Source organism: Lunatibacter salilacus (genome assembly GCF_009797935.1).
In the GTDB taxonomy this organism is placed as follows: Bacteria; Bacteroidota; Bacteroidia; order Cytophagales; family Cyclobacteriaceae; genus Lunatibacter; species Lunatibacter salilacus.
In genome coordinates this window covers 1-57,671 of the sequence record NZ_VOLC01000005.1, presented here as the reverse complement: position 1 = coordinate 57,671, position 57,671 = coordinate 1, and the positions used below count along the sequence as shown (strand labels likewise).

58 protein-coding genes are annotated in these 57,671 nt (G+C 41.2%); 17 read left to right on the top strand and 41 right to left on the bottom strand.

Translation table 11 applies throughout. From position 1 onward, the window contains the following. Nucleotides 1-772 precede the first annotated feature (772 nt). From FQ608_RS08520 to FQ608_RS08480, 9 genes are all read left to right on the top strand, one after another. A complete protein-coding gene (locus tag FQ608_RS08520) occupies nt 773-1,135 on the top strand; it encodes a HEPN domain-containing protein (protein ID WP_158857455.1) in 363 nt (120 codons plus the stop codon). 130 nt (nt 1,136-1,265) lie between these two features. Then, nucleotides 1,266-6,173, top strand: a complete 4,908-nt coding sequence (locus tag FQ608_RS08515; protein WP_158857453.1) for a 2-oxoacid:acceptor oxidoreductase family protein — start codon at nt 1,266-1,268, stop codon at nt 6,171-6,173. A gap of 4 nt (nt 6,174-6,177) precedes the next feature. Further along, nucleotides 6,178-7,527, top strand: coding sequence for an electron transport complex subunit RsxC (gene rsxC, locus FQ608_RS08510; RefSeq protein WP_158857451.1), 1,350 nt, complete (start codon nt 6,178-6,180; stop codon nt 7,525-7,527). After that, nucleotides 7,520-8,533 (top strand): RnfABCDGE type electron transport complex subunit D, encoded by a 1,014-nt coding sequence (locus tag FQ608_RS08505; RefSeq protein ID WP_158857449.1) that lies wholly within the window; start codon nt 7,520-7,522, stop codon nt 8,531-8,533. Before rsxC ends, FQ608_RS08505 begins: the two co-directional genes overlap by 8 nt. Further along, the gene (locus FQ608_RS08500; protein WP_158857447.1) at nt 8,530-9,219 is read left to right on the top strand and encodes an FMN-binding protein; all 690 of its coding nucleotides are present in this window, start codon (nt 8,530-8,532) and stop codon (nt 9,217-9,219) included. The genes FQ608_RS08505 and FQ608_RS08500 overlap by 4 nt, the downstream gene beginning before the upstream one ends. Before the next feature lie 2 nt (nt 9,220-9,221). After that, nucleotides 9,222-9,857: an electron transport complex subunit RsxE gene (rsxE, locus tag FQ608_RS08495; RefSeq protein WP_158857445.1), complete on the top strand. Its 636-nt coding sequence runs from the start codon at nt 9,222-9,224 to the stop codon at nt 9,855-9,857. Continuing rightward, on the top strand, nt 9,854-10,432 hold the full coding sequence (locus FQ608_RS08490; protein WP_158857443.1) for an electron transport complex protein RnfA: 579 nt from the start codon (nt 9,854-9,856) through the stop codon (nt 10,430-10,432). Before rsxE ends, FQ608_RS08490 begins: the two co-directional genes overlap by 4 nt. A 679-nt stretch (nt 10,433-11,111) precedes the next feature. After that, nucleotides 11,112-11,969 carry a ferredoxin reductase domain-containing protein gene (locus tag FQ608_RS08485; protein WP_158857441.1) on the top strand — a complete coding sequence of 286 codons (858 nt, stop codon included), beginning with the start codon at nt 11,112-11,114 and terminating at the stop codon, nt 11,967-11,969. Nucleotides 11,970-12,181: 212 nt separating this feature from the next. Next, nucleotides 12,182-13,045 carry an RnfABCDGE type electron transport complex subunit B gene (locus FQ608_RS08480; protein WP_158857439.1) on the top strand — a complete coding sequence of 288 codons (864 nt, stop codon included), beginning with the start codon at nt 12,182-12,184 and terminating at the stop codon, nt 13,043-13,045. 65 nt (nt 13,046-13,110) lie between these two features. Here FQ608_RS08480 and FQ608_RS08475 read toward each other — a convergent pair whose 3' ends face one another. Both FQ608_RS08475 and FQ608_RS08470 read right to left on the bottom strand, forming a co-directional pair. Continuing rightward, nucleotides 13,111-14,109 carry a type II toxin-antitoxin system antitoxin SocA domain-containing protein gene (locus FQ608_RS08475; protein WP_158857437.1) on the bottom strand — a complete coding sequence of 333 codons (999 nt, stop codon included), beginning with the start codon at nt 14,107-14,109 and terminating at the stop codon, nt 13,111-13,113. 7 nt (nt 14,110-14,116) lie between these two features. Further along, complete coding sequence (locus FQ608_RS08470) at nt 14,117-14,470, bottom strand: type II toxin-antitoxin system MqsR family toxin (protein WP_199856341.1); 354 nt, start codon at nt 14,468-14,470, stop codon at nt 14,117-14,119. Nucleotides 14,471-14,584: 114 nt separating this feature from the next. Between FQ608_RS08470 and FQ608_RS08465 the strand changes: the two genes are divergently transcribed. Beyond that, nucleotides 14,585-14,746: a hypothetical protein gene (locus FQ608_RS08465; RefSeq protein ID WP_158857435.1), complete on the top strand. Its 162-nt coding sequence runs from the start codon at nt 14,585-14,587 to the stop codon at nt 14,744-14,746. A 92-nt stretch (nt 14,747-14,838) separates the two neighbouring features. On the opposite strand, the gene FQ608_RS08460 is transcribed toward FQ608_RS08465, so the two are convergent. From FQ608_RS08460 to FQ608_RS08450, 3 genes are all read right to left on the bottom strand, one after another. Next, entirely contained in the window at nt 14,839-16,179 is a 1,341-nt protein-coding gene (locus FQ608_RS08460) for an ImmA/IrrE family metallo-endopeptidase (protein WP_158857433.1), read from the bottom strand. 844 nt (nt 16,180-17,023) lie between these two features. Then, nucleotides 17,024-17,509, bottom strand: a complete 486-nt coding sequence (locus tag FQ608_RS08455) for a hypothetical protein (RefSeq protein ID WP_158857431.1) — start codon at nt 17,507-17,509, stop codon at nt 17,024-17,026. A gap of 11 nt (nt 17,510-17,520) precedes the next feature. Continuing rightward, nucleotides 17,521-18,678, bottom strand: a complete 1,158-nt coding sequence (locus FQ608_RS08450) for a zinc-dependent alcohol dehydrogenase (RefSeq protein WP_158857429.1) — start codon at nt 18,676-18,678, stop codon at nt 17,521-17,523. Between the two features lie 486 nt (nt 18,679-19,164). Here FQ608_RS08450 and FQ608_RS08445 point away from each other — a divergent pair, with 486 nt between their 5' ends. Then, on the top strand, nt 19,165-20,289 hold the full coding sequence (locus tag FQ608_RS08445; protein WP_158857427.1) for an MBL fold metallo-hydrolase: 1,125 nt from the start codon (nt 19,165-19,167) through the stop codon (nt 20,287-20,289). Between the two features lie 315 nt (nt 20,290-20,604). Further along, nucleotides 20,605-21,312 (top strand): ThuA domain-containing protein, encoded by a 708-nt coding sequence (locus FQ608_RS08440; protein WP_158857425.1) that lies wholly within the window; start codon nt 20,605-20,607, stop codon nt 21,310-21,312. Between the two features lie 89 nt (nt 21,313-21,401). Here the strand turns inward: FQ608_RS08440 and FQ608_RS08435 are convergent, their stop codons facing one another. The 12 genes from FQ608_RS08435 to FQ608_RS08380 all read right to left on the bottom strand — a co-directional run bounded on the left by FQ608_RS08435 (nt 21,402) and on the right by FQ608_RS08380 (nt 33,862). Next, nucleotides 21,402-21,992, bottom strand: a complete 591-nt coding sequence (locus FQ608_RS08435; protein WP_158857423.1) for a YeeE/YedE thiosulfate transporter family protein — start codon at nt 21,990-21,992, stop codon at nt 21,402-21,404. A gap of 13 nt (nt 21,993-22,005) precedes the next feature. Beyond that, complete coding sequence (locus tag FQ608_RS08430) at nt 22,006-22,539, bottom strand: YeeE/YedE thiosulfate transporter family protein (RefSeq protein ID WP_158857421.1); 534 nt, start codon at nt 22,537-22,539, stop codon at nt 22,006-22,008. Nucleotides 22,540-22,583: 44 nt separating this feature from the next. Further along, the gene (locus tag FQ608_RS08425; protein ID WP_158857419.1) at nt 22,584-24,374 is read right to left on the bottom strand and encodes an SLC13 family permease; all 1,791 of its coding nucleotides are present in this window, start codon (nt 24,372-24,374) and stop codon (nt 22,584-22,586) included. A gap of 51 nt (nt 24,375-24,425) precedes the next feature. After that, the gene (locus FQ608_RS08420; protein WP_158857417.1) at nt 24,426-25,811 is read right to left on the bottom strand and encodes an MBL fold metallo-hydrolase; all 1,386 of its coding nucleotides are present in this window, start codon (nt 25,809-25,811) and stop codon (nt 24,426-24,428) included. Between the two features lie 812 nt (nt 25,812-26,623). Beyond that, nucleotides 26,624-27,625, bottom strand: coding sequence for a c-type cytochrome (locus FQ608_RS08415; RefSeq protein WP_158857415.1), 1,002 nt, complete (start codon nt 27,623-27,625; stop codon nt 26,624-26,626). 410 nt (nt 27,626-28,035) lie between these two features. Beyond that, entirely contained in the window at nt 28,036-29,040 is a 1,005-nt protein-coding gene (ahr, locus tag FQ608_RS08410) for an NADPH-dependent aldehyde reductase Ahr (protein ID WP_158857413.1), read from the bottom strand. A 239-nt stretch (nt 29,041-29,279) separates the two neighbouring features. Continuing rightward, nucleotides 29,280-29,708, bottom strand: coding sequence for a nuclear transport factor 2 family protein (locus tag FQ608_RS08405; protein WP_158857411.1), 429 nt, complete (start codon nt 29,706-29,708; stop codon nt 29,280-29,282). A gap of 28 nt (nt 29,709-29,736) precedes the next feature. Continuing rightward, the gene (locus tag FQ608_RS08400) at nt 29,737-29,883 is read right to left on the bottom strand and encodes a hypothetical protein (RefSeq protein ID WP_158857409.1); all 147 of its coding nucleotides are present in this window, start codon (nt 29,881-29,883) and stop codon (nt 29,737-29,739) included. Nucleotides 29,884-29,899: 16 nt separating this feature from the next. Then, complete coding sequence (locus tag FQ608_RS08395; RefSeq protein ID WP_158857407.1) at nt 29,900-30,298, bottom strand: hypothetical protein; 399 nt, start codon at nt 30,296-30,298, stop codon at nt 29,900-29,902. A gap of 91 nt (nt 30,299-30,389) precedes the next feature. After that, the gene (locus FQ608_RS08390; protein ID WP_158857404.1) at nt 30,390-30,620 is read right to left on the bottom strand and encodes a hypothetical protein; all 231 of its coding nucleotides are present in this window, start codon (nt 30,618-30,620) and stop codon (nt 30,390-30,392) included. Between the two features lie 153 nt (nt 30,621-30,773). Continuing rightward, entirely contained in the window at nt 30,774-33,212 is a 2,439-nt protein-coding gene (locus FQ608_RS08385) for a TonB-dependent receptor domain-containing protein (protein ID WP_158857402.1), read from the bottom strand. Between the two features lie 131 nt (nt 33,213-33,343). Continuing rightward, complete coding sequence (locus FQ608_RS08380) at nt 33,344-33,862, bottom strand: nuclear transport factor 2 family protein (RefSeq protein WP_158857400.1); 519 nt, start codon at nt 33,860-33,862, stop codon at nt 33,344-33,346. A gap of 195 nt (nt 33,863-34,057) precedes the next feature. Between FQ608_RS08380 and FQ608_RS08375 the strand changes: the two genes are divergently transcribed. Continuing rightward, nucleotides 34,058-36,001 carry a histidine kinase dimerization/phosphoacceptor domain -containing protein gene (locus FQ608_RS08375; RefSeq protein WP_158857398.1) on the top strand — a complete coding sequence of 648 codons (1,944 nt, stop codon included), beginning with the start codon at nt 34,058-34,060 and terminating at the stop codon, nt 35,999-36,001. Further along, nucleotides 35,998-36,732 (top strand): LytR/AlgR family response regulator transcription factor, encoded by a 735-nt coding sequence (locus FQ608_RS08370; RefSeq protein WP_158857396.1) that lies wholly within the window; start codon nt 35,998-36,000, stop codon nt 36,730-36,732. The genes FQ608_RS08375 and FQ608_RS08370 overlap by 4 nt, the downstream gene beginning before the upstream one ends. A 441-nt stretch (nt 36,733-37,173) precedes the next feature. Here the strand turns inward: FQ608_RS08370 and FQ608_RS08365 are convergent, their stop codons facing one another. The 4 genes from FQ608_RS08365 to FQ608_RS08350 form a co-directional block, all read right to left on the bottom strand. Continuing rightward, nucleotides 37,174-38,730, bottom strand: coding sequence for a sulfatase (locus FQ608_RS08365; protein WP_158857394.1), 1,557 nt, complete (start codon nt 38,728-38,730; stop codon nt 37,174-37,176). Nucleotides 38,731-38,907: 177 nt separating this feature from the next. Beyond that, nucleotides 38,908-39,744: a maleylpyruvate isomerase N-terminal domain-containing protein gene (locus tag FQ608_RS08360; protein ID WP_158857392.1), complete on the bottom strand. Its 837-nt coding sequence runs from the start codon at nt 39,742-39,744 to the stop codon at nt 38,908-38,910. Nucleotides 39,745-39,831: 87 nt separating this feature from the next. After that, nucleotides 39,832-40,266, bottom strand: coding sequence for a DUF3276 family protein (locus tag FQ608_RS08355; protein WP_158857390.1), 435 nt, complete (start codon nt 40,264-40,266; stop codon nt 39,832-39,834). Between the two features lie 512 nt (nt 40,267-40,778). Next, a complete protein-coding gene (locus FQ608_RS08350) occupies nt 40,779-40,940 on the bottom strand; it encodes a MepB family protein (RefSeq protein ID WP_158857828.1) in 162 nt (53 codons plus the stop codon). 204 nt (nt 40,941-41,144) lie between these two features. Between FQ608_RS08350 and FQ608_RS08345 the strand changes: the two genes are divergently transcribed. Together FQ608_RS08345 and FQ608_RS08340 are read left to right on the top strand one after the other, a co-directional pair. Beyond that, on the top strand, nt 41,145-41,696 hold the full coding sequence (locus FQ608_RS08345) for a cupin domain-containing protein (protein WP_158857388.1): 552 nt from the start codon (nt 41,145-41,147) through the stop codon (nt 41,694-41,696). Between the two features lie 3 nt (nt 41,697-41,699). After that, complete coding sequence (locus FQ608_RS08340) at nt 41,700-42,539, top strand: helix-turn-helix domain-containing protein (protein ID WP_158857386.1); 840 nt, start codon at nt 41,700-41,702, stop codon at nt 42,537-42,539. Between the two features lie 146 nt (nt 42,540-42,685). Here the strand turns inward: FQ608_RS08340 and FQ608_RS08335 are convergent, their stop codons facing one another. From FQ608_RS08335 to FQ608_RS08280, 12 genes are all read right to left on the bottom strand, one after another. Continuing rightward, nucleotides 42,686-42,841, bottom strand: coding sequence for a hypothetical protein (locus FQ608_RS08335; protein ID WP_199856340.1), 156 nt, complete (start codon nt 42,839-42,841; stop codon nt 42,686-42,688). A 115-nt stretch (nt 42,842-42,956) separates the two neighbouring features. Next, the gene (locus FQ608_RS08330) at nt 42,957-43,544 is read right to left on the bottom strand and encodes a DJ-1/PfpI family protein (RefSeq protein WP_158857385.1); all 588 of its coding nucleotides are present in this window, start codon (nt 43,542-43,544) and stop codon (nt 42,957-42,959) included. Nucleotides 43,545-44,089: 545 nt separating this feature from the next. Further along, the gene (locus FQ608_RS08325) at nt 44,090-45,250 is read right to left on the bottom strand and encodes a serine hydrolase domain-containing protein (RefSeq protein WP_158857383.1); all 1,161 of its coding nucleotides are present in this window, start codon (nt 45,248-45,250) and stop codon (nt 44,090-44,092) included. Between the two features lie 32 nt (nt 45,251-45,282). Then, complete coding sequence (locus FQ608_RS08320; protein ID WP_158857381.1) at nt 45,283-45,945, bottom strand: hypothetical protein; 663 nt, start codon at nt 45,943-45,945, stop codon at nt 45,283-45,285. Nucleotides 45,946-46,416: 471 nt separating this feature from the next. Next, complete coding sequence (locus FQ608_RS28005) at nt 46,417-46,578, bottom strand: antitoxin Xre/MbcA/ParS toxin-binding domain-containing protein (RefSeq protein WP_199856339.1); 162 nt, start codon at nt 46,576-46,578, stop codon at nt 46,417-46,419. A 224-nt stretch (nt 46,579-46,802) separates the two neighbouring features. Further along, nucleotides 46,803-47,297 (bottom strand): MepB family protein, encoded by a 495-nt coding sequence (locus FQ608_RS08310; protein ID WP_158857379.1) that lies wholly within the window; start codon nt 47,295-47,297, stop codon nt 46,803-46,805. 169 nt (nt 47,298-47,466) lie between these two features. Then, nucleotides 47,467-47,916 (bottom strand): NAD(+)--rifampin ADP-ribosyltransferase, encoded by a 450-nt coding sequence (arr, locus tag FQ608_RS08305; RefSeq protein WP_158857377.1) that lies wholly within the window; start codon nt 47,914-47,916, stop codon nt 47,467-47,469. Nucleotides 47,917-47,920: 4 nt separating this feature from the next. Next, nucleotides 47,921-48,067 carry a hypothetical protein gene (locus FQ608_RS08300; RefSeq protein WP_199856338.1) on the bottom strand — a complete coding sequence of 49 codons (147 nt, stop codon included), beginning with the start codon at nt 48,065-48,067 and terminating at the stop codon, nt 47,921-47,923. An 8-nt stretch (nt 48,068-48,075) separates the two neighbouring features. Beyond that, a complete protein-coding gene (locus FQ608_RS08295) occupies nt 48,076-48,306 on the bottom strand; it encodes a type 1 glutamine amidotransferase family protein (RefSeq protein WP_158857375.1) in 231 nt (76 codons plus the stop codon). A 188-nt stretch (nt 48,307-48,494) separates the two neighbouring features. Beyond that, the gene (locus FQ608_RS08290; RefSeq protein ID WP_158857374.1) at nt 48,495-49,550 is read right to left on the bottom strand and encodes an acyltransferase family protein; all 1,056 of its coding nucleotides are present in this window, start codon (nt 49,548-49,550) and stop codon (nt 48,495-48,497) included. A gap of 721 nt (nt 49,551-50,271) precedes the next feature. Next, the gene (locus tag FQ608_RS08285) at nt 50,272-50,910 is read right to left on the bottom strand and encodes a group II intron maturase-specific domain-containing protein (RefSeq protein WP_158857372.1); all 639 of its coding nucleotides are present in this window, start codon (nt 50,908-50,910) and stop codon (nt 50,272-50,274) included. Continuing rightward, nucleotides 50,904-51,086 carry a hypothetical protein gene (locus tag FQ608_RS08280; RefSeq protein ID WP_158857370.1) on the bottom strand — a complete coding sequence of 61 codons (183 nt, stop codon included), beginning with the start codon at nt 51,084-51,086 and terminating at the stop codon, nt 50,904-50,906. Before FQ608_RS08280 ends, FQ608_RS08285 begins: the two co-directional genes overlap by 7 nt. 20 nt (nt 51,087-51,106) lie before the next feature. Between FQ608_RS08280 and FQ608_RS08275 the strand changes: the two genes are divergently transcribed. Further along, on the top strand, nt 51,107-51,367 hold the full coding sequence (locus tag FQ608_RS08275; RefSeq protein WP_158857368.1) for a hypothetical protein: 261 nt from the start codon (nt 51,107-51,109) through the stop codon (nt 51,365-51,367). Between the two features lie 138 nt (nt 51,368-51,505). On the opposite strand, the gene FQ608_RS08270 is transcribed toward FQ608_RS08275, so the two are convergent. The 8 genes from FQ608_RS08270 to FQ608_RS08240 all read right to left on the bottom strand — a co-directional run bounded on the left by FQ608_RS08270 (nt 51,506) and on the right by FQ608_RS08240 (nt 57,480). After that, nucleotides 51,506-52,246, bottom strand: coding sequence for a KilA-N domain-containing protein (locus FQ608_RS08270; protein WP_234364134.1), 741 nt, complete (start codon nt 52,244-52,246; stop codon nt 51,506-51,508). A 328-nt stretch (nt 52,247-52,574) separates the two neighbouring features. After that, nucleotides 52,575-52,865: a helix-turn-helix domain-containing protein gene (locus FQ608_RS08265; protein WP_158857366.1), complete on the bottom strand. Its 291-nt coding sequence runs from the start codon at nt 52,863-52,865 to the stop codon at nt 52,575-52,577. Beyond that, entirely contained in the window at nt 52,862-53,230 is a 369-nt protein-coding gene (locus FQ608_RS08260; RefSeq protein ID WP_158857364.1) for a type II toxin-antitoxin system RelE/ParE family toxin, read from the bottom strand. Before FQ608_RS08260 ends, FQ608_RS08265 begins: the two co-directional genes overlap by 4 nt. Before the next feature lie 218 nt (nt 53,231-53,448). Beyond that, nucleotides 53,449-54,306, bottom strand: a complete 858-nt coding sequence (locus FQ608_RS08255; RefSeq protein ID WP_158857362.1) for a hypothetical protein — start codon at nt 54,304-54,306, stop codon at nt 53,449-53,451. A gap of 44 nt (nt 54,307-54,350) precedes the next feature. Further along, a complete protein-coding gene (locus FQ608_RS27760) occupies nt 54,351-54,485 on the bottom strand; it encodes a hypothetical protein (RefSeq protein ID WP_262885484.1) in 135 nt (44 codons plus the stop codon). Continuing rightward, on the bottom strand, nt 54,473-55,189 hold the full coding sequence (locus FQ608_RS08250) for a hypothetical protein (RefSeq protein ID WP_158857361.1): 717 nt from the start codon (nt 55,187-55,189) through the stop codon (nt 54,473-54,475). The genes FQ608_RS27760 and FQ608_RS08250 overlap by 13 nt, the downstream gene beginning before the upstream one ends. Before the next feature lie 309 nt (nt 55,190-55,498). Next, nucleotides 55,499-56,671 (bottom strand): IS91 family transposase, encoded by a 1,173-nt coding sequence (locus FQ608_RS08245; protein WP_158857826.1) that lies wholly within the window; start codon nt 56,669-56,671, stop codon nt 55,499-55,501. Further along, a complete protein-coding gene (locus FQ608_RS08240) occupies nt 56,671-57,480 on the bottom strand; it encodes a tyrosine-type recombinase/integrase (RefSeq protein WP_158857360.1) in 810 nt (269 codons plus the stop codon). The genes FQ608_RS08245 and FQ608_RS08240 overlap by 1 nt, the downstream gene beginning before the upstream one ends. Nucleotides 57,481-57,671: the final 191 nt, after the last annotated feature.

The following is a 57,671-nucleotide window of genomic DNA, read 5'->3' as shown; positions in this document are numbered from 1 at the left end:
TACTTAATTATTTTCATTCCAAAACGACCCTAAAATAATAGCATTTTCAATTTAGCTCAAGGTATCCATAGACCTCCATGAAAATTTTGAATTTGACTAAATCGATATCTTTAAAATGCAGAATGAGTTCGAAGTCTGATATTTATTTTAATATATTGACATATATCGCCATTCTCCCTTCCCCCATAGCTTTGGAATTAATCTTAATATACCCTGTAAGCGCTATCTCTTCGACCTCCCCAATGCTCATATTTGCTCCATATAAACTAAAATTGTCGACATAAATATCCGCGAAAAAGAACTAAAAAAAACCTAGCCCTAGGACATGGTAATTTCCTACATCAGTTCACTTTTTTATTTCAGCCAAACCTATATTATTTCTTACACTAATTTCAACAACTATGCCATAGGGGCAGAATTTGTTTTTATCTGGATTCTTCCGTTTTCCCGATGTTGAGCGTTCATGTCCCATTCTTGAAAAAAAGTTGGTAATTATCGTACATAAAACCCCTTTAATCTGCCCAAAAAAATTCACCAAAAGCATTTATACAGCGTAGTTATTCCGTAAATTCGTGAAGTGCGTGTCGTCAGTTCTATTTAATATCCTATCGGCATCTTAAGATTGTATAAAAACTAATTTCACTGAAAAATTGGATTGATTCATATCATGCGATACAGTGACCTAGATCATGATTTTTTGGGAAAAATAGAAATATCTTGAATATTGAAACTACATATTTTGAATCATAACGAAAATCTAAAATTCTCCATCATGCATTCCACCAAATTTCAATCCACTCTTTCTGAAGCCGATGAGATGCTCCACCAGGCCAAAGAGGAACTTTGTCGTCCCGAAGAGGACGTGGTTCATTACAATGTCTGTAAACATGCCTACAAGGCTATAGAAAAATACATGACAGGATACCTGATTCATCATGGTGTACATATCCTTCATTCAAACCATATCAAGGATTTATTGGGTCAATGTCGAAAAATTGATAAAAAATTCAATGACTTAAACTTTGATCAGGTAATCAGTGCCGAGGACCCTGAAAAACTGATGATGAACCTGCATACTGCGCAGACATTCATATTTCTAGCGGAAAAAACTAGGGGTTTTGTTGCCGAAAAATAATGTAGTTCAGGTCTGTTGTTTTCTACTTCAAAACAATCCTTTCATTCTGCACTAGGTACCGTCTGCGCAACGTGGGATGAAATTCCTAAAGTTTTAATCCGTTTTATAAGTCCAACTGCGAGACAACGTTATGGAAAATAAAAACAATCAATTTAAATATCCAGGTACAAGAGTTGCCTTAGATGGCAACACTGCTGTCGCCATGTGCGAGCGCGAATCCTCAGATGCAGCAGGTGCCTTTCCCATTACCCCATCCACCCAAATGGGGGAATACTGGGCGGAAGCAGCCGCCATCGGCCATCTAAACATCTCGGATAGGCCCTTGATTTTTATTGAACCTGAAGGTGAACATGCAGCGGCGGCAGTAACTGCCGGACTTTCCATGACAGGGTTACGTGCAGCAAACTTTTCCTCAGGGCAGGGAATTGCCTATATGCATGAATCATTATATGCGGCTGTGGGCAAAAGACTGACATATATTCTCAACATCGGTGCCCGGGCCATGACCAAATCCACACTCAACGTACATGCGGGCCACGATGATTACCATGCCATTGATGACACTGGATTTTTTCAGTTTTTTGCCAAAAACGCTCAGACCGTCGCTGACCTCAATATCATTTCCCACCACATAGCTGAATTGGCCTTAAATCCCGGTATTGTTGCCCAAGATGGATTTTTGACGACTCACCTGATTGAATCCTTAATGCTGCCCGAGCGGGATTTGATCAAAGAATTTCTTGGCCGTCCTGATGACATCATCAATACCCCAACGCCTTCACAAAGAATGATTTATGGTGAAATGAGGAGAAGAATACCTGAGATTTGGGATGTGGATAATCCCATGATGGCAGGAATTGTCCAAAACCAAGACTCCTATATGCAGAGTGTGGCTGCCCAGCGTCCCTTTTTCTTCGACCATATCAAAGAATTGACAGATCAATCTTTTGAAGATTACTACAAATTGACCGGAAGGAAATATGAAAGGGTAATGACCTACAAAGTCGAAGATGCAGATTACCTGATTCTTGGACAGGGCAGCGTTGTTCCCAGTGCGCAGGCTGTAGTGGATTATTTGAGAAAAACCCGAAGTCTTAGGGTAGGGGTGGTGGATTTGGTGATGTTCCGACCATTTCCCGCAGATCTTTTAGGCCATATCCTAAAAGGTCGAAAGGGAGTAACAATTCTTGAAAGGTTAGACCAGCCATTGGCGGAAGATTCTCCTATCATGCGGGAAACACGGGCAGTAATTTCCAAGTGTATTGAAAACGGTAACTTCAAAAAAGACAGACCCTATCCTGAATTGGCTACATACACTTCCGGTGATATGCCCCCCTTATATACAGGGTCATTTGGAATGGGAAGCCGTGACCTTCAGCCAGAGGGGATTATTGGGGCAATAGAGAATATGCTTCCAAATGGTAAGCACAAAACAAGATTCTATTTGTCCATAGATTTTATCAGGGAGAATGCCTTCACGCCAAAACAAAGAGCCCATCAGGAAACCATTCTCGAATCCTACCCCTTGGTAAAAGATCTGGCTGTGCACGGCTCCGAAAACCCCAACCTGATGCCCAAAGGTGCCATAACGGTAAGATTCCACTCTGTAGGTGGCTGGGGTGCCATTACAACAGGTAAAAACTTGGCCATCACGCTTTTTGAATTATTGGGATATGACATCAAAGCAAACCCCAAATATGGCTCTGAAAAGAAAGGCCAACCTACTACGTACTACCTTGCCGCCGCTCCCGAACCGATCAAGATCAACTGTGAATACTACTTCGTGGATGTGGTTCTTTCTCCCGACCCTAATGTATTTAAGCATACCAATGCCCTGGCAGGTTTAAAAAAGGGGGGAACCTTTATCATTCAAAGTGAGCGGAATACTGCCGATGAAGTTTGGATGGATATACCGAAACATTACCAAAAACTGATCATCGACAATGAAATCAGAATTTTTTATGTGGATGGGTTTAAAATTGCCAGAGAGGAAGCTACAGATCCTGAACTGCAGTTGAGGATGCAGGGGATTGCCTTTCAGGGTGCTTTCTTCGCTGCTTCCCCATTGATGGAGAAAGCAGGACTCACCGATGTGGCATTATTGAAAGCCATCGAAGACCAATTACAACATAAGTTTGGTGGCAAAGGCCAACGGGTGGTCGATGACAACCTGCGTGTCGTAAAGCGTGGTTTTGATGAAGTGTATGAAATCAAAAACAAGGTTGTTGGTGCCCAAACAGAAAAAACGAATGGGCAATTGATAGCCACTATCCCAAGCATTCTCAAAACGACCCCTCAGAGTGAATCCAAGCTGAGTGATATCCACCGGTTCTGGGAGCAGACCGGTAATTTCTACCTGACAGGTCAGGGCAATGACAATCTCACCGATCCATTTATTGGATTGAGCGTGATGCCTGCCGCATCTTCCTTATTCAGAGACATGACAGGAATTCGGTTTGAGCATCCGGAATGGGTGCCAAACAATTGTACTGCCTGCGGCGACTGTTACACCGTTTGCCCAGATACCGCCATCCCTGGGTTGGTCTCTGAGTTGTCCGATGTCTTGGATACAATCTTAAAGCGGGTGAAAAAGAATCACGATAAACTGGAGTTTTTGCCCAAAACCGTCAAACAATTAGAGCCTAAAGTGCGCACACTTTTCAATGAACCCCATAATGGAGCCACGGTCAATAACCTCATTAATGAAGCCATTGACGAGGTGATCGCCCAAGAAACAAAAGACTCCCCGCTTTCAACCGAGTTGGAATGGTTCAGGGATGAGCTTGGTGATTTCCATTTTGCCTTAACCAGGCCCTATTATGATCTGCATGAGAAAAAGGAACCCAACAGCGGAGGTTTGTTCAGCATCACGGTAAATCCAAATACCTGTAAAGGCTGTATGGAATGTGTTCAAGTCTGTAATGATGATGCGTTGAGAATCGTGAAGCAGACGGATGAGTCTGTTGGCCGACTTCGCAAGGAATGGAGTGTGTGGAGTGACCTTCCCAATACCCCTAAAAAATTCAACCGTGTTGATGATTTGGAAGAAAAGATCGGTCCGTTGGAAACCATCTTGTTAGATAAAAATGCCTATCAAAGTTTTGCCAGTGGAGATGGGGCCTGCTTGGGTTGTTCCGAAAAATCCGTGGTTCACCTGTTTATGGCTACCGTAGAATCTTTAATGATGCCAAGGGTAGAAAAACATGTGGTTTACCTTGAAGAATTGATCGAAAAACTGGAAAAACATATTCAGTTGAAGCTCATGAATACTGTGAATATTCTGGACACCAACATGATGTCCAGAATTATGGCAGAAATGCACGGTGGGGATCTGACCATGGCAGAAATAGCCAGTAGAATGGAAACTGAAAAAGGTTCATCTCCCATTGATCAGGAATGGCTGAGTGAGACCACGCAACTGCTTACCGGACTAAAACACCTGCATTGGAAATATACCAAAGGAACCACCGGAAAAGGGCGCTCAACGATGGGGATGTCGAATGCAACAGGCTGTACTTCTGTTTGGGGCAGTACTTATCCCTATAACCCCTATCCATTCCCTTGGGCAAACCACCTCTTTCAGGACAGCACCTCCATGGCAATGGGGATATTTGAAGGCCACATGTCCAAAATGGCCGATGGCTTCAAACTTATCCGAAAAGCTGAATTGGAGATAAATGGCAATTATAATGCCCGTGAGCAGAAAGAGTTCTTTACCTATTTCAACTGGGGACAGTTTACCGATGAAGAATGGAAATTGTGCCCACCTGTAGTTGCCTTGGGCGGGGACGGTGCCATGTACGATATTGGTTTTCAAAACCTGTCAAGAATGATGGCTTCAGGCAAGCCTATCAAAGTAGTGGTGGTAGATACCCAAGTATATTCCAATACCGGAGGACAGGCATGTACCTCTGGGTTTATCGGACAGGTTTCTGATATGGCCCAGTTTGGCAAAGTATGGAAAGGAAAACCTGAACCCAGAAAAGAAATTGGATTGATAGCAATGGCGCATAGAAATACCTATGTACTTCAAGGCACCTTGGCCAATACAAGTCAGATGATTGAAGGCTTCATAGATGGTCTGATGACCAAACGTCCTGCTTTGTTCAACCTGTATACCACGTGCCAACCCGAACATGGTGTAGCAGATGATATGGGTGCGCATCAGGCAAAATTGGCGGTTGAATCCAGGGCTTATCCGCTATTCCGGTACAACCCTGACAAAGGAGTCACTCCTGAGGAAGCCTTTGACTTGGAAGGTAATCCGGCCATGCATCAAAACTGGCCGACCTACCAACTCAAATACATTGAAAACAACCGTGAAAAAACCATGGAGGTTGCCATGACATTTGCGGATTTTGCCCTGACAGAAGCACGCTTTAGAAAGCATTTCCGAAATGCTCCCCGTGATACATGGAACGAAAACATGGTGGTGTTGGAAGAGTTTTTGGAAATGGAAAAAAGCGAAAGAGATGGCAAATTCCCATTCATCTGGGCGGTTGACAGAAAGCAGCATCTTACAAGGGTTTTAGTATCCAAGACGATGGTGGAATCCTGTGAAGAGCGACGAGATTTCTGGATCATGCTCAAAGCCATTGCCGGAGTAAAACCTGAAAAAACAATGCCTGTTGAGGATCTGGAAAGTAAAGTGAGGGCAGAAGTAATAGGAAGAATAGCAAAGGGTCTGATGAAAATGGCAGGTGATGATGGTGCGGGAATTATGGATTTGGCCGTTGAAGGGGAAAAACCTGAAGCGGCCAAACCATCCGATGCCGGATCCAATGGCCAATATATGTCACCATGGTTAGAAACAGAGTTCTGTACCTCATGCGATGAATGCATCAAGTTGAATCCCAATATTTTCCAATATAACAACGATAAAAAAGCTTTTATCAAAGACCCCAATGCGGGACCGTATCAGGATTTGGTAAAAGCAGCCGAAAAATGTACAGCCGGTGTTATTCATCCCGGATTGCCGGCTGATAAAAGTGCAGCTGATATCGATAAATGGATCAAAAGAGGCGAAAAATTCAATTAATACCGTGCTGACCTCACTGAAAAATAGTTTTAAACACGGTGTCCATCCGCCCGAAAACAAGGAGGAGACAAATGGACTGCCCATCAGGCAGTTTCCATTTGCCCCTTTGATTATTCTGCCAATGCAGCAGCATATCGGCAATCCTTCCCAAATAATTGTCAAGGAAGGGCAGGAGGTATCAAGGGGACAATTGCTGGCAAAAGCCAATGGGTATATGTCTGTTCCCATGCATTCCCCGGTGTCGGGCAACATCAGGAAAATTGCGGATGTTCTACTTATTTCCGGTCAAACTTCACCGGGCATTTACCTGGAACCATTTCCTTATTCAGGTCAGGAAGTAGTGGTAGGCAAACCAATATCCCTTGACGCAAGTCCCGAGGAAATCCTGAAAGGTATTCAGGATGCCGGGATTGTCGGCTTGGGAGGCGCTGCTTTTCCTACCCATGTCAAACTCAAAATTCCGGAGGGAAAAACCTGCGACCACCTTATCATCAATGGAATTGAATGTGAACCCTACCTGACCACAGATCATCGGGTCATGTTGGAGCAAGCGGATGATATTTTCACAGGAATCAGGTATTTATTGAGAGTCACCGACGCCAAGGAGGTTATCATAGGCATAGAAGCCAATAAACAAGATGCAGCAGATCATCTTACATCCAAGGTCCCTACGGATTTACCGGTTAAAGTACAGGTAGTTCCGGTGAAATATCCACAAGGGGCAGAGAAAATGCTGATCACGGCTTTGTTGGGCAAAGAAGTCCCTTCGGGAGGATTGCCCATAGAAGTCAATGCCGTGGTGGTGAATGTTGCCACCACGGCGGAAATTGGTAGACTATTGCCCCATGGCCAAGGCATACAGGAACGAGTGATTACCATCACCGGACCCGGTGTCAAGAAAAAAGGAAATTACCTGATCCCCATCGGAACGCCATTGCGCTATGTGTTGGAACAAGTTGGCGCTGTTGATAACATCAGCGAAGTATATATGGGAGGTCCAATGATGGGCGTATCCGCATCAAGTCTGGATATTTCGATTGTAAAAGGAACTTCAGGTATCGTTGTCTTTGGAGATAATGAGGTGAGGAAAGTGGGTAAAATCTACCCTTGCATCAAATGCAGTGCCTGCGTAGATGCTTGTCCTATTTTCCTGAATCCTTCCAAGCTTGGAATTCTGGCGAAATTCGAGGCCTATGATACCATGGCAGATGAGTATAATTTGATGGATTGCTTCGAATGTGGCTCCTGTTCCTACGTCTGTCCCTCAAACATTCCTTTGGTGCAGTATTTTCGCCTTTCCAAAGCATTAGTTAGAAAAAAAAAATCAGCTAAACAGCAGAAATCAAATGCTTAGCAAGACCCTTCATATCAGCACCTCACCTCACATCAACAAAGGTGTGTCCACAGACATGATTATGAAAAATGTGGTCTATGCCTTGATACCAGTTGCTTTGTTTTCAGTATATGCATTTGGGATTAATGCATTTTTGGTCGTTAATACTTCAGTCATTGCGTGTGTTTTTACCGAACACTTGTTGTGCAGGTGGTCAAATCAGGAAAGTACTATTTCGGATTGGTCGGCTATCATTACCGGCCTTCTTTTGGGATTAACTTTGCCGCCGATTTTCCCGCTTTGGATGACTTTCCTTGGAGGTGTCATGGCCATAGCTTTGGGCAAATTTGTCTTTGGAGGCTTGGGCTATAATGCCTTTAATCCCGCCTTGGTGGGTAGGGCCATCTTACAGGCCGCATTTCCTGTGGCCATCACTACCTGGCATCCTTCCTTTTTGGAAGATCGCTTTGTCAGTATTTCCAACGCTGTCTTGGCATTTCCTTTTGCAAAACCTATAGTAGACGGAATCTCCGGTGCAACGCCCCTTTCAGCATTCAAATTTGACCATGTCGCCACGGACAGCACAGACCTTGCCTTGGGATTGATCAGTGGCTCTACTGGTGAAACCTGTTCTTGGCTGATAGCATTGGGGGGTGTGTATTTGATTTATAAGAAAATGATGAACTGGCGTATTCCGGTCACTATTCTAACATCGGTTTTCGTTTTAAGCGGAATCCTGTATCTATTTGATAACCAAATTTACCCTTCACCAATGTTTATGCTCTTCTCAGGAGGACTGATGCTTGGGGCTGTATTTATGGCAACCGATATGGTGGGTTCGCCCATCACACCTTTGGGAATAGTCATTTATGGGATATTTATTGGAGTTCTTGTGGTAGTCATCCGAATATGGGGAGGTCTTCCGGAAGGCGTGATGTATGCCATTTTGTTGGGAAATGCCCTTACTCCTCAGATTGATAGTATCATCAGGCCAAAAGTATATGGGACTAAAAAAGCAATGTTATGAACCAATATGAAAATATAAAAAAAGGGACAACAGGAAGCAGCAAAAAAATGCTGATTGCCATGGTAGGTATAGGTGTTTTCTGTGCCTTATTGATTGTTTTGACTTATGAGGGTACCAAAGAAAGAATTGGAACCCTCAAAGATGAAGCGTTGGAAAAGGCAGTTTTCAACGTTTTGCCCGGAATCACAAAGACGAGAATTTATGAAATGACGTCAGAGGGGACTTTTATTCCATCGGATGGATTGGACCGAAGCAAGACGGTGGTCTATGCAGGTTTTGATCATAGCGATACTTTCAAAGGAGTCGCCATTGAAGCAAGTGGGCAGGGTTATGCCGATGTCATCCGCATATTGTATGGCTATGACCCATTTTCACAGACAGTAGTGGGCTTTTATGTGCTGGAAAGTAAAGAGACTCCGGGGTTGGGTGATAGGATTGGAAAGGATGCAAACTTCCAGTCCAATTTCAAAGCACTATCTGTCAAACTCACTCCAGATTTAACCCAAATTGAAAATAAGGTAATTCCGGTCAAGGAGGGTGGTAAGAGCCAACCTTGGGAAGTGGAAGGCATCACCGGTGCCACCATTTCTTCCCGTACTGTCGGTAATATATTGGGTGAAAGTACCGCCATCATGGTTCCCTTGATTTACCATCAAAGGGATAGTTTTAATGTCAATTCAGACTAGAGATGAGCGCAGGGATAACAAAAAATCCGCAAATCAAAGCTGTGCCGAGCTCCACCGATGAATTTATCAAAGGGCTTTGGCGTGATAATCCTGTGTTTGTGCAGGTCTTGGGCATGTGTCCAGTTTTGGCAGTTTCCAACACAGCGCAAAATGCACTTGCCATGGGATTGGCCACCGCCTTTGTTCTGCTGATGTCGAATATACTGGTAGCTTCTTTGCGAAATTTCATTCCTAAACAGGTACGGATTGCTTCCTACATTTTGATCATCGCCACTTTCGTGACCATTGTAGATTATGCTATTCAGGCCATCAGTGTAGATTTGCACAAAAACCTGGGTGCCTTTATTTCCCTGATTGTTGTCAACTGTCTAATCTTGAGCAGGGCGGAAGCTTTTGCCTCAAAAAACACCATCGGGAAGTCCATCATGGATGCCTTGGGTATGGGGGTAGGGTTTGTCTTTGCGCTGTTTTGCTTGGGTGCAGTCCGTGAAATTCTCGGTAACGGGACCTTCTTTGACATATCCCTATTTCCAGATTCATTCCAGGAATGGATCATCATGATATTGCCCGCCGGAGGGTTTTTCACTTTGGCACTTTGGCTTGTACTGTTCAACATCTATAAAATTAAACAAGCATGAACACGGAATCCTATTGGAGCATATTTATCAATGCCAGTTTGGTCAACAACTTCGTTTTGGCCTATTTCCTGGGTATTTGTCCTTTTATGGGTGTTTCCGGAAAAATGGAAACTGCCAGCAAAATGGGAGGGGCCGTCACCTTTGTAATGCTTATAAGTTCAGTATGCGCTTATGGCATTCATGCCTTGTTGGTCGCCATCAATGCCCCTTTTCTCCAATTGATCAGCTATATCGTAGTGATTGCTTCCACGGTACAATTGGTTGAGATGTTTATCAAGAAAATGAGTCCGGCCTTGTTCAGGGCCTTGGGGATTTTCCTTCCACTGATTACCACCAACTGTGCCATATTGGGTTTGGCGTTGTTCCAAACCAACAAGGGATATGATCTTTCCCAAAGTCTGGTGTATGCCCTTGGAGCTGGTGCAGGTTTTACGCTTGCCCTTCTCTTGATGGCTGGCATCAGGGAGCAGTTGGAATTTGCGGAGGTACCCAATGTGGTGAAAGGAACCGCCATTACATTGCTGGTAGCTGGGATACTGTCGTTGACATTTATGGGATTTTCTGGATTAGGTTAATAAAAAAAAACTGACAGGTTTAAAGAACAGAAAGCATTAAGAAAATCAATGAAATGTAAAAACCTGTCAGGTTTCTACCTTCAAGAATTAAGTTGACAAAGTAAGATTAATAATACATTGACATGGAAACACTACTGACATATGCAATTGGAATCGGGGCGATAGTCGTCATGATGCTCGCTTGGGTTTGGGTACAGTCCCGGTGGAGGGATACATTTTCGGAAAACATCTCCGATGAGGATGTTCTGGCCGAAAGAAGAAGCTGCGGAAACTGTGGTTGTGTGAAAGTGTGTAAGAAGGAGTTCAAAGTCGATAGTTGATGGTCGACAGTTGGCAGTTTTCAAAAAAAGTAAACAATAGTGGGCAAATGAAACGAACAGGAAGTCAATTTATCACTGCCAGAAAGGAAATAGAAAAAAGAAATGCATTCAGGCACCTCCGGTCTTCGGTCTTCCGAGGCTGTGTGAAAAGACTAATTATAAAAACTTTCAACGTACAATAATTTGTTTCAATAAATTATTTCAGTTATGATGAAATAAAATATCAATAAATCATTAAAATCCTCTGCGTAATTCTGCGAGATCAGCGGGAGATTTTGTTTTTACACAGTCTCTTCCGTCTTCTGTCTTCCCACCAGAATAACTTAAAATAAAAATCTAAACATCTAAATAGCATAACAATGTCCCATCTGTCAGACCTCAATACAAAGCAACAATACAAGGCCAAGGTGAAAAAATCAGAGCGCCTTACCCCTGCCAACACTGAAGAAATACGTGAGATTGTACTTGAAGTCGGTAGTCCGGAATTCAAGGTTAAGGTGGACCAAAGTTTTGGTGTCCTGGTGCGGCATGAAAGTGACTTTGGCAACGCATTTCACCATCGTTTGTACAGCGTGGCGGACCTTCCCGAGACAAAAAACGGCAATGCCAATATAACCATGTTGGTCAAACGCTGTTCCTATGTGGATGATTTCAGTGGGGAACTGTACCATGGCGTGAGTTCAAATTACCTCTGCGACCGCCAAATCGGAGATGAAATTACCATCACGGGACCTTTTGAACTGCCATTTAAAGTTCCTGTCGATAAAAATTCCAACCTGATCTTGATAGGAATGGGAACAGGCATCGCACCTTTCCGTGCTTTTGTCAAGCACATCTATAGCGAAGTAGGAGACTGGAAGGGAAAGATCAGGTTGTTTTATGGGGCAAAAAGCGGGTTGGAACTGCTGTACCTCAATGACAAAGACGGAGACCTGACCAATTATTACGATGAAGCTACTTTCGAGGCTTTCCATGCTCTGAGTCCCCGGCCACATTGGGAGGATCCGATTTCATTGGATGCTGCCATTGAGGATAGGGCGGAGGAAATCCTGGAGCTGCTGAACTATTCCAACACCTACATCTACATCGCAGGATATGAAAAAGTAAAGGAGAACCTCAACAAGGCATTTATCAACATCATGGGCTCCAAGGAAAAATGGGACAACCGAAAAGCCGAACTGATAGCCGGGAAAAAATGGGCGGAGGTGATTTATTAGGGGAATGTATTTCCTTTTAAAGAATAATTTCAATCCCACTAAAAAAAGTCAGTACCAAGTTTGAATGGGTTCCTTAACCAATACGCCCAACCACATCCAGTCAGGGAGCGCCAGTATCAATTAATATCCAATATCCATCAGTATCCAATATCTATGAATATCGGATTACACTTTGAATTAAAAATTAAAAATGAAATGAAATAAAGTATCCCATGACCATTCTAACCGCAATACTAGCACTCGGCGGACTGACGCTTCTCTTGGCATTGATGCTGATCATTGCCAATAAGAAACTCTATGTCTATGAAGATCCGAGGATTGATGTGGTGGAGGGGATGCTTCCCCATGCCAACTGCGGTGCTTGTGGCTATCCCGGTTGCAGGCCTTTTGCGGAAGCTTTGGTCAAAGGAGAAATGTTGCCAGGAAAATGTACCGTAAGCAGCGAAGAGGGTAGAAATGAAATTGCGACTTACTTGGGCGTGGATGCAGGTTCGGAAGAAAAACGGGTGGCGCGGCTTGCCTGTGCCGGCGGTATCAACGTAGCCATTAACCGCGCCAACTACGAAGGAATGAGCAGTTGTCGCGGGGCAGCTTTGATTTCAGGTGGGGGCAAGGGTTGTTCTTGGGGTTGTTTGGGGCATGGAGACTGTGAGGAGGTATGTGATTTTGATGCTATCAGCATGAATGCCTTTGGTATTCCCGTAGTGGATGAGGCAAAATGCACCGCCTGCGGGGATTGTGTGGAGGTTTGCCCCAAAGATCTTTTTTCTATTCATCCTGTAAGCCACAGATTATGGGTGGCCTGTAAAAGTTTGGAAGCAGGGGATGGGGTTTTGGAAGATTGTGAGGTAGGTTGCACCGCCTGTGGCAAATGTGCCATGGATGCCCCCAATCTGATCACCATGATCCATAATCTGCCCGTTATCAATTATTCCAAAAACCACCAAACCCAGGTCCCTATCCAAAGATGCCCCACAGGTGCGATCGTGTGGATAGATGAAAAAGGAGGCGTTATCAAAGGTGCGGAAGCTAAAAAAATTATAAGGAAAGGGAAGTTGAAAATTGGGGAGAGTTGAGTTTTTAGCTTTTTCAACTTTACCCATTTGGTTTATTTTTTACCTGGAAATAGTTTGATTATGGGTTAAATGGCCTTAAGTACCAATGCATATTCATAAGAAATAAACTGCTTTCCATGAATATTTTCCAACCACCCTTTTTCGAGATGGCTAATTTCAACTATCCCATTTGTTGAAATGTCTTTAAATTGAGATGTGATATTTTCAAGTGTGACAAGTTCTTCTTTTGTAAAAACTTCTGAATTGAATGGTCTATCTTCTCTACCAATTAATTTTTCTACTCTAATTCCATCTGCCTTATCCTCATAAAATATATCTATTACATCATTTTCAGATAAATTTTCAAAGATAGTTTCAAACATATTGGGAACAGGGCCAAAATTTATTGCTTTGTATTTAACTCCGCTTATAGAATTTCCAAAATATTTGAAGTAAGAAAAATCTGCATAAAATAGCAGCTTGTTCATCTTTGTTTTAAAGCATGGTATTTTTTGGGCAAAGAAAACAATCATTTCGACAAATTTTTCGAGGTTTGGCTTACTATAGCCTGTCAAAATATTGGCCTCATCATCACCCATTAAATAATCCTCGAGATTGATTAGTTTTTGTTTGTCTAAAGATATTAACCGATCAATTCTTTTTAGAAGATCAATTTTTGTGTTGTTAGATTTCGGGTTCCAATCCTCAACCAGGCTCTTAAGTTTAAAAGGGTCCCTAGCAAGTTTAATCAAATTGGCATTTGCCAAGGAAGGAAGTTCGCCCTTCTCATATAGCCCGTATGTATTTTGACCAAAACCCAGAATTTCTCCCATCCTAATTGCGGAGAGACCATATTTTTCTCTTATTTCAATGATCTCTTCTCGTTGAGGAATATGATTTTTTGCCCGGTAGGCATGCTCTACCATCAACAGATTGTATTCATCCAATTCTGTTGTCGTAAATTTCTCTCCTGTATCCTCGCACAAGTAAAATTGGAATCTTGTTTTAATTTCTTCCTTCCGAAAAGTGACAGTTCGTACCTCATGCTTTAAAGGCATTTCTTTTCCAGTGAATGGACTTTTCATAAAATGGTTATTTGAAAGGGTATTTTAATTTTCGCTCGGCAACATGAAAGGATATACAAAGGACTTTTGAACCTAGTATTCCTTTTGTAATCTTAATATAGATTTCTTGCCCTTTTACAATTTTCCCAAAGGCCCACATTTCTTTGGTACCGTGAATTTCCTCCGGTTTAGGACCTTCTGAGTAATCTTCAACTATTAATGCTTCCAAGATTTGCTCTCGATCCATCGGACGGATATCAAGTTGGGTGAGTGTTTCAAAGTTTTTTCCTCTATCATCAAGGAATAACACGCCCCAAACCTTCATTTTTTCCTTAAATTCTTTTAAGAATTGGCCGACTTTTCCTTCAGATGTATTTTGCAAAGTTACCACGATAAAGTGTTAAAAAACAAATTTATTGAAAAAAATTAACCTTTAAAGGTTAATTTTGAATTCATTTTTATTTAATCGAAAACAAAGCTTAGAATTGAATTTGAGATGAAACCTGAAATTTACCTCCCAAAAGCCGTAAAAATGCTTAGCCGATTAGATTTGACTAGAAATTATGAAGAAGTCATTCGATCAGTCTTTGATCATGTGAAAAATGTAGGGACAATGGTGGTCACCTATAATGCTGGAAAAGGAATCCTGCGGGGCTGAGACTTTGCTGGTTTTTTACCTTTTGGGCAATTAAAATCCAATACTTTTAAAATCAATTAAATCTAATTCCTCAATTTGAATCGCCATTGCTTCTATAGATACTTTGAATTGGTTGGCAAGAGACTCAAATGATTTACCTGAATAAATGGGGGTAGAGGCGATAAAACGGGAAAGATGCCTTTTTTCTTTGTACTTCTTTTTAAATCACTGAGACTGATTCCTAAGTGAAATGCCACATCCTCATTTATCTTGAGTTTTTCGGTATGAAACCTAGCTAAAAACTGCGCCTTCATTTCTTTTCGGGGCATAAGGAAAAAAGCAGCGAATTTATCTGCCTGAACTTCTATGGAATCTCTTCGTGGGTTATCAATCCGCGAATCTAATTCTCTATCCCGATGGAGCAACCTTAAACTATTGTGATGAAGAATGGCATGGCCGAGCTCATGAGCCATTGTATATCGTTGAACCGGTGGAGAAAACTTAATTGCTACCCGTACTATTTTTTTGACATTGTCAATTGCTCCTGCAGTCTCTTTTGTACCATCAAAATCATTAAACACCCCAAGGCTTGGGACCTTTTTGATATCATAGCCCAAAAAGTTAAAAGCCAACTCAGCATTAGTAACGGAATCAAGGTCTTTGGATGTCGAGTCATTAAAAAGCTGCAACTGGAATGCCCGAACCGTTTTTTCAATTTCACTAACATTTACCTTGGATAAGACATTACCAATTTTAAACTGAGAATGTTTCGCCTTTTCTATTTGTCTTTGAAGGACCTTTATTTTGATTTGGGCTTCAGAGTAGGTTTTAAAATAGTCTGATCGAATCTTGTCAATCTCCAACTCAAGGTCATCAAATTCTTCGTGTCCGATAAGCTGCCTAAGGTTTAATTCGGCAATATGCAGGCTACCAATTATTACTGAAAGGGAGTTTTGGATTGCCAATGCTGAGTCTCCTCTCGCACCCTTAAAACCATTCAAAAAAACATAAAGCCCCTCTCTAGCAATTTCATGAGATAGCTTTGCGATCTCAATTACAATTTTTGTAGCTGAAAGATGATCTTGGTCTAACTTGGATTTTACCTTAAGAAACTTGTTAGGAATTCCTTCCTCAATTTCAGATTTCAGATGGTCACGAAGTTTCCGAGTCGTTATTACCTCGTCATAGACAATATAATCATCATGAAAAAGCTGGTTTAGTTGGGGTATATACACATTTTCAATTTTCTCCTTTAAAACCTGCATTTGAGGCCATTCATGACCATACTTTTCTTTTTTATTCGGTTTCAATGTGATTTTTATGACTGTTAAGAGCAGTTGCGCATTAACCATCACTTGCAAAGCGGCCGAACTTCCAGAACCTGGAATGTGCTTTCCAGCTCCAATTTTTTCCAACAATTCGTCTACTGATATTTTTGAAAAGTCTATTTCCATCCTTGTAACTAGATAAATCGGTTTAAACTTCCCTAAAAATACAACTAAAAAAAAATTCTAAGTGATTGGGAATCCAAATCTGAAAATATTTTTACATTTTAAGTCTGCCCATCACATATTTCATATCTCCCTCAACCCTAACTCCCTCAAGAATGTATTATGCTTCTCCCTTGCCTCCTTTGCTCTTCGGTTGATATCTGCAAAACGGAAAGACATATGCGAATGATGAAGAATGGATAGAGGATTTGAAGAACGTTTTTTATGTAATCAGTTTAAAAGACGAATCAGAAACCTATGTTGAAATACCACTAGCTGAATTAATAGGCAAGAATCTAGAATTTCAATTAGAACAAGTATGTGTTAGTGTTCTAAAATCATTTGGTTTAGAAGATAAGTCTCGCTTCCCAAATTTTAAGGCATTGTATATTTTCTTGACAGAAAGGTTTAGATTCCAAGAAGATGAACTCGAAGAATTATCACCTTTTCATGAACAGCAATAATGAGACACCAGCCCTTTTAAAGGTATAATATCCGTACACCAGCCTGAACCAACTCTCCCCCTTATATCCTTTTTTTAACTTTTGTATAAATTAGCAAGTATTGTTGATCAATAAATAAAGTCAGATTTATCTGAAATCGCCATCTTCGGCTAGCTGTATTACAATGCAAAGCACACTAAAAAAAATGACAACCCTGAATAATCAGGACTGTCATTATTTATATAGAATTAATTTAAAGATCCGGATCAGTGAGTAAATCAGCACCAAAAAAGTGCTGTGCCTGCCTCCTTACATCCTCCCTGATCAACCTGTAACATGTTGAAATTGGAATAAGGAGGCACTCACTATCTATTTTTCTTTCCGCGAAGCAACAAAACCATTCCTGCTGTGATGGCTGTATAAATTGCCAACTTTTTGATCAAACCCTTTTTATCGTATTTCCACTGAGCAGGCCAGCCTTTTTCCACAATAATATTGGGGAATTTTCCATGTTTGATATCATCAATTACGCCTTCAATGGCATTTACCCTGTCAGCCACGATAAGCGGGATCCAATGACTAAACTCACCTTCTCCATACTCAAAAGCAAAGCGTCTTAATTTTCCGCTTAGGCCGGACGGCTCTGGTCCCAAACCATACACAGCACTTACATTAGGCCGTTCGTTGGAATGCAAAACTTCCTGAATAATTGGTTGTTGCTTTTGGGCTTTTCTTTCATATTTCAATGGCCCTTCTTTTCGTTTTTGTATCGGATAAGTTGGATCGTTTTTGGGATCTGCATCAATTCCCCAACCTTTAATGTGCGAATTATCTTTTGTTTCAGAATTCATAGTTTTTTTCTTTAAATGCTAACAGTTGGTGGAATCAATACAGGCTTGATCATATAATCCAGTTTATCGGAAAACATCCTATAGGCATCAGCTGCTTCCTCCAATGGTATTCTGTGCGTAATTAACTCCTTCGGATTGATGATACCATCCTGCACATGTTTGATCAGTCTGGGTAGCAGTCTTTTTACGGAAGCCTGTCCCGCTCGAATTGTGATTCCTTTGTTCACCACATTTCCAAAAGGTACCAGATTCCCGGTAGGGCCATATACGCCCACTACAGAAACGATTCCTCCTTTTCTTACCGAATTGATGGCCCACTGTAATGCAGTGGCCGATCCTGCCTGTAGCAATAATTTCCTGCCTGTGATGGTTTGCAAAGCATCGCCAGCTGCTTCTGCACCCACAGCATCTATACATACATCGGCGCCTACCCAATCAGTAATTTGTTTGATAAACCTTACCGGATCCTCAATAGAAAGAAAATTATAGACTTCGCAGTTCGCATATTTCTTTACAAAATCAAGGCGATATTCTTCCTTATCGATCACAATCACTCGCCCTGCCCCAAATAACCAAGCACATTTGGCCGCCATAATCCCAACTGGACCTGCACCAAACACCACAACCGTATCGCCTTTTTGTATCCCCCCCATTTCGGCAGCTTGGTAGCCCGTGGGTAGAATGTCTGTGAGCAAAACGGCATCATCAAGATCCATGTTTTCAGGTATGACCATGGGACCAACATTGGCATAAGGCACCCTTACATATTCTGCTTGACCGCCTTGATGACCCCCTGCAAGATGTGAATAACCAAAAATTCCGCTCAATGCAGTAGACTGGGCGTTCGATTCATGACAGGAAGAATATAATTCCTGCTCGCAAAAAAGGCACTCGCCACAAGCAATGTTGAAAGGTACGATCACATGATCTCCCACGCTAACATTTGTAACATCACTGCCGATTTCTGCTACAATACCGACGAATTCATGGCCAAATACACTACCTATCCTTGTGTCGGGCACATTTCCATTGTATAAATGAAGATCAGAGCCGCAAATGCATGTTCTGGTTACTTTGATGATGGCGTCTTGTGGATGCTGAATTTCTGGTATTGGGGCATCTTTGTCCACACGGATTCTTCGTTTACCTCTATAATTTGTTGCGAGCATTATGGTTTATTTAAAAATTGAAAGATAAATTTTGTACAGTTGCCAAAAGACTTTGGCGAACGTTAAAGATCCAAACTATGTGTTTTGTCTTATTGAAAAAATTCAAATTCAATGCCAATAATCCGTGGTTCTCGCCTTAGTTCCCGCATCTTAGTATTTTCACGGGATTGGCTTTCAAAAGGCAATTTTTAATGTCAATTACCCGGAAAATAAAGTTTTGTACCACAAAAAATTTCCGCATACTTATGGGCCAAACCCCACATTGTGTAACTAAAGCAACCCAATGGGGGAAGGTAAAAATCTCCCTTGAAATATGATAATGAAGTTATAACATCACTTTGGATATAGCCTGATTACCGCAGGCATGCTGGCGGAACCGAGTAAATATTAAAATCAGTATTTTTAATAATTTAGGAGTAAATTTGAAGGGTATGGCTCTAAATACCCTTTCTCCAAACTGAATCACCAAAGTAACCATTTATAGGAATGAAGAAAATATTGAAAATAGTACTATGGACCTTAGCCATACTTCTTATGGTAATAGGGAGCTTGGTATATTATTTAAGTAAGCAGATTGGCAGTATGGATTCCTTGGAAGAACGTAAGGCAAGATTCTCCGAGCTGGCATATTATAATGCCGAAACCGATCAGTTTCTAAGTCTGGAGGAATTGGTCCATTATCCGGAGCAAACCACAGGAGGCGATGCAGGTCCTGCTCGGTTTTTTAAAACTTCACCAAATGCACCGAAGTTTCCACTACCCAAACAGCTAATTACCAAAAGCGATTTTCCAGAAACTCCTTCAGATTTTGCTGCCTGGTGGATTGGTCATTCTTCCTTTATTTTGGAGCTTGATGGAAAGCGTATCTTATTCGATCCGGTTTTTGAGAATGGAGGTCCCCTCCCGTTTATTTTAAGAAGGTTTGGTGCGTCTCCCATAAAAAGAGAGGAACTGCCTGAGATTGATTTAGTGGTCATTACCCATGATCATTATGATCATTTGGAGACTGCTACCATTAAATTTCTGGCATCTAAAAACACAGAATTTATTGTACCATTGGGTGTGGGCGCCCGGTTGGAAGGCTGGGGTATTAAGAAAAACAACATCAGCGAGTTGGGTTGGCATGATGCCAAGACTGTTGGATCTTTGCAAATAACCGCTCTTCCAGGAATACACTACACAAGCAGAAGTTATAATGATAGAAATAAAACCCTTTGGGCCTCTTTTGTAATTAAAGGTGCTGACAAAAATCTATTTATAAGTGGCGATACCGGATATGGCACCCATCTGAAAGAGATAGGAGAAAAATATGGTCCCTTCGACCTGGCTTTTGTGGAGATAGATGGCTGGAACAAAGGGTGGCCTTTGACCCACCTCTTTCCCGATCAGGCAGTTCAGTTATGTCAGGATATAGATACACAGCTCATGTTTCCCATACATTGGGGAGTCTTTGATTTGGCATTACACCCTTGGGATGAATCTATCAAAATGGTGGCTGATCTGGCAGCAGAAAATAACATCGAACTGGTGACACCCATTATGGGCGAAAAAGTTATACCCGGTCTTAGCCCAACCAGTAATTGGTGGGAAATTCCAAACAAGGACAGATAACTTGTCGCATGCCCCTGTTATATACTTAGTTTAGGTCAATATTTTCACCTTCCCCTTCAACCCATCTGCCTATTTGGCGTATAAGGGTCACCTGCCATCATGTTTCAAAATTTGATCTTTCTCTAGATTTTTTTACCGGTGCCGCTCAGGTGTTTTGTTAATAGCAATTGAAATCAATCCCACCCATTTTTTTACACCTCCAAGACCACTTTGAGGTCTAATGCATATTCGTAAGATATAAAATTCTTATTCTTCTCATTTTCAATCCAAGCCGGTTCTTGATGGCTTATTTCAATAATTTCCTAAATTTAACCTATGAAAACGTTGCTACTGATTTGCGTGTTAGGAATGCTTACCTGCGTTGCCTTTTCACAGGAGAAAAATGACCTCCAGGTGTTGTTGATTACAGGGGGGCATGACTTTGACAGAACCGCTTTTTTCCAATTGCTGCATGAGCTGCAGGGTATGACCTTTACCGAAGTAAAACACCCGCAGGCCAATGATTACTTCGTCGGGAATAAAACGGATGCTTTTGATGTAATCCTATTTTATGACATGGTTCAGGATATCAGTTCAGCTCAAATGGAGGGCTTTGAAAAATTGGTGGAAAAGGGCATTGGTCTTGTTTTTTTACATCATTCCATTGTTTCCTACCAGGGTTGGGACTACTACAAAAATACCGTTGGGGGTAGGTATCATGAAGGGGGTCCCATGGCGTCGAATTATAAGCATGAGGTTGATTTTAACGCAAAACTGATTTCCCCGTCACACCCCGTCCTTCAGGGATTGGAGGATTTTAAGGTGTTTGACGAAATCTATGGAAACGTGGAAATTGGTGAAAACGTGAATCCACTGATAAAAACTGACCATCCCGACAGCATGCCCTATCTCGCCTGGTCACAGGAATTAAACCCCCATACCAGAAGTGTATACATTCAGCCGGGACATGGGCCGGAGGTTTTTTCGCTGACCCCATTTCAACAGCTTTTAAAACAAGCACTGATTTGGACCGCCTTTAGGTAAAGGTCAAAGACATAAAAATTACCAGCATCAAATGATGAATAGATCTGTTTTCTGAAATGAATCCTGGTTTTCAAATCAACGGTTTTTAATCAAAATCCCGCTCTCTCAATCCAAAACAGCACAAGTACAATTAGCGTTATCGCAGGCACCACCACTACCCAGTCATTCACTTTTAGCAGGCCTGGTAGTGTGATATCGCCGAAATAGCCTTTTTTCAAGATGCCGTCCTTTAGCTTAGGGTACATGATGGCAAATATCCACGTGCCTATAACAATACCTGCCAATCCACCTGTAATGGCATCCAAATATCCGTTGCCAACGGCACCTGCAATGGTACCAGGGCAATATCCAAGCACCGCAAAGCCAACTCCAAAAATCAATCCGCCAATTACATTCATTCCCACCGATCCGCTCTTCAGTGAAAGCTTAACCCAGCCCATTGATTTCATAAAATAAATCCCAATCATCCCGGTAGCTACAGCCGAAAGCATGATTTTCAGTACGGTAAAATCGATCAGCAACAACTGACCTACGATTACATCGTATTTGGTTGCACCGCCTTTGTGGAGCAGAAATCCGAAAACTATACCGAAAGCCAAACCAACATATAGGGGTCTTTTATCTTCTTTTTCCTCGGTATCGCTTGTTTTTGCTGAAACTTTTTTTTCTGATTCTTTCATAACCTGTTCTGTTTTAAGCAATGACAAAATAAATAATATGGGCAGCTATGATTCCTCCAATAAAAAAGCAGACGGCTGAAATCCAACTGGATACGGCTAGTTGCAAAGTGCCGCTGATACCATGTCCGCTCGTGCAACCGCCGGCAAAGCGTGCGCCAAATCCCAGAATGATGCCTCCGATGACTGCGACAAGCACTCGTAAAATCGCACTGTCACCAAAAGCTGATGACCACAGTGATGGTACCCATACCCCTACTTGGAAATCTCCGGATAGTATGGCAGAAATAAATGACCCGATTACAACTCCAATTACCAGCATCCACTGCCAATCTATCTGGAGTTTGATCTTCTCGTAATAGGACCTTTGGTTGGCTTTTTCTCCCCTCACCATTTCCTCTATCATACCCCCAGCACGGGCAAAGGTGGTAGAAGTGGCAATGGGTTTGCCTGATATCAAAAAACTCAACCAACTTAATATCCCGATCCCTATTCCAACTGCATAGGGTGACCAGTAAGTGTCTGTAAAAACTGAAGCAATTGTTTCCATAATCGATTGTTTTAAGGGTTAAATTATTTCTCCTTTTGAGTTTATTAGATGATAAAGAAATAAAATATTGAAACTGTGATAGCCAGAAAAAGGATTGTCATTCCACTCCCTGCTTTCATATAATCGGCATTGCGATAACCTCCCGAAGACATCAGAAAGGCATTAACTTGGTGGGTAGGTAGGATAAATGAATTTGCCGCACAGACAGCCGCCATTAGAACAAGTGGTCTAGGATCAATATCTGCAATACCCGCCATGCCCATAACCAGTGGAGCCAATACCACAATTGCCCCCACATTGGACATAAAGAGTGAAAAAGCGGTAGACAACACCCCAACCATCAGCACGAAGTAAATAGGATGCAAATCAATGACAACATCCATAATAGATTCGGCAAGGAACATGGCTGTTCCCGTCTTTTGCATGGCCACACCCAATGGAATTAATCCAGCCAGCAGAAAGACCACTTTCCATTCTATGGAATCATAGGCCTCTGCCATATTCAATACGCGGGTAAGAACCATGCATAGGGCACCGGTTAAAAACGCCATTGAAATGGGAAAGCCAACCATTGCCAGGGTAATGGCCAATACAAAGCAGCCTATCGCCGGCCAGGTTTTTGATTTGTCTTTTTTATCCGCTTCAAATGAGGTGAGAACAACAAAATCGGCACTTTTTTTCAAATTCTGTAATTCGATCCATCTTCCATAGACGATTAGGGTGTCGCCAGTAATGATTTCCACATCTGAAAAATTCCCTGCTACCCTTTCGCCTTTATGGAATAGTACAATTGGCTCCACAGCGTATCTTTTTCTTAAAGAAAATTCCCTGATACTTTTGCCGGCAAGTTCAGAACCAGGCGGAATAATAATCTCTGCAAAACCGCTACCATTGGCATCAAAATCATCAGAAAAGAGTTTTGAGCCAGAAACCTCCGTGAGGTGGAAATCTTTGGAAAACTGCTCTATGTTTTCGGTTGACCCTAAAAGTGCAAGGGTTTGGCCTTCTTCAAATTTGGATTCCCGCCAAGGTGCGTAAACTACATCCTTCTCCTTTCCGATTCCGATTAAGTTCACGTGGTATGTATTCCACAGGTGCGCCTCTTCTGGTGTTTTCCCGACTAATGAGCACTTTTCATTGATGGAAAGTAATTTTATATTATGCGGTAAATTAAGCTTTTCCACGAGCTCTTCTTGCTCCGATTTTTTATCTTCTCCAATTTCTTTTTGCGGTAAAACTTTATTTCCGAACAGTAGGAAGTAACCAATACCCGACAACAAAAGGACAATGCCAATAGGAGTGACGCTAAATAGGTTGTAGGCTTCAAGCCCTTCATTTTTTAACAGGTCATTTACAAGAATAAGCGGGCCTGAACCAACCATGGTAAGCGTTCCTCCTAAAATGGCAGCAAAACCAATGGGCATAATAAGCGAAGAAGCGGGAATTTTTGTCTTACGTGAGACCTGCAGGATTCCCGGTAAAAAGAGCGCCGCCGCACCAATGTTCTGAATTAAACCTGAAAGCACCCCCACGGAAATGGAGAGTAAGCCGATCAAATTCCGTTTGTGATTACCGGCTTTGCTGATAATAAATTTTGAAAACTCATCCATGATTCCCGTTCGGGAGATGCCACTTCCCAAAATCATCACACTAAGCATGGCTATCACGGCATTACTGGAAAAACCTGAAAACATCTCTTGAGAATCCAAAATACCCGTCCAGCCAAGTGCCAACATACAGGCAATCGCAACAATATCAATGCGTACCAGATCAAGTACCAGCATTATTACTGTCAGTCCAAGGATTACCAAGACGATGATTATTTCGGATTCCATTTCTTTGATTGAGAATTTATTCAGCGCTCACAGTGTCATTTTTGGGCGCGGTTAATCTTCATCACTCCATTCAGACCATCCTCCACTATAGTTTGATATGTTTTCAAAACCATTCGCAACAAGCAAGGAATAAGCAATTGCTGAACGTTTTCCACTATTACAATAGATAATAACCTCTCTGTTTTTGTCTATTTTTTCAAAATTTTCATCCAACGTTCCAATATATAGGTTAATGGCTCCGTCAATATGCCCTTCTTTATATTCTGATTTCCTTCTTATGTCAATTATCTGCACGTCCTCAGCCGACATTTTTTCTTCAACCGTAGCTTTATCCAAAATCTGGTAAGACTTTAAGTTTCCTTTCTCAAAATCCGCAAGTTGTTCGGGAGTAATATATCCATGAATATTGTCCATACCTATCCGCATCAATTTTCTGGTCAAGTCTTCTATTTCATTGGATGGTGCAATTAGCACAAAGTACTCTTCGTAATTCAAGAACCAACCCATCCAAGTTGAAAAGGATTTGTCGTTGGGGATATTTAAAGTCCCTTTCAAAAAACTATCGGCATATTGTTTCTTAGGCCGGGCATCAATCAATTTCAATTTATTCTTATTTGCCTTTTTGTATTCCTCTTGATTTAAGTTTTTGATTTCCGGTACTTCAGTGAGCAGTTTTCGATCTACCTTATTGAGCTTTTTCATCATGGAAAAATACCTTGGTGGCTCAGGTTGGTCTTCCAACAGTTCTTTAGTGAAAGCCGCTTTATCATCTAATAGTTGCAATGCCCAATTTCTGATTTTTTCATAGCCAATAGTGGACATATTTACAGCTCCAAGAGATTTACCACATGCAGAACCCGCACCATGCCCTGGCCACAATAAAATGTAGTCTTCCATTTTTTCAAAAACCTGCAAGGAATCAAATAGGTCGTGCGCTCCCTTTTCTTGGGTGTCCTTCATACCCGCGGCTTGCTCTAACAAGTCTGGCCTTCCCACATCGCCTACAAATACAAAATCCCCTGAAAACAACATGGTAGGTTTATCAGTAGCCGGATGATCGGTCAACAAAAAGCTCAAATGTTCGGGTGTATGGCCAGGCGTAAAAATCGCTTCAAGGGAAACTTTGCCCACCTTGATAATATCACCATGTTTCACTTTGTTGTGCGGGAACTCATATTTCCAGTCTTTGCCTCCTTCATCCGAAAGGTATAGCTCTCCTCCGGTAAGGGCTGCCAATTCCCGTGACCCACAAAGAAAATCTGCATGAATATGCGTTTCCAATATATGGGTAATCTTAAAATCATTTTCTTTGGCGATTTTCAGATAGGTGTCCACATCTCTTTTTGGATCAATCACTGCTGCTATTCCAGCTTTTTGGCAACCTATAACATAACTTGCCTGGGCCAAACTTTTGTCGTATACTAATTCGAAATACATGTTTTATTGGATTTAGTTTAAGAACTATAGATTTTTTAACTTACTCTGGTTGCTACAAAGAATTTTTAAAATATTTCGATTATGTCCATTACCTGTAAATAAGTCAAATGACAAATTGTGGTGAATTAAGCAAGCAATACCATCTTCAAATTTAGTTTGAAAAAACTGATTGAGTAATCTGCCCATAGGTTTCGATAGGTTCTATCTATTTTGATAGACTTTATTTACTGTGGTAGAATAAGGGGTCAAATTTAATTCTCTATATACCCCAAATCTCCAAATACAAATTCCACACCACCTTTAAAGTGAAAGCTGGTTCCCATATTTTCCCCAGTCTATATGCCTACAGACCGTTAATCTTTATCTTCCCGCCAGAACATTCCCCAAAATGGGGTTGCCTAAACACTCCAATTTTCCTACCGAGTTCCTCATCATAGTATGTCAAAACCCAAAGTTTGCGACCACGGTCCTATAAAACAGTATGGAGGACGTGAAATAATTTTCAAGGCTATCATCAAACTTATCTCCTATCCATCCAAAAATATACGCCGTTGAATTCCAAACAGGGATTTTGTGGATTATGCCATTTCTTTACATGCGAGTATTTTGAACTGTAGAAGTGAAAATGACAGGTTCTGGTAAGAAAGGCTGAGGCTAGACAGTAAAAAGAAAGTCAGTGAGTGAAGAGGAGGGAATGGTAGGTGGTGAGGTAGGCCCTGGTGTCGAATAAATTTCGTTATTATAAAATGGGGATTTAGGGTCCAGGTCTGTGCGTCACAGACCTGGAGCTTTGAACCAGACCTTGGTTTAAACTACTTCTTAAATAGCAACTCTCCTACATCGTAATCAGAAGGTCCCAAGCTTGTCAAATACAGATAAAGTGCCTCCAAGTCCTCATCGGACATTCTAGAGAAAGGTCCCCAGTGCATTTGTGAGATATTGATTAGTCTACCTTGACGGAATCTTGCCTTCCATTCTTCCACAGTTTTGAATTTAGCCAAGGCACTATTCGGATGTGGGGTAATGTTGGGAGTTCTCGACCAAATTTCAGGATCTCCGCCCACTGCCAGGGCAAATTCTGGCCAAGGTTCAAATTCCATTCCGCCGGCATATTCAGGGCCTATTGCTTCAAAGGTCATCTGATCCCTATTGGTATGACAGCCTACACAGTTGGCCACATACCGGGAAATGTATTCACCCCGCTCAATGGTAGGTGCCATAGGAGGTGCTTTGGGGTAGGGTTTGGGGTTTTCGATCGGCTGAAAGGAGGAAGCCAATACCCGTACTGCTTTACCCATAAACGTCCAATCGTTATCCGGTACTTCGTTTTTGACTGGTGCCAAACTTCTCAAATAGGATACCACTGCAATCAGGTCTTCATCAGCCATATCCCAAAATGGCATCAGCACGGATAAGGTTGCCGTTCCATCGGGCTTTACGGCATGGCGCATCATTCTAAAAATTTCAGCATCTGAATATCTTCCAATACCTGTGGTTGGGTCGGGAGTCAAATTTCTGGGATAGAGGACGCCTATAGGTCCCAATGGGAATTCTGCCCCACCTTTTAACGGGATATTTTCTCCGGCATCTGCCGCTATCATTTCCTCAACGCTGCCTACATGACAGTTGGAACAGTGCGCTGGACCGTGTACGAGGTATTTTCCCCTTTCGATTACTGTGGAGTCGGTACTTACCTGAAGTTCCGGGTAGGGGATATCATAGGTTTTATCCCAATTCAGTTGGACATAAACGACAAATCCTCCGATGACTACCATCAGGAGGATAAGGATTCCGAAAACGATTTTCTTTAACATAATGCTGGGTGGGTTTGTTTATTGACATGGTAGGTTGGGTTTAATGACCTAACTACGAGTAAGTTAACTAAACTTTAAACAAAAACAAATAAAAATATGTTTAGTCAAAATTTTTAGTATTTTATACTAATTTTTTGGTTAATTAATTTGTTTTATTCTAAAAATTTAGAATACAACAAACTACATATTTCTACTATATTTTCATACTTTTTAATACACCTATCCTATGAAGTTGATGTTACAACAGTGAACTGTTTCCCTTTGTGTATTTCAGAGACGTAGGGGTGGAGAAAGTCACCTTTCCACGATTCCATAGTAAATCCTATTGTTTGCTATCTGCCTACTCTAAATCGGTTTTCGGCGTACCCCTCTTTGACGACAACTGCTTGATCTTGGGATGTTGCTACCCGTTAGTTTTTCAATACAATTCGGAAACGCGCCTTTCCAGATTCCAAATGTTGCATCGCTTCATTGACTTGAGACATGGGGAATTCTTCTATAATCGGATAAATGTCATGTCTAACACAAAATTCTAACATGGTTCGTGTCAGAGCCGGACTCCCGAGAGGACTTCCTGCGACAGACTTTTCTCCCATAATCAGAGAAAATGCAGGAATAGCCAAAGGTTCCAACACCGCTCCTACGTTGTGAAACTTTCCTTTTGGGGCTAACGCCGTCAAATACGAATTCCAATCCAACGTAACATTGGTCGTATTGAGAATGAAACTCAAACTTCCGGCAATTTTTGCGAGTTCCTCTGTATTAGTGGAATCCACAACCTGGGTGGCTCCCATTTCGAGGATGGACTTCTTTTTATCAGGGTTGGAGCTAAAAGCGATGACTTCACAGCCCCATTTGTTCAGGAATTTGAGCGCCATATGGCCTAGGCCCCCGATGCCGACGACGCCAACTTTATCAGTTGCTTTGACTCCGGCTATAATGATCGGATTGAACACGGTAATCCCGCCACAAAGCAAGGGTCCTGCTTTATCGAGGTCGATACCCTCAGGCAGGGGAATTGCCCAGGACCAATGGCTACGAACATAGTCAGCAAAGCCACCATGTCTCCCACCAATAGTGAATTCGGCAGAAGTACAGAGATGATGTGCGCCATCCATACACTCATGGCAGGACATGCAGGATCCTGAAAACCAACCCAAACCGACCTTGTCCCCTACCTTTACATTTTTGACAGCATTGCCTGCTGCGACTACTTCACCTATGATCTCATGGCCAGGTACAATGGGGTAGGCAGTCATTCCCCAATCGTTGTTCATCATGCTGAGATCTGAATGGCAGATTCCGCAGTTGATCACCCGGATATCGACTTGTTCAGCACCTAGTTCTCCCATTTCGTAAGAAAAGGGGGTTAATTTTTCATGTGGGCCGTTGGCGGCATAAGCGGACACGTTCATAGCTTTGATTTAGTTTAAAGTGTGGAAACTTGGGTTTATAATTTTGAAGTATTGGATTTTAACCGATGATGATTTTCTTTAAAGCAAGGATCAGGTTGATGAACTGATGTAGAGTGCTTAGACGGTTTAGAACTTGATTCCAAGGTCGTTGATTGCGAACTTGTTGAAATAGACCATTGGGGATTTTTTTCTAGGATCCTGATAATCGCATCGGGGTATAGTCCGAGACCGGATATGTTTTACTCATTCAAAGCATCATTTAGTTTTTTGGTGTCCACATATTGTTGAAAAGCAATCACTTTCCCATCCTTCAGTGTCCAGAAGTGTGCAACTTGTGCATCATAAATTCCCCCATTTTTGTATTTGGCATCATAGCGTAAGGTGGCCAACACTTTATTGTTGAACATCTCGTGCAGCTTGATGTCCTTCAAATTAAAATAATCGTGTTCTGCACCGATTCGGGCAAAAACGCCGTTCAAGACAGCGTCCGGTCCTTTATATGGATTGCCATCTGCATAAGCATTGCCTTCGGCCTCATTCCAGACTATATTTGAATCCATCATTCCCAGAACTGTCGGGATATCGCCTGTAGCAAAAGCTTTGTAAAGTCCTTCTATAATGGACTTGTTTTGGCTTGCTTTTTTAATATTATCTTCTAGGGTTTTCATGATTAATTATTTTAGGTTTATAGAGTCATTATTTATTTACTTCCAATTCAATTTCGATCAAAAACTCAGGCAACGCCAAGCCTTTATTGTTAAGCCGTGAACCGATTGAGACGTTGAAATATGTGGTGGCCTTGCTGTTGTGGAATTGCTGATCGTCATATCGTATGATGTTCACCGTGTTTATTAATTTTTCACACTTTAATCAAGCGGATGAATACTAATATAAAGAAGATGAAGAAAATCCAATCATTTACGCCATAAATAGCGAAGTATATACCCGCCATTTTATCTTTTGCAAAAACATCCAAAACATTATGATTAAGCATCCATTTTATCCAAATAAAACCATAAATGAATTTTTCCACAGCAAATACTCCTATTAGCCATTTCACGCTAGGGTAATGTTTTGCCACTGATATATAGGCTAAGCCCCAAACAACAATCATTAATAATCCAAAATTTGACATCACAACTGGATCAGTTTCAGGAATAACAGAATTAGTAAAGAATCTTGAAAAAACTAATACTGCCATATTCATTAATCCGGCAACAACAAATCCTTTTGTAATTGTGCCACTTTTTATGGTCATGTTAATTTATGTTTATATTGTTTTTCATTTTCTACTACCCACTAGCTGTTTCTTTTATGTCGAGTCTTTTCCGGTTTTTTCCTTAACATATTTACTTGCTCTCTTCGATTAGGAGCCTAACCTCCTCGGCTCTTTCCCGAGAAACTTCCATACCCAATTCAAGGGCTTTCTCATAATATTGGATTGATTTTTTATAGTCCTTGACATTCATATAATATTGCTTGGCGGCGTCAGAATCTGTGGATACAGGTAAATAGTATCCTTGTGCTTGGACTGCCTGAAAGCCAAAAAGAATCATTATAAGTAATAATAAATTTTTCATAATTTTTTTGTTTAATTGTTAATGATATAATCTAGACGCTCAAGGCTGTATTAACTAAAACTACCTTTTGATTTTTGGAAATAAAACCCATCAAGGACGAAGCCACCCCTTTTTTGTCCGAATGCATAGATTTATTTTCCCTAGAAAAAATGATCAATTGGTAACCCTTCTCTGTTCCTCTTGGGAGCCTACTTTTCTGTCTCTGGTTCCTTTGATTTTGCTGTTACCAAACTTGTAGGTGTAGGTAGCCATAAACACCCTTTTTTCAAACTTTAACCTACCTATAAATTCCAAATCAGCACCATCGAATGATCTCCACCTGAGTTGACTGGTTTCGAGTATGTCGTTGCAGGATAACCTCAACATGCCGGCCTTTTCGAAGTTTTTTTGGATTCCCAGATTGAGAAAGCCCCGCGAAAGTACCTTGTAATATCCCATGATACTGGGAGACATATAATATCCCATCAACTCAATGGTGTATTTTTTGGGAAGTGCAAAGGTATTTGTGAGCACTACCTGAATACCTTTCTGATCAACATCATAAACCTCTCCATTCAGTTCTGAATTGACTTTCTGATAATTTGCCGTGAAGTTGTTTTGGGTTTCCCACCAAGAAGTCACTTTCAAGGGGAAAGCGACAATCATAGATACCGTCTGCCTTTGGTCGATATTTTCTGTTTTAAGGAATACGGTGTTGGTCTCTTCATTTAGGGTAGGTTGAAATTGTGCGATTACATCTTTATCCATACTATGCTGTATCGAGAAAATCCAACTTTTGTAGGAATAATCTGTTTTGAGGGTGTTGGTATAGGTAGGTAGTATATTTTCATTTCCGGCAAAAAAGGTAAAAGGGTCAGAAAAAAACACGAAAGGTGCCATCTCATTGAAAGTAGGGCGGGTAATCCGGCGTCCATAAGATACCTGTACCAGGTTTTCAGCATTTATTTTTCTGGATAAAAATGCCGTTGGAAAGAAATCCCCGTAATGCCTGTCAACGATTTTTTCTCCTGAAACGGTCGTCAGGTTGGTTTTAGTGTTCTCGTACCTTAACCCTGCATTTAAAGTAGTTTTTTCATCAAATTCAATTTTTGCTGTGGAAAAAGCAGCCAGAATATCTTCATTGAGAAGGCCATCGCTGCTGAAATTGGGATTAATTATCCAATCTGAATCAAGTTTTTCTTCGAAATTAACTGTATTGGTGAATTTTGAAAAAGTGCCCCGGACACCTGATTCTACGGCTACTGATTCCCCGATTTTCATGGAGTGGTTAAGATCTGTCACCCAAAGCTCAATGGGGGTATCTTTGGTTATTCTGAATTCTTCTGAACTGATCAAATCATTGGATTCATCATAATTCATAATGGTATACCCCGATGGGTTGGAATTTTTGTAGGTCAGGTAATCTACATTGGTACTGATGACCTGACCATTTTGGAATGTATGCTGAAGATTGATATTGCCCATGATATGATTCCATTTATTAACTTCTACCGTTGTCATTCTAAAAAGGGTATCCGGGGAGATGGAATAATTGGATTTTGTGACATTGGGTGCGGTCATATCCCAACGGTTAGTATAGCCGCTGACCAGGCCACTGAAGATGGTTTTGCTTCCCAATTTGTAGTCAAACCCTGCCTGATAATTGATGGACTTTCTCGTGGAAAACCGATCGGTGTAGGTATCAATACGAATGTCTTCAAATCCGTTGTTGTTGCCTCTAAATTGTTCCCATTCCTGATCCTGATCTACATAAGTCGTGGACAAAAGACCAAACCAACTGAATTTTGGACCTTGATGGTTGAGATTGAAGCTCATATTGCCGTTATAGCCTGATCCATAGCCTTGTCCGATGGTTACTGAACCGTTGGTGCCTATCATATCATTATCTTTTTTCATCACAATATTGATAAATCCGGCATCACCGTCCGCATCATAGTTGGCTGGAGGGACGGTTATTATTTCGATCTTTTCGACATCACTTGAATTGAGACCGGCCAGCATCTTAAAAGCCGCCTCTAGGGGCATTCTGAACCGTTGGCCGTTCATCAGGATAACCACTCCGTTTTTCCCTAAAACGGAAAGCGAATTACTCTGTCTGTTCACCATTACCCCGGGAGACCTGTCCAGCACATCGATGACCGACAAGCCGGCTGCTGATATGCTGTTCGCCACATTTACCACCATTTTACCCTGTTCCAACTCAAAAAGAGGTCGGGTGGCCGTTACCGTCACTTCATCGAGGTTCTGATCTTCTTCCTTCAATAGGATAGCCGCCAACTCATTTTTCTCAGTCCCCAAAAACGGGAACACCGGGGAATAGCTTCTGGCATATCCCAGGATCGTTACTTCCACAAAGTATTGCCCGTTTGGGATATCCGTAAAAACATAGTTTCCGGATTCATCGGAAATGGGCCCCTTAATCATGGAGGAATCAGGCTCATTTCTGAGCAGCACATTTGCATAGGATATCCCTTTTTTTTGGGAATCATAAACTTTTCCGTGAATCATTCCTTGAGAAAAAACACTGGAAGCCAATAGACATAACAGTATGACAATAAATGGGACCTTCAAAAGATTACTATAAAATTTCATTGGAATAATTTTTTTCAGCGTTAACTCCTTCAAGAGAAGCCAGAAAAATTCCTGTCGAGCGGGGAAATAAATCCCTTTGGCGATCTCAAGATCACCAAAGGAAATATGACATTACTAGGTCGGTGATTTACTTAGTTAGCCGGAGAAGTCACCTTAAACCCCTGCGTTTGTAGAACATTGAGCATGTCATACCAGTATCTCATAAACGTAATTTTACCATTTTCCATACGGGAGGCAGTGTGGTATGGAACCGCTATCATTTTCCCACTTGTCTTATTTGTAAGTGTGTTTGTTCCCCATGACAGGATCCATTCGCCTTCATTCCAGTTATTGGTAACTTTGACAGGCAGATAAAGCTCTTGCGAAAGGCTGTGCTTGAATTGGTTGGTACTATTGGTGTAATATTCTTTGTGCTGTGCCACTGTAAGTGAGTCCAAGCCTCCGCCCAAACCATAAATCATGGCTCCTGTTGCGAATTGAGCGTTCATCGTAGCCACATCACCAGCTTGAAGTGCTTTCACATAGGTTTGGGCTACTTCCATCGCTTTTGCTGCATTCTGAAATTCCAGCGTTACTTCCTGTGCCATTGAAAGAAGGGTTGTTAATATCAGCAGGAATGCAGATGCTAAGATTGTTTTGAAAATTTTCATGATAGATGGGTTTGATTGTTTAGAAGTAAAGAGAGTTACTTTAATAGGTCAATGTCAATTTTATTTATTGTTTTATCTAAGGGTTTCGGACGAACCTACCCCAAAATTGTCCCAATGAGTGTGTTTATTTTCCGATCACCTATTTTAATATGCAAATAGTTGATTTTTAAATACATTTTTTTATATATTTAGTGTATGAGCAATTTTGTACTGGTTTTGGTGATTTTGGTTCAATTTCATTTTCCCGCACACCATATCAAACGCGAGGACCAAATTCAGTATGCGCGGATTTTTTTGGATACGGATGATCTGGACACCAGTTACTTGGATCATTTGGAAGAATACTTGAATCATACCCATGTTGACACGCTACGGTTTATGGCCATCAATGACTTGGGTTATCATTACCATACCCGAAACCTTCAAAAATCATTGAAAATCATCAATAAAGGCCTGGAAGAGGTCAGAGTTGCCAGCAATGAACTCTGGGAGGGAAGAATGCAGGTTTCCCAAGGTGCTATTTTGTTAAGGATGGAGCAATTAGATGATGCGGAACGTGTACTTCGAAGTGCTCTTGAAAAAATTCCTGAATCGGAGACTTGGCTTCTACTGACCAATTTAGGGTACGTTTATGAACGACGGGGGAACCTTGGAAAGGCTTTCGAATACACGACCCGAACGCTTCAATTAGGAGAAAAATATGGGGATTTGAAGGCAAAGGCCATGGCCTTTTCGGATATGAGCAATTTGTTTTGGAAACAAGGAAAATTTGAAAAGGGAGTTGAATTTGGCCTAAAATCAATAGCGATGTTTGAAGAAAGAGGTCTCAATGATCTGGATTATGATTTTACCCTCCATGTATTGGGCAATAATCTGGTGGAGCTCGGCAGGTTCGAAGAAGCACTGACCTACTTTCAGCGATCGGTCATGATCGGTGAAAAATACGGTTTCTACAACAACCTGAGTGACACCTATATTGCCCTTACGGAATTGTATAGCCAAATTGTGGATTTTGAAATGGCTGATAAATCAGGCCAAGAAGCGCTGAAATATGCTGAATTGCTGGAAAATGATTTTATGATTGTGCGCTCTTTACTCTCACTGGGAAAATTAAAAAACCAAGAAAGAGATTTTGATTCCGCCATAAGATACTTGAGGAGTAGCATCAGAACGGCCAAGGAGGATTTCGGTGATAGGTACCACTTGGGTCTTATTTATAAGGAATTGAGTAAAGCCTATGAGGGAAAGAATAATATAAACAACGCATTTAATGCGTATAAGAAATATCACGAATTGACCCAACTTGTTTTCAATTTGGAGGCGGACCAAAGAATTGCCCAGTTGCAAACTGAATTGGAAGTAAACCAAAAAGAAAGCACAATTTCAATGCAATCTGCAAAATTAAAGCAGCAGGCAACCATACAAGTTTTTATCCTTATTTTGACTGGGCTGATGATCATTTTTATGTTTTTTCTTTACAGGATTTTTATCCGTAGAAAGAAGTATAGTTTACTGCTCGAAAAAAAGAACAGGGAAAAAGAGTTTCTACTAAAAGAAATTCACCACCGGGTGAATAACAACCTACAGACCATTTCCAGCCTTCTTTCCCTACAGACGGCGGAGATTGATAACCAAGAGCTTCAAGACATCATGACAGAAAGCCAACACAGGTTGCAAAGTATGGGAATGATTCATCAAAACCTCTATCAGGGAGAAAATATTGCAGCCATTGAAATGAAAAAATACTTTCTGGATCTGGGAGGATATATTATCAATTCCTTTAATGCTTCGCATAGGATTACCTTGGATTGTACCATGGATGCACTCGAACTTGATGTTGACCGTGCAATCCCGATAGGATTGATTGTTAATGAACTGATGTCAAATTCACTTAAATATGCCTTTCCTGACAACAAAAATGGAAAAATCACAATCACCCTTGCAGAAACTGATTCACACCTTTTTTTGAAAGTAACCGATGATGGGATTGGGTTTGATATTGATTCAGGAATAAAGGGTACTGGATTTGGTAGCCAACTCGTCAGTTTATTGACCAAACAATTAGACGGGAAAATGACCTTAATTACAGACAGGGGAACAGAGGTGTTTTTTGAATTTCATATCGGTAAAGCAGCATGAGCGATAAAATCAGAATTTTGATCGTGGAGGACGATATGATCATCGCTGCAAATATTTCTTTGCAACTTTCCAAATTGGGTTACGACGTGTCTGGTATTGAATCACGAGGCGAAGACGCCATCAACCATGCCAAGGAAAATCACCCCGACATCATATTGATGGATATTAGTTTAAAAGGGAAACTTGACGGCATAGAAACTGTTAAATCAATCCAAAATTTTTTTGACATACCATTCATCTACCTCACGGCAAATTCAGACGAAGCTTCCTTTCAAAAAGCCAAGGGAACCCATCCTTATGCTTTTATTTCTAAACCCTTCAATAAACTAAACCTTGAAAGGACTATTGCCCTTGTGGTTGGGAAAATCGCAGAGGAAAATATGAAAGAGAAAAACAGTGCGGGTGTGGTAGAGGCCTTGGAGGACCGGATATTTATACGGAGCCAAAGTAAACTTATTAAGGTCATGTTGGATGAAATACTCTATATAGAAGCAGAGAGAAACTATTGTAACATCATCACGGCAGATCGTAATTTCACGATAACAAGTCCATTGAATGCTTTTTTCGAAAAGATGGTAAGTAAAGACTTTTTGCGGGTGCACCGGTCTTATGTGGTAAATATCAAAAAGCTGGATGCGGTAGCAGATGGGCATCTTGAAATTAATAAAATAACAATACCGGTCAGCAGGATGTACAAGGAGGATTTGATAAACAGTATCAGAAAGGTATAGCAATTCCTTGTTTTTTTCCTTGAACTCGGCCGGACGCTTTATGTACCGATGCTTTGTTTTCCTAAGTGAACAAATGGTTTTCTCTCATTGGGGCAGGGAAGCGAAGAATAAGGATGCCGTTTTATACGAAAAGCTGGGGGGTGATTGAATTCCTATTCCTCCTATATATTAAGAAGTCAGTAAAATATATTCAGGTTTTTCCACTTGAATTGTCAAAACTTGCATTTTTTGCAAGTTTTGACAATTGTAAATTGCACCTCAAGCCTGCCTTTTGTACAGAAACCAACTGGATGCTTCATCCTTGATCAAAGATAACAAGCTGGCCAGTACAGCCATGATTAAAAGAAACCCTCTTTTCGATCATTTCGGTAGTTGGCAAAAAGCGTATGACGCATTCACTGTCAATTATTTATCAAAAGGGAATCTGATCTAATTCGGATTTCAAAACGATTCAAAGTTATCCCGTCTTACCCATCCGTTGCTGTCGATGGAATAGCCCTCCGGGGGACCTTCTTTCCAGGTCAATTCAGGCAACATGTCCAGTAGCACGTTCCGGTGATCTTCGATGACCTGTATATTCTCCTTTTTATAGGCCATATTATCCCATTCATTGGGGTCATTCGCGTGATCGTAAAGTTCTTCCAGGTTGATCTCGGGATAATATATATACCGGTATCGCATGCTTCTTACGGCATGTCCGGTTACGCCCGGCTGGTTTTGGCCAGTAAATTTATAGCTGGATATAACCGGGGATGTCTTGGTAGTAGGGTCTTTAAGTTGCGGCAGCAGGCTTTTTCCGTCCAGGTGGGAGGGCTGCTCAAATCCAGTCAGATCAACCAGGGTGGGATACAAATCCATCAGGCTTACTGGTTGTTCGCACCGCTGCCCCCCCAAGGACATGCCCGGAACAGAAATCAGCAAAGGTACCCGCGTAGATCGTTCCCAAAGGGTGAATTTTTCAATATTGTCTTTCTCACCCATGTGCATGCCATGGTCAGACCATAAAACAACAATCGTGTTGTCGGCATAAGCTGATTTCTCCAAGGTATCAAGCAACCGCCCAACCATCGCGTCGGAGAAGGTAATTGAGGCGGCATAGGATTGAATTATTTTTTCCCATTGCTGGTTATCCAACACCCATTTCATAATCCATCGGCGACCGTGATCGAAGGCGTCTTCAAGGTCATCCTCTTTACGTTCAGGTAGCACAATGTCTTCCAGGGGATACATGTCGAAATATTTTTGGGGTACTTCCCATGGATCATGCGGTTTCCACATACCAACGGCCAGAAAAAGGGGTTTGTCGTGTGGCTGATTGAGTTGGTAATTTGCCCAATCCACGACGTGGTAGTCGGCCATTTTTTCATCCGGAACAGGAATCGCCCCCCATGTCCACCATCCGTTTGCCCCGCCTCCGGGCCGATTTTCATTGTCTACGCCCTCCGGATAAATGACTTCGTCCGGTGCACGTATCTGAAAAGGATGGGAAATATGGGGACTTGGGTAGTAAAAATCCCAGTTGGCTGGTTCCACTTGGCTAGTTGGCGTCCATGGTGGGGCCTGACTGTGGTAAATCTTGCCGGCGCCAAGCGTTTTGTAGCCATTTTTTTGAAAGAATTGCTCCAAGGTTAGCACGTCTTTTAACGCATCAAAATCCCGCCACTTTGGGCCATCTCCCCAGTGTACGTTTTCCGCTCCGGACCGTGCATGATGTACGCCGGTAAGAATGGCGGCCCGTGTGGGCGCACAGGCCGGTGCCGGCGTATGGGCGTTGGTAAAAATCATGGAGGATGCAGCAAGCCGGTCGATATTGGGCGTATGGATCTTCATGCCCGTGTGTCCGGATAAAAATCCGGCCCAGTCACTCATGTCGTCTACTGCTATAAACAGGATGTTTTGCTGCTCCATTATATTTTCTTGCGGTGTGCTGCACGCATGGAGGAGCAGTAGTACCATTGCTGCAAGAATAGAGCGGCCATTTGGGTATTCTTTTTTCATGGGTGTTTCCTTGGTTTTCTTATTTGGGATATTCCCACTTTGCTTTTCCTAATTTAAAATACGCAGCGAAAATTAGGGGAACAGGAAAAAACAATGTAATTAATTTCTATTAAAAAATTGTCAGCGTATCGGAGTTAATTTATGTACATCGCGCCGTCTCTTCAAATAACAAATATTTCAAGCCATTACCGAAACCATCTTAAGCAACTGCTTACCCAAAACCTGATCTCCCTGGATGTCAACAAGATCAATCACATGATCAGGACTCCAGCTCTTGGAAAACAATTTCCACGCAGTGTCTGGATCGATTTTCACTGCAGCACTTGGCTTCAGATCCAAATCTCTAGTTAGATTCCATTGACTATTGCTTTGAACCAAATTCCATCGTCCGCCGATTTCAGAAGTAATAACTACTGAAACTATTGTGCCCTCATCTGCCGAATTATTGCGGAAGGTATACGGCAAAGCGCACATTAACGTGTCAATAAACGGATAGAAAAGCTCCCTTTTCATTAAACCCGGCCGACCTGTAGCGTCTCGGATCTGTTGTTGGTGCAGAAACCTCTCGGTGTACTCCCTGGCGATGTGAAACCAATTTGGCGATTCGGTCTGACCAGCCCATGCTACTGGAAAAATTGCGTTTTCGAATGGGTTTAATGATTGTAAATGAGTAGTGTACTCTTTACCGCTATTCTGCAATAAAGAGATCAATACTTTAGGACTAAGCCGTTTTAGAGCATCTGTCCAAGACAAATTTAGGCCGTTAAGGTATTTGACAAGATCCTCCTGGGAATTGATATTTCCGGCACTTTCCCCAAAATAGTTGTCTCTGGAAGTGGACAAACCCCGTAGATTTCCGTCAAGTAAATGAGCGGCAACATCTTTTACTTTCCAAAGTTTGGCAACAGTCTGCAATCCCCATTCATCATCGGTCAATTCAGACAACAAGGAAATCAGCAGCTCATCCAAAACCGGGAACAAGTGAAGTGTCTCAATTTCGATCCTTGGTGCCATGGTATTCAGTTGTTCGTTTTCTAAGAATTAAAATCGTAAGGATATAAATTACCACAATCGCAAAGGGGATAGTTAATATTCTATTTTTTAACCGTACTTTTGTTTTAAATCGAGTTTTTCTATTCTTGAGTTAATTGCTCCTTCATTGCGTTGCAGAATTTCTGAAATCTCCTTTGAATTTCTTCCCTGACAAAATAATTCGGTAAGTTTCAGATCTTCCTGATTAGTCCAAGGTTTGTAAGCATTTGTAAACCGTTCTTTTGTCTGGGCCATCTTACTTTTTTGTTCAGGCTTTTTGTAAGTGGGGAAGTGTTTTAATGCAATCCTTAAAGCTTTAACGATATCATTAATGTCATCCTCAAAAACCATTATTCGGTATTGCTCAAATTCTCCATCGTCCAGTTGTTTGCTCTCAATTATTTTGAGAAATTTAGCACCTTCACGGGTTTCTTTAACTTCCACAAAGTATGTCCGCTTTTTTGCCGGAATTTTTATACTTTCTATAATCTTTTTGCCACTCATATGCCTGTATTAAAATATTTTCTACTTTTAAAATGCGTTATTTCTCGAACTCAAAAGACTTGACTTTCGTATTTTCAGAAATAATTGTATAAGGCTGCTAAAAGCTTTCTGGGATAGCTTAAAATAATTTAAATATTTCCGTATAGTATCTTTTGAAAGACCCGTGTAGCAAAATAAAACCTTCGATAAAGAAGGCGTGTTTGAACAAATATAAAAATTTTGACGATATTTTTTGCAATGAAATAGTGTTCTTTTAATCTTCAATTATTCTAAACGAACTGAAAATCTAGTAACCGATTTTTTTATATACTTCTTCATTTTCATCCATCGGGAAGACAATCGTTAAAAAGTAAATAGTTTCTTTTTCTATTAATGATTTGTCCGCCACATGTTTTCATTCTATAGTATCCTTACTGAAGGCATCCTAAAATGTTCCGATAGATCAAGTGTTCATAAATGCCAATTATTTATCAACAGCCAGGATTAGCGCAGTTAGGACATTATTGCTTTGATTATAAAGCTGCAATTTTATTAAAATCCATTGCTTCAATTATTTCAAAGAAATATTCCAGCTGCCATTGTTGGGTTCGTTCAGCTTGTGTACTAGCCGTCGCATCCCAACTCGGATACACTCTGAATGCCCGTTTTCCATTTTTTTCCTCAAAATTCGAAATTGACCAAGTCTTTCACAGTAATTAAACTGTTTAAAATGAATTGGACCTCAATAAACGGGCTACGACTCTATGGTGAGCTTATTTATTCTTTCCTTTTGACATCCAAAATCATCAGTCTGGTACAGCGACATGAATGTCCGATTTTTACCACTTTAGAGTACTCTTCGTTTCGTATTTTTATCCTGTAAATTAAACCTTATCAATATGGAACGCAGGAATTTTATAGTATCTACAATAGCCCTAGCTGCGATAGGTTCAGACCTGCTAGCAGTCAACAATGAAAGCCTAAATGAAAAAGAGGCCTTTTTGGTCCGCTCAGGTAAAGCAAGGAATGACAAACATACTCCCTATAGAGGGAGTAATCCCAATGATTTGAAAATTTCTTCCATGGATACCGCTGGACAACTGTCAGTTTTTGAGTATATTGGGGTTGATAAAATCGGACCTCCTTTACATGTTCATTTAGATCAAGATGAGGTATTCTATGTCGTTGAGGGAGAATACAGATTCCAAGTAGGGGAAGAAAGGCATGAATTGAAAACAGGGGACACGATATTTCTTCCCAGAAATCTTCCACACACTTGGATTCAAACATCTGATAGAGGGAAATTGATTTACATACTTCAGCCTGCATTAAAAATGGAGGAATATTTTCAAACCATGCATGACTTGGGAAGACCCCCAACGCAAGAAGAAGAAAATAGCATTTCGCTGGCCCATGGCATAAAAATGGTTGGACCGCCTTTAAGTTTATGACAAATGATTCTCCGCGACTTTCTACCAAGTCCAGCCTTGCGTGAATACGTCAGGAAGCACCAGATTATTAAGTTTGATTTCGGGCCAGGAGTGATTTTGCCCTATAAGGTGTACTCTCCCAGGCCTGAAACCTGTCTCGTGTTTAACCTCAGGGATCCACAGACCGTCAGGTATCCACAAAACGCCGGCATATTAACACATCCCAAATGCACCATAATCGGTCAGCACACAGTGGTAACAAACAAGTATATTGGAAGGGAATTTTTCACATTGCAGATCGTATTGCAACCCAGTAGTTTGTTTCGGCTTACCGGAATTCCCTGTTACGAATTGGCCAATACATTTATGGATGCAGAGTCTATCTGGGGTAAACAGATTCGAGAGGCTTTCGAACAGATGTGCAATTTGGAAGAAACTGAAGAGATCATAAAAATTGCTGAGTCATTTATCCTTAAAGCGATAAATCAATCCAACCAACAACTACACAGGATAGATCAGGTAAGTTCGCTGATCCTTTATCAAAACCAGCCGTTAACCATGGACAAATTAGCCGATCATGCGTGTTTAAGCTCCCGGCAGTTTTACCGAAAATTCAGTGAAAGGGTTGGGATAGGGCCTAAGGTTTTTGATAAGGTGGTTCGGTTTCAAAAGGCATTTTTTATGAAAAATGCCAACCCGGATTTGGATTGGCTGAGCATTGCCATTGCCTGTGGTTATTATGATTACCAGCATCTTTCCAAGGATTATAAATTTTTTACCACAATGACTCCATCTGGTTTTTACGAAGTGGATACAAGAGCACCTGAAAGGACTTTTGGGGTGGTTGAAGTCTCAGAAACATAAAAAAAGTTAGCAACCAAATCATCCCCTTCTCGGGGATATTTTGGTTGCTAACTTCTTCACATCTACAACATCCGCTTGAAATTGCCAGCAAGTCATAACTCTTGCCGACTACGCATCTAGCGGCTTTGTCGTAAAACATTTGTGAATTAATTTTCCATCATCTGATAGGTTATCCGTCCATATAGTGCGGTGTCACCTTTGCTTATCCGCACGCCAACATAGTTGAAAATCTCATCATCAACTTTAATCCAATTAATTTCTCCTTTTGGTCCTGCTACAAAACCGTCAAGTGATATGTGCATAAATGAAATTATTTTTCTCATTCTGTCTTTGTTGAAATAGGGTGCACTTTAGCAAGTAAAAATGAACAAAAAAGCCTAAAAATGATAGGGCAAATAGTTGAAAAAAAGGTTAGTTCTAGGGAAATCTCATGTATTTTTTAACCACGTCGACATTTTCTTTATCAGTCAACATCTCAAGTAGAATAAATGCAACATCCACCGCAGTTGAAGGGCCTATTGATGTAATAATGTTGTCGTCAATTACAATATTTTCGTCCTTAACTATTGCCCCAAAATCAGCAAGTTGTTTTCTCCTCACGCCATCTAACAAATCATATGTAGTCGCTTTTCTCCCCTTTAATACACCGGATTTACCAAGCGGTAGGGCAGATACACATACCGCGGCAATTATTTTTCCTTCTTTATCAAATTCTCGAATTAGGTTTAATAGTCTTTCATCATAGGCATCTTCATAGAAGCCGGCTTTTTCAAATCCGCCAGCCATAGCCAATGCGTCATAATCCTTAACTTTAACTCTTTCAAACTCCAACTCAGGTCGAACCGTAAAATTCCAAGTACATTTTATCTCAGGCCTAAGCCCTGTCGTAATCAAATCTATTGGTTCTTTTCCATATATTCTACTCCAGCCGATGATGTCAGTAAAAACACTAGCCTCATATTCTTCAAATCCCTGTGCGAGAAATAACAGTACTCTTTTATTCATTAGGTTTTTCTTTTAGAGATAATTTCAAACTGTAGGTTTTACAATAAATGTCAGCGAATATATTCCGTTATGATCTCCCCATCAGAATCAATTGCCACAGCTGCTAAAGAATCCAGGTTGAGTTCCAGTGTATTTACTATTGGGTGGAACAACTCCTGGACACCTATAATAGAGGTGTAAGGATACTGGTCTGCTTTTGAAATTACTTTTGCCAGGTACTATGCGTCGTTAGTTTTGTAAGTCCTTGATGGTAGTACCAGTTGCTAATTTTTAGGTAATCGTATTCAAATCGGTTTGAGAGATCTACTTCTGTCCGACCTTTTGGCAAATACCGAGTTCTTTCCTAGTTCAATTCATAATCACCACTAGGCCGATTTAAACTAAATTGGTTGAGTTTAAAGAGTGTTCGGCCCCTGTTTTTATCCACTTAACGTTCCAGTAAATGAACCCGCTATCTAAGTTCATATTCGGCATTTTGGTTATGTCAAATCTATTTAGCTGTCTGGCTATTCTAACTAACCGATACACTAGAATTTATAAGGTTTTCAATTCCCCATGATGGCATCCACAATGGCTGTCCTGAACTCATAAAATACGGGCCGGAGACTGCTGTTGGCATCCGTTCCGTAATTGATCAGGTACGTCATGGTATAGTCTTGATTGGGGAACCAGAACATATCGGCGGTGTAGCCCAGGTCTCTCCCGCGGTGGCCGTATGCAAACTGGTCGGCTGGACGTTCTAGGAAATCTTTAAAAATCCCCAGACCATTGGCCCTATTCGCCCCCGCTTCCTCTTCCGTGAAGGTGAGCATCTGAGCCAGACTTGCCTCTGATAGTAGCGTACGCTCTTTTACGAGGGCTTCTATGAAAGTTTGCAGGTCAAATATGTTGGAGTACAATCCACCGTATCCGTTTCCGCTGCCGGTATTGTAGTTCGTGACGTTCAATATGGTGCCGTTGTTGTACAAATCGAAGTAACCTTGTGCTACGCTGGGCAGGTTATCGTGCCAATAGTAAGAGGTGTTTTCCAGATTTAAGGGTCGAATGACGCGATCTCTCAGCAAGGATGCGTGATTTTTGCCGGTAGCTTTGTTTATGACCATCGCTAGCAGCAAGAAGTTTGTGTTAGAATAAGACACACCTTGACCGGGAGCAAAAATTGGAGACTCTCCATACACATACGGGATGAGTTCTTCAGGCTCCCATTTCCGTGCCGGGTTGTTCAATACACCGAGGTAAAAGTTGTCATTGTCAATCAGATCGGGGATGCCAGTTGTGTGGTTCATAAGTTGACGTACCGTACACCCACGTGCATTTGTAACTTCGTTTATCACCTGCTGTGGGAGCCACTTCTCAAGGGGATCATCAAGGTTGAAGGCCCCTTCTTCCGCGAGCATCATGGTGAGTACGGCAACAAATGTTTTTGTGATGCTGGCTGCCTTGGAGACTGTACAGGTATTCATGTCTAAGTTTTCCAAAATATCTGCCTTTCCCGAAGATCCCCACCAAGGACCTGCGTCGTCGCGGATGAGTATGGAGATACCAGGGAGCCCCTTTGCCGCGTACTCGTTCAAAATGCTCTGATAAATCGTGGCTTTGGGATGAGCTGGAGGCGCTGTTGATGAACAGGATTCAGTTGGGCCTATATCAATACTTTGACAGGAAAGCAAGAACAGAACAGCGAGTGTGACCGATGCCTTTTTCATGGAGTTTAAATTTCTAGGTGAATAAAAAAGACTTAATTGTTTGCCGCTTTATGTTTCTTAAAAACAGAAAGTGGAATGGCCCCTCCGACATGCACTACATTTACTGGCAGTAAGGGCACATACTCATTGATAAAAGGAGTTTGCACATAAAACTGATAATCCAGCTGCAGTCTCCATGGGTGGGCTGCCTTGCGAAAAGTGTATCCCACCCCGAGTGCGCCGCCGGCCATAAACTGCGGTCGCCCAAACTTGGATACCTGCCTGTACGTTCCTTCGGGATTTAGCTTGAATATGGGTACATCCGTAAAGGAGTGTAGATAGCCGAGCCCAATACGAAGTTCGGCAGACAGACCCCGCCAAACGGAACGTCTGTACCCCCCTTCGGAATAAAGTTGGACGGCCGTTTGCGAATACTGATGATACAGCATGCCCAGTTTCGCAGTTTGAAACCACCTGTTGACGGTACTACGGTTATGGGCAAATTCGATCCCCGCAGATACTCCAGGATGTATCGGCAGGGTAATGAAATTGCCGGGAAGTTGCGTCCCAGAATTGAACACAGAGAGCAAAAGATGTCTGTCTTTCGGTGATGCCTCCTGCGCTATAGCCTCTATGCCGGAAAGTATCATCAGGATTATTAGACATAACTTTAGTGCAAATCCATTTTGACACATGGGGTTGGGTTTTGTTTTCATCTCCACTATTTTTCTTTAAATTAATAGACTGGATTTACCGCGGCTAATTATGATATTTTTTTGGAGCGACTTTCTGACCCGCGAAAAATAAGAATGTCATATTTAGTCAATTTCTAGCCATTTATTAGTAAGACTTAAGTTACCGTTTTTTTTTCGAAATTCGATTTATTAAAATGAGTTTTATTTTACTCTCCACGATGAGGTCAAAAAAGCTGCGCGTTTTAGCGGGTAGCGTTCTTAATACTTGGTCTAAGTGTGGATTTATATTATTTTTCCATATATTCCGAAAGGATTTAGTAGGTCAATTACCTTGCCTTTTCTCTACAAATGGGGTTGTTAGTTCGTTCATGAGTTTGAAGTGGAGGATGCATGTGTTTAGACTATTCCACCTATATCCTTTGGTCATAGAAGCACCAATTCCTGTGAGCGTCGTGTTTAAATATTTCTCCCGTTCCACCCTAAAAACTCCCATTACGAAAAATTGCCAAATTCTATTCTATTCACAGCGAATCTAACTTCATCTATTCCGGTTGTTGTATCCAACAGGCTATCAGGGGAGTTTCCACCCAATGATAGATTTGGTTTTACTAGCCATCTTTGGAACTTATTCTCTTCGTCATTAAATACTTTCATGCCGAAGTCAATAAGCTCAATAATTATGACAACCAATTCACTATTTCTACTATCTAACAGCGCATGCTCACTCTTTTTTTGTTATAGGTAGTTTGTGGCATTGATACAAGTGACAATATATCGTACGGTTAAATTCAATATCAGGAACATATCCTACCCGTAGCGTTTACGTGCCGTCAGGATAGCATTATTTGCCAACCTCCAAATTGAGGAGACCTCCCGCATCATTGCTTCGTATATAATTCCACAATTTTATTAAAATCCATTTCGTCATTTATTTCAAAGAAATAATCCAGCTGCCATTTTTGGGTTTTTTCAGCTTGTTTACTTGTCGTCGCATCCCAACTCGGGTAAACTCGGAATGCTCGTTTTCCTTCTATAATTGCAGTAGAAATTATTCCCTTTTTTATCATCACAGATTTTGGAAAAACGAATTGGCCTACTTTGTTTTCAGCCCGTACGTTTACCACATAAAAATCAAATTGGTCTGTTTCACAGAATGGTTCAATTGGCCCGGTTCCCTGTCGTTTCCAAAACGTCACGAATTGTCCAGCTTTTTTGGATGTAATTTTCGAATTTCTGCTAATAATTCTTCGTCCGTTTAATTTAAATCGGCAAGCATCATATTCCTTGCTTTCCATTTCGATTCGGAAGTCCGAAATTTCAAGGGCACATTTATCGTATATTTCTGTTTTGATCAATGTCAGCTTATTATCCATTGACTTTGCTCAGGTTTGATTGTTGCTGACGAAATTAACATGGTTCGCCGCTGCTGGATTTGATGTTTCCGGCGAAGATTCTAATTACAATTACATTATTTTTCAAAAGTTTCACCTTTATTATAGTATAGTTTTCAGCATTGCTTTTTCAGTATAGCCATCATTTAACTTATTCATTTAAGGAGTTTATACCTTGATTTTTCAGCTTTTCCAACGCGGCTTTCATTGCATCAACCTGCTCGGTTGGGTGTCCTTGCCAAAAAGTTACTTCACCCACAACTCTAAACGGTTCGCTCGAACGGTAAGATTTTGACGGATTACCGGGAAATCTATTATCGATCAAATCAGGATCGTCTTCGATTCGGCCGGTAGGCTCTACTAGGTAAATTCTTTCCCGTCCCCCACCAACGGCAAGTTCCGCTCCCCAAATAGCGGCGTCCAGTGTGGCAGTCAAGAAAATGAATTTTGCATTATTCCTTTGTCCAAAGTTTGAATTGAAACCAACTTCAATTAGGTCACCGACCTTTAAGTCAACCTTTGTCCCGTGGAAGTAAGTCTGTGCAAAAGGGGTAGCACTCTTGTTTGTGTTTTCTTCTGTATTAGTTTCTTTACCTTTCATTTTTTCAGATCTGATAAGTTACCCGCCCATATAATGCAGTGTCGCCTTTGCTTATCCGCTTCACGACATGATTAAAAATTTCCTCATCAACTTTAATCCAGTCCATCTCTCCATTTGGTCCTGCGATAATTCCGTCAAGTGATATGTGCATGAATGAAATTATTTTTCTAATATGGTTTTGTTTTTTTGGTGACAGATAACATTTTCAAATTGCAACTCTGGTCGAACAGTAAAATTCCACGTGCATTTTATCTCCGTTCTAAGTTCTGTCGTTATCAAATCCACCGGTTCCTTTCCATACGCTCTGCTCCACCCGATGATGTCAGTAAAAACACTTGCCTCATATTCTTCAAATCCCTGTGCAAGAAATAATAGGATTCGTTTATTCATTAAATTTTCCTTTTATAGATAATTCCAACGGAATAAATACCGATAAGTTACGTTCCCGAAATCATTGATTCTACAAACCATGTTGTTTGAACACGCTACAACTTCAATGTTTTCCACGTTTCTAGCCATTCATTATACTGAAAAATCCAGGCTAGAACTTTAAGTGGCAAACATTAATCTACATATATTCATGTTTTTCCAAATAGAAGTAATTCCGCATATTTATTATTTAGAATTTTAATTACCATAAAACAAATAATGAGTATCACTAAGGATATTAAAGGAGTCACTAATAGGCTGTATATCCAAATATTCATATTCGGAAAATCAATTAATTTATCCCCCCAATACTCTATAATTAGCCTTTGTAGCAGATATATGGCTAATGTATTTATTCCAATTTTTGACAACCAACTAAAGAATCTACTGTCCGAATACAATATTTCAAATGATGCGAAGAAAAATGTACTACCGAAAAGTCCTATAAATAAACGGAAAATAGAAATGTTTATGTTGGTAAAATTAAAAGTTAATTCTTCGAAATTTATTAAATTCGGAAAATTTGTAACATACATTGTATAATTTCCGTTCCAAAATAATAGGCAAATGGAGAAAGCTACTGCTGAAATTATAAATATTTTTTTTATGTGTTTTAAAAATAAAGGGTAGTAATCTTTTAAAAAAAATCCTGCCCAAAATACTGGTAAAAATACTCTTTGTAATTCGGCTAAAAAGGGAGATATTAAAACCAAAGAAATACTTAAAACACATGCTAACCATGCATTCTTAAATAGTTTCAATGAAACATAGGCGATTAAATAACTGATAAACAATTCTCTTAAAAACCAAACCCCCCACGTGCTTGCTAGTATATGTTTTAGCACGTCCAGCCAATTATTGAAAAAATATTCACGTCCTTCTATAGTATCAATTATAGTTCCTTGTATGAAAAATATTATAGCCCATACAAAACAAGGCAATAATAATTGTAGACCTTTTTTAACCAAATAGTCCTTTATGTTCAGTTTCAATGATGAACGAAAGAAAAATCCGCTGATCATAAAAAACAAAGGCATATGAAACGAGTAGATAAATTCAAATACTGGATTTTTAAAAACATCATATCCGCTTTTTAGATATTGCAATGAGTGACCCCATAGTACTAAAAATATTGCAAATCCCTTTAACGCATCTATATATTCAATCCTTTTTTTCTCTCCTGTTTCAATTTTTGATAATGACATTTAGAAGTTCTATTTTAATATTAGCTTACGTTACTTAGTCATGCTTACTTACAAGAGTTCTGGTATAGCTACAGGTTAAATTTACATCTTACAATTGCCTTCAAGAAAGTCCTGAGGTGGCGAACCTAGGTAAAGGGAATTTGAAACTTTCAGATCTTCTGAAAGAAACTCAATCCATAAGGTTGGAACGAGATACCCACAAATCACCAATGGATTCAGGGTTATTTTCAAATGAACCTGTTTGACTGCGGATTGACGGATTGCTCCAAAGCGATAGATTGCCAATACTTTTTAACTTAGGCGTACCATGAAGGGCGCCTACCTCCTCCAAGTTCTGCCGCTAAAATAAGGGAATTTATCAGACGAAATTGTATTTTCATTGCATTAAATTAATGTGACCGCTTTTTTACTTTAGGAGCAGTTTAGCATGTAAAGCAACTTGTGAAATGGAATCATTTATTGTCTCTTTTCCCGGATAATTCTTATCGGTACCATTTTGCCCGCAAAAACTTTGATAATCCAGGGAACTGGGGCCGAGCTTTAAGAAGCCTTCCGGTGGAAAGTTTTAGTGAGGAGCCGGGATGCGGGAGTGCAGGGACGCGTATGGTCGAGTAGGTCAGGGGGATTACTCCCCCTTTCCCCTCCAAGAACCGTACCTGAGAGTTTCCCCTCATACGGCTCAAGCACTCTTAAAACTGCATTGGCAGTCCGGTCATCAAATCTAGCTGGCCTTCATTGAGGTATTTTGGTAGACTCTCCTCCTTGCAGTCCTTTCCTTAAAGTAACCATCCCATTCTCTGTCATAAGGGTTTGAGTTGTTCCTTATTTTGACGTGCCGCCTTATCTTGGAGGCTTCGAAGAGTGGAAGTTCGAAGGTCTTTCCCTTTTCCCCGGCGGCGAACACCCAATTTCTGTTGCCTTTGGTCCTAAAGTATTTTGCCCTGACCCATCGGCTTCCTTTCTTGGGGTGTCTGCGCTTGGCCCATTTCCACAGCAACCTGAACACCTTGTGGTCCAGCAGCGCAAAGGTTCCTGAGGCGGCTGAATGGCGGAAGTAGTTTGCCCACCCCCTGATCTTTGGGGAGATCATGCGGATGAGGTCTGCCTGCGTCACGGATTTGTGGCTGGCTGCCGCACCGCCGATACTTTCCATGATTGACTTCACTGAGTCCTTCATGAGTTTGGTGAGGCATTTGTCACCGTATTTGCGGATGTTGAAGCCCAGAAAGTCGAAGCCCTTTCGTATATGGGTAATCTTGGTTTTCTCCCGGGAGAGCTCAAGCCCCCTCTCGGAGAGAAGCCCGCTGATTAGCGGTTTTATCTCATTTTCGAGATACCCACTGTCGCCGCAGGTCACCACATAGTCGTCCGCATAGCGGATGAAGTTAACTTTGTCGGGGCTTCTTCCCCCTTTTGTACGGCATGGATGTTTATTTCCTTTTCCATTCCGTCTAGTACCATGTCGGCGATTGTTGGCGAGATTATACCACCCTGCGGTGTCCCGCTTTCTGTTGGAAACCATTGTTTGTTGTCCATGTAGCCCGTCTTGAGCCATTGTGCCAGAAACCGCAGAGCCTGCCAACTATACCCCTTACCGTTTTGGTCACAGCGAGTCAAGGTCTTTCGCTGTCTACACGTCACGACATTTTAATGGCAGTTCACATATGTTGACCATACCCATGACTCCCCCGCACCTGACGTTGGTGCGCAACAGGTATTCTTCACAGAATCCCTTTACGGGCTATATTGTCAGGATAGCTTCGCACAATTCCGTTACCAGAAATGCACGTATCCTATTGATGGAACACAAGGTTTAATCGTTCATGGAACGTTAAACAGTTATCAAAGCGACTTCTTGTCGCACCTTGGTGGTCCCGATACTGGGGATAAATAGTGAGAGCCTCCACCTGAGCCAAATGGCCTAGGTCGGGCTACTCAATTAGCGTTTTTGTTGTTTATTTCTTTCTTCCTGCATCCAAATATGTTGTCTTTGAAAGCTTTTTTAATGACTTTATAAAATCCTTATCATCAAGAGTTGTCAATTGTGACTTTGCTATTTTACTTTGCTGAATAAATCTATCTTCCTTTTTCTCTTTTCTCTCAATCAAAATAGCATTGACATTTTCTAAGTTAGATAGCACTACCAATTCATTGATACTGGCAAAATCCCTAATATTTAAACTTTTTTCAGCATGTTCTTTATTGGCTTCTCTCCAGTCTTTAGCGGTACAGCCAAAAAGAGCTACATTTAACAAGTCAGTTTCTTCAGCATAAATCAACCATTCCTTATCTTTCAAGTAGTTTTTTTCTGGTATAATGTGGTTTTTAATGGCTTCGGTATGAATAGTATAGTTGGTCTTTGTTAATATTCTTTTGACATTCCATTCAAGATTGTATTGATTTGTCTCAATCTCTTTTAACCGTTGAAATTCCTTGATTAGCAAAAGTTTGAACATTGGACTTATCCATGAGCCAAACTCAAAAGCTATGTCTTTGTGGGCATAAGTAACTCCATATCTGCCAGATTTTGAAAAAATCCCTATTGCGCTTGTTGCTTCAATCCACTTTCTCGGTGTCAGGTAAAAACTGTTAAGTCCTGCTTGTTTTCTAAAGGTGTCGAATTCGACAGGTTTAAAATCCGGGTTATGAAGGGTTTCCCAAAGTCCGATAAACTCAACCGTATTTCTGTTCCGCATCCAGTTTCTAATATGGTCTTCACCTTCTTCACCCCTTACATATCAGTTAGGCAGATATAATCTTCACTATTTTGCTCAATAATGGAAATTGATTTTTTATCTACTTCAATTTTAGAGGTCTTTGCCATAACAAATCTTTTTTCTAAAAATAACGATATTTTTGATGGATGGACTTTTCCACAATTAACGTGATTCAGCTTGGAGAAGGCGGGCATTCGGAACCGTACTCTTCATGCCTACTCCTAACTCCTTAAAGGTACTGATTTTCATATTTACTCGAAACCGCCCGATGTATCCAAGGTGATGTTATAGCGCGTATTTTTTATTTTTACAATTCGATGGAAATTTTGACTTTTCCTCCCAATCCTTTTTCTACTATGTCGAAGAGCGTTTTTAATGTCAGGTTGCTTCCGTTATTTTCGACTCTTGAAATGTAGGTTCTTTTCTTGTCTACTAATTCCGCCAGTTGCTCTTGGGTCAAATTCTTGTCCTCCCTGGCTTTCTTTAATAATACACCGATCTTAAATGATTCAAAATCCCTTTCAAGTTCGTCTCTTCGCGATGTGCCTTTTATTCCATACACATCATCTTTGATGTTTTTCCAGCTTTTTGTATTCATGGCTTCGTTCTTTTCTTTTTTTCTGATTCTTTTTCGGCAAAGTATTGGTCCATCAACTTACTCGCCTTTTCAATTTCCTTTGGTGGTGTTTTTTGTGATTTTTTTTGAAAGCCATTTAATAAAATAACAAGCTGGCCTTCGTCAAAAAAACAAAACACTCTCCAGATGTTTGATCCCAACTGAATACGGGCTTCAAACAGACCTTTTTTGGTCTTGATAGGTTGCAGGTAGGTTTTAGGTACTCTTTCCAGGGTTTCAATAGCCTCAATAACCTTGTAAATTTTGTTTTGAACTTTTTCGGTTTGTTTTCTCAGAAAGTTCTCAAAATGGTCTTGGTAGGCTATGACTTCCCTTACTTTATCCATAGATGTAAATGTAACTTAAAGGTTACTGTTTTCAAAATTCCAGAAAATTGTATTTTTGCGAATAGTCGTTCTCAATATGCGCTATAACGGGATTCAGCTTGGAGACGGCGGGCATTCGGAACCGTTCCCTTCCTGCCTACTCCTAACTTCTTAAAGATACTAAACTTTCTATTTACTCGGTTCCGCCCGCTGGATCCAAGGTGATGTTATGCAGCGTTTTATTTTCGGAATTTCCACCATTTCTTCTTTTTTGTAAGTTCAGTTAATGGGAACGATTTTGTCTCTCCATTGATTTTTTCATATTCAAGTTGAGCTGTCATTGGCTCAATAATATGTTGCCATCCACCTGAAAAACTTGCTCTAATTTCACTCCCGTTAGGTGTGTAGTTGTTGTTGACTTGAATTTTTCCAATTGTCTCAAAAAGCTCAGAGTATTCCTTTTTAAATCTGTCGGGTAAATACCAAGATACATTTGGTTGGTTTTCCCAATTTCCGAAATTCGCAACAAGAACTTTAGCATTTTCAAAATCCTTCATTGTTGGTCTTTCCGATTTATTTATTCTTGTTGTCACTACTAAATTATAACCAAATCCTGTTTGCTTGTCGGCTTCTAATACTACAGCACCCCCATAATTTCCGTTTGGTAGTTTAAAAGTCAAGCAAGTTCCTTTTTCAAAATTCGGCTCTTTCGTTCTTTTCTTTTTCCGTGCTTTTGGCTTGTCCTTTTCTGAACTGATTTTTACAAGAAACTTTTTTAATACGTCCTTTCGTTTTTTTATCTCAGTTTCATCTGCATCAAGTTCCCGCCAAACTTGTAAGTCCTTTTCAGTCTGAATAACTTCTTTAACTCGGTTGAATATCTCTTGGTCTAATGCTTTTGTTTCCCAAAGTGCCAATGCAAGGGTAAACCAAAAGTTGTTTGAGTCATCAGGATTTTCAATCAGTTCTTTGTTGTCACTAATAAGCTTTTTTGCAATTACATCTGGCTTTTCCCCTTCATTGTAAAGGTCAAAAAAGTCAGCGTAAATGTCGCTCGACGTGTCGTTACTATTTATTGCTGTTCCCCAAGATCCCATTGTCTGTATACTTTTTTATTAAAATGCTGCATAACGTTTTGCAGCTACCCGAAGGTGGCGATTTCGGAGGATTCACTGTCAACCAAGCAGAAACTTTGATAGAAGTTAAAAGCTTGACTCAACCACTGAACCGCCACTTTTGGGTAGGTGCTGTTATGGGCATTTTTTATGTTATCCATTGCATTAAAATGTCAAATATCTTCCAATCCCCATTCTTTCGTTCGTAGAGTACCATATATCCAGCTGCACAATCCATCTTGCAAGTACTGAACGAGAAGTAAATCAATCCTAAGTCTTCTTTCTGGTAAAATCTGGAAAAATCAAGTTCACCTCCGCTTAGAAAGTTGAGTCTTCCGTTATACATTTCTTCTCTTGAAGGGAATTCATCCGCTGATTTTAACCGATACTTTCCTTTGTAGCTCAATCCATCAAATGGTATTTTTAGCTTGTTCATTTTTCCCTTTATGAGTCTCTTTGCAAGCTGTTTGTATCTTGAATAATTAGGGTCTTTAAGCAATGTGTCAGGTTTGATTCCACACCATTTACACTTTTCACTTGACAAATAGTTGCCAGTTGCCATATATATGAATGTGCTGTCAACTTGGCGTTCCGATATTGCCATCTTGTGTTGTTCATACTTACTCTCAATTATTGTAAAAAGTGAGTCAGCTTGTTCAGGAGTTAGGTCATCTCTTAATTCAATAAAATAGGCTCTAGATTCCGGAGGGGGTGGCATTTTTGGATATATGTCTCTAGGAAACCAACTTCGTTGCTCTAGTTCAAAGAGAAGTTGACTGATAACCTTAAAATCTTCTGGCTCATCCTGAGCATGAGCCATTGAAAATATGGATATTAAGAAAAGAGTTAAAAGTTTCGATTTCATTGTTCTAATTGCCCATAACGTAAAGAGTTTTAAACGCAATCTAGCCAAAAAAAATTACTATTTGAATTGGGGTCACCTAGATTGCGGTTAAAACTTAGTTGGACGAAACCGGAGGCCTGTCTATGGGCATTTATGTTCCGTTAGGTGGGGGATTTTGAGGTTTGTGGTGCCGGTAACCCCAGTTTTGGTCTCCCTATCTGCTGACTTCCGGATGCTTTCGATACTGTAAGGGCAGTCCTTTCCCATTAACGTCCGGATGCGTTTTGGTTTGGGCCATGATTTCAAAGAACGTTGCTATGCTGGGCCACGTCAGGGCTCCTTGCCCTTCCCCTCCGCAAGACCATAGACCATCTTTCCGGTTTCGCAACAGGTACACCTGAACGGATCCTGACCTAGTATTTCCTCCAGAATCTCATAGGTCGACAATCCCTCATAAAAGGAAATGAACCTTGCCGCTTTCAGCAGCCTGAAGCAGTCATCCATTTTGGTTTTGCTGTTCGCCGACGACATGATCCCGTAATACCTTATTTTATAAAATCCGCTTGGAAGGATGTGTTGCATGAACCTGCGGGTGAATTCGGCGCCGGGAAGTTCCATAATCTTGCTTTTGCGGTCCCGGTAATCCTTCCACCTGAACTTCACCGTTCCGTCTTCAACGGCCAGTATCCGGCTGTTGCTGATGGCCACCCGGTGGGTGTACCTGCCCAGATAGCTGACCACCTGATTGGCGCCTTTGAACGTTTTTTTGATATAGACATGCCAGGATTTTGAATAAGCTTCCTTTTTTAAAAGTTCCGGGGCGGCGTACATTCCTTTCTGTTTTTCGGGTGTCCTGAGCTGGCCTGTCCGCAAGGCATGGAAGAGATTTTCCATGAATACCCCCCTGAATATGCCTGAGAGGGCTTTCACGGGCACAAAGAACTTTTTGTTGGCAGCCACCCATTCCATGCTGTCGGCATCGGGCCCCCCGGCGGGTACCAGCATATGGATATGGGGATGGTAATTGAGTGCCTGCCCCCATGTATGGAGCACCGACAGGCAGCCGCTGTCCACCCCCAGGAAAGCGGGGTTCGATGCCGCCTTCTTCACCGCAAGGGCCGAAGAGGCAAAGAGCATGCCGTAGCATTCCCGCTGGTTGAGATAGAACAGGGGCCTGAGGAATTCCGGTATGGTGAACACCACATGAAAATACCTTACGGGGAGCAGCCTGCACTTCAGTTTCTCGACCCATAAAAGCTGCTTGACATACTGGCACTTGGGGCAGTGGCGGTTACGGCAGCTGTTGTAACTTACCCTGCTTTTGCCACAGGTGTCGCAGGTAAGGGTATGGCTGCCCATTTTTGCGGTCCTGCAGTCCAGTATGTCATTGTAGGCCTTCGCCTGGTCGGCGCAAAGCCTTCCCCCGACCAGGAAGGATTCCTTTTGGGATCCCAGAATATCGGAAAGCTCCGCGCCGCCGTTCCTGATGTTGGCCGTTTCCATCACAGCTCATCCAAGGGACTTTTGATCTTCGAGGGATCGAAGTTGGTCACATGCAGGTAAACCGAGGTCGTTCTCAGGGACCCGTGCCCCAAAAGTTCCTGTATCACCCTGATGTTGGTGCCCTGTTCCAGAAGATGGGTGGCAAAGGTATGCCGGAGTGTGTGGAAAGAGGCATCCTTCTTTATCCCACTTTCCAGAAGGATCTTTTTGAACAGCTCCTGGACACTCCTTTTGCTGTATGCCTTACCTGCCGTACGCCCCTCGAAAAGATATGTTTTGGGACGGTAGTGCCTGTAATATTCCCGGAGCTTTTCCAACAGATCCTTGGACAGGAGGGTATACCGGTCCTTGTTACCCTTGCCCCCGCGGACTCTTAACTGCATCCTGTCGCCGTCGATATCGCCAAACTTAAGGCCGGTCACCTCGCCCAGCCTCAGTCCTGAGCAATAGGTGAGCGCGACAAGGCAATAATGTTTCCTGTTTATAATACCGTCGAGGATATGGGATATCTCCTCTTTTGAAAAGACAACGGGAAGGGTTTTTGGGCGTCTGGGCCGTTTGATCTTTACCGGGTCCCAATCCCTGCCGAGAACGTCCCTAAAAAGTATCTTGAAGGCACTGATAGTCTGGTTTACACTCGAGGCCGACAGGTTTTTCGTCTCGACTTTGTGGAAAAGGTACTCTTTTAGCTCGGCTATACTGATATGGTCGGGACTTTTTCCAAAATGGCTGGAAACTGACGACACATTGGAAATGTAATTCTCGATACTTCTGGGAGAGTAGTTTCTGATCTGCATCTCCTCATACATCTGCTGACGTAGGTTTTTTTTTCCATGATTGATAAAGTTTAAAGATTATACACGGAATAAAAATAATCTATATATCTGAAAATAAGATCATTAATACCTAAAAAGTGAAAAACTATCGACGTAGGAGGTTTTGTTCAACGTACGTCAGATTGGTGTCGGGCCCTTTTCGTGTCCTTCATTCGGGCCTGACA

Bases quoted from the DNA above. Each gene is read 5' to 3' on its own strand.
- FQ608_RS08465 (WP_158857435.1), top strand. From the start codon at position 14,585: ATGAAACCTGAAATTTACCTCCCAAAAGCCGTAAAAATGCTTAGCCGA.
- FQ608_RS08520 (WP_158857455.1), top strand. From the start codon at position 773: ATGCATTCCACCAAATTTCAATCCACTCTTTCTGAAGCCGATGAGATG.
- FQ608_RS08290 (WP_158857374.1), bottom strand. From the start codon at position 49,550: ATGTCATTATCAAAAATTGAAACAGGAGAGAAAAAAAGGATTGAATAT.
- ahr (WP_158857413.1), bottom strand. From the start codon at position 29,040: ATGAACGTGTCCGCTTATGCCGCCAACGGCCCACATGAAAAATTAACC.
- FQ608_RS08260 (WP_158857364.1), bottom strand. From the start codon at position 53,230: ATGGATAAAGTAAGGGAAGTCATAGCCTACCAAGACCATTTTGAGAAC.
- FQ608_RS08355 (WP_158857390.1), bottom strand. From the start codon at position 40,266: ATGAGTGGCAAAAAGATTATAGAAAGTATAAAAATTCCGGCAAAAAAG.
- FQ608_RS08515 (WP_158857453.1), top strand. From the start codon at position 1,266: ATGGAAAATAAAAACAATCAATTTAAATATCCAGGTACAAGAGTTGCC.
- FQ608_RS08265 (WP_158857366.1), bottom strand. From the start codon at position 52,865: ATGAATACAAAAAGCTGGAAAAACATCAAAGATGATGTGTATGGAATA.
- FQ608_RS27760 (WP_262885484.1), bottom strand. From the start codon at position 54,485: ATGGATAACATAAAAAATGCCCATAACAGCACCTACCCAAAAGTGGCG.
- FQ608_RS08485 (WP_158857441.1), top strand. From the start codon at position 11,112: ATGTCCCATCTGTCAGACCTCAATACAAAGCAACAATACAAGGCCAAG.
- FQ608_RS08460 (WP_158857433.1), bottom strand. From the start codon at position 16,179: ATGGAAATAGACTTTTCAAAAATATCAGTAGACGAATTGTTGGAAAAA.
- FQ608_RS08250 (WP_158857361.1), bottom strand. From the start codon at position 55,189: ATGAAATCGAAACTTTTAACTCTTTTCTTAATATCCATATTTTCAATG.
- FQ608_RS28005 (WP_199856339.1), bottom strand. From the start codon at position 46,578: ATGAAAGTATTTAATGACGAAGAGAATAAGTTCCAAAGATGGCTAGTA.
- FQ608_RS08380 (WP_158857400.1), bottom strand. From the start codon at position 33,862: ATGAAAATTTTCAAAACAATCTTAGCATCTGCATTCCTGCTGATATTA.
- FQ608_RS08420 (WP_158857417.1), bottom strand. From the start codon at position 25,811: ATGTATTTCGAATTAGTATACGACAAAAGTTTGGCCCAGGCAAGTTAT.
- FQ608_RS08340 (WP_158857386.1), top strand. From the start codon at position 41,700: ATGATTCTCCGCGACTTTCTACCAAGTCCAGCCTTGCGTGAATACGTC.
- FQ608_RS08480 (WP_158857439.1), top strand. From the start codon at position 12,182: ATGACCATTCTAACCGCAATACTAGCACTCGGCGGACTGACGCTTCTC.
- FQ608_RS08450 (WP_158857429.1), bottom strand. From the start codon at position 18,678: ATGCTCGCAACAAATTATAGAGGTAAACGAAGAATCCGTGTGGACAAA.
- FQ608_RS08430 (WP_158857421.1), bottom strand. From the start codon at position 22,539: ATGGAAACAATTGCTTCAGTTTTTACAGACACTTACTGGTCACCCTAT.
- FQ608_RS08440 (WP_158857425.1), top strand. From the start codon at position 20,605: ATGAAAACGTTGCTACTGATTTGCGTGTTAGGAATGCTTACCTGCGTT.
- FQ608_RS08490 (WP_158857443.1), top strand. From the start codon at position 9,854: ATGAACACGGAATCCTATTGGAGCATATTTATCAATGCCAGTTTGGTC.
- FQ608_RS08245 (WP_158857826.1), bottom strand. From the start codon at position 56,671: ATGGAAACGGCCAACATCAGGAACGGCGGCGCGGAGCTTTCCGATATT.
- FQ608_RS08330 (WP_158857385.1), bottom strand. From the start codon at position 43,544: ATGAATAAAAGAGTACTGTTATTTCTCGCACAGGGATTTGAAGAATAT.
- FQ608_RS08505 (WP_158857449.1), top strand. From the start codon at position 7,520: ATGCTTAGCAAGACCCTTCATATCAGCACCTCACCTCACATCAACAAA.
- FQ608_RS08390 (WP_158857404.1), bottom strand. From the start codon at position 30,620: ATGAAAAATTTATTATTACTTATAATGATTCTTTTTGGCTTTCAGGCA.
- FQ608_RS08415 (WP_158857415.1), bottom strand. From the start codon at position 27,625: ATGTTAAAGAAAATCGTTTTCGGAATCCTTATCCTCCTGATGGTAGTC.
- FQ608_RS08475 (WP_158857437.1), bottom strand. From the start codon at position 14,109: ATGAAAAGTCCATTCACTGGAAAAGAAATGCCTTTAAAGCATGAGGTA.
- FQ608_RS08435 (WP_158857423.1), bottom strand. From the start codon at position 21,992: ATGAAAGAATCAGAAAAAAAAGTTTCAGCAAAAACAAGCGATACCGAG.
- FQ608_RS08325 (WP_158857383.1), bottom strand. From the start codon at position 45,250: ATGAAAAAGGCATCGGTCACACTCGCTGTTCTGTTCTTGCTTTCCTGT.
- FQ608_RS08375 (WP_158857398.1), top strand. From the start codon at position 34,058: ATGAGCAATTTTGTACTGGTTTTGGTGATTTTGGTTCAATTTCATTTT.
- FQ608_RS08405 (WP_158857411.1), bottom strand. From the start codon at position 29,708: ATGAAAACCCTAGAAGATAATATTAAAAAAGCAAGCCAAAACAAGTCC.
- FQ608_RS08455 (WP_158857431.1), bottom strand. From the start codon at position 17,509: ATGAATTCTGAAACAAAAGATAATTCGCACATTAAAGGTTGGGGAATT.
- FQ608_RS08445 (WP_158857427.1), top strand. From the start codon at position 19,165: ATGAAGAAAATATTGAAAATAGTACTATGGACCTTAGCCATACTTCTT.
- arr (WP_158857377.1), bottom strand. From the start codon at position 47,916: ATGAAAGGTAAAGAAACTAATACAGAAGAAAACACAAACAAGAGTGCT.
- FQ608_RS08360 (WP_158857392.1), bottom strand. From the start codon at position 39,744: ATGGCACCAAGGATCGAAATTGAGACACTTCACTTGTTCCCGGTTTTG.
- FQ608_RS08385 (WP_158857402.1), bottom strand. From the start codon at position 33,212: ATGAAATTTTATAGTAATCTTTTGAAGGTCCCATTTATTGTCATACTG.
- FQ608_RS08320 (WP_158857381.1), bottom strand. From the start codon at position 45,945: ATGAAAACAAAACCCAACCCCATGTGTCAAAATGGATTTGCACTAAAG.
- FQ608_RS08365 (WP_158857394.1), bottom strand. From the start codon at position 38,730: ATGAAAAAAGAATACCCAAATGGCCGCTCTATTCTTGCAGCAATGGTA.
- FQ608_RS08300 (WP_199856338.1), bottom strand. From the start codon at position 48,067: ATGCACATATCACTTGACGGAATTATCGCAGGACCAAATGGAGAGATG.
- FQ608_RS08310 (WP_158857379.1), bottom strand. From the start codon at position 47,297: ATGGATAATAAGCTGACATTGATCAAAACAGAAATATACGATAAATGT.
- FQ608_RS08280 (WP_158857370.1), bottom strand. From the start codon at position 51,086: ATGGACAACAAACAATGGTTTCCAACAGAAAGCGGGACACCGCAGGGT.
- FQ608_RS08255 (WP_158857362.1), bottom strand. From the start codon at position 54,306: ATGGGATCTTGGGGAACAGCAATAAATAGTAACGACACGTCGAGCGAC.
- FQ608_RS08270 (WP_234364134.1), bottom strand. From the start codon at position 52,246: ATGCGGAACAGAAATACGGTTGAGTTTATCGGACTTTGGGAAACCCTT.
- FQ608_RS08345 (WP_158857388.1), top strand. From the start codon at position 41,145: ATGGAACGCAGGAATTTTATAGTATCTACAATAGCCCTAGCTGCGATA.
- FQ608_RS08240 (WP_158857360.1), bottom strand. From the start codon at position 57,480: ATGTATGAGGAGATGCAGATCAGAAACTACTCTCCCAGAAGTATCGAG.
- FQ608_RS08500 (WP_158857447.1), top strand. From the start codon at position 8,530: ATGAACCAATATGAAAATATAAAAAAAGGGACAACAGGAAGCAGCAAA.
- FQ608_RS08370 (WP_158857396.1), top strand. From the start codon at position 35,998: ATGAGCGATAAAATCAGAATTTTGATCGTGGAGGACGATATGATCATC.
- rsxE (WP_158857445.1), top strand. From the start codon at position 9,222: ATGAGCGCAGGGATAACAAAAAATCCGCAAATCAAAGCTGTGCCGAGC.
- FQ608_RS08425 (WP_158857419.1), bottom strand. From the start codon at position 24,374: ATGGAATCCGAAATAATCATCGTCTTGGTAATCCTTGGACTGACAGTA.
- FQ608_RS08395 (WP_158857407.1), bottom strand. From the start codon at position 30,298: ATGACCATAAAAAGTGGCACAATTACAAAAGGATTTGTTGTTGCCGGA.
- FQ608_RS08335 (WP_199856340.1), bottom strand. From the start codon at position 42,841: ATGCACATATCACTTGACGGTTTTGTAGCAGGACCAAAAGGAGAAATT.
- FQ608_RS08295 (WP_158857375.1), bottom strand. From the start codon at position 48,306: ATGAATAAACGAATCCTATTATTTCTTGCACAGGGATTTGAAGAATAT.